Genomic DNA, 55959 nt, shown 5'->3' with positions numbered 1-55959 from the left:
AAACGAACTAATATAGAGACAAAAGAAAGAGGCATACGATGTTCATCAGTATGCCTCACTTTCTTATAAAGGGAGCGTTTTGAAAAATCAATGGCTAAAACAAAGACTAAATTCATTTGTCACTCATGCGGCTACGAATCCGCCAAGTGGATGGGGAAATGCCCCGGATGCGGTGCATGGAATACCATGGTGGAAGAAACGATAAAAAAACCCGCCGCCAACAGAAGAACCGCTTTTTCACATTCCGTTCAAACAGTGCAAAAGCCTTCACCTCTCACTTCAATTGAAACAACAGAAGAGCCGCGAATTAAAACGAAACTTGGCGAATTCAACCGCGTCTTGGGAAACGGCATCGTCAAAGGGTCACTTGTTTTAATCGGAGGCGACCCCGGCATCGGGAAATCAACCTTGCTGCTTCAAGTATCTGCCCAGCTCGCTGATTCAAAAGAAAATGTCCTGTACATCTCAGGCGAAGAATCGGTCAAGCAGACAAAGCTGAGAGCAGACCGTCTAGGTATCAACAGTCCCACTCTTCACGTTTTATCTGAAACCGATATGGAGTATATTACGTCTTCTATAGAAGAGATGAACCCATCATTCGTAGTGGTTGATTCGATTCAAACCGTTTACCAAAGTGATATCACATCCGCTCCGGGCAGCGTCTCCCAGGTCAGGGAATGCACCGCTGAGCTGATGAGAATTGCAAAAACGAAAGGGATTCCAATATTTATCGTCGGGCATGTCACAAAAGAAGGTTCGATTGCCGGACCGAGACTTCTGGAACATATGGTCGACACCGTCCTTTACTTTGAAGGTGAGCGGCATCATACATTTCGGATTTTAAGAGCCGTCAAAAACCGGTTTGGATCAACGAATGAAATGGGAATCTTTGAAATGAGGGAAGAGGGCCTGACAGAGGTGCTGAATCCGTCAGAAATCTTTCTCGAAGAGCGCTCGGCGGGAGCGGCCGGATCGAGTGTCGTGGCCTCAATGGAAGGCACGAGGCCAGTCTTAGTAGAGATTCAGGCGCTGATTTCCCCCACGAGCTTTGGGAATCCGCGCCGGATGGCAACCGGGATTGATCATAACCGCGTCTCATTGCTAATGGCAGTTTTAGAAAAAAGGGTTGGACTGCTGCTGCAAAATCAAGACGCCTATTTAAAAGTCGCCGGAGGCGTCAAGCTGGACGAGCCAGCGATTGACCTCGCCGTTGCAGTGAGCATCGCCTCAAGCTTCAGAGACACCCCGCCTCATCCGACGGATTGTTTTATCGGAGAAGTCGGATTGACAGGGGAGGTCCGCAGAGTATCAAGGATAGAACAGAGGGTGCAGGAAGCGGCGAAGCTTGGTTTTAAAAGAATGATTATTCCTTCTGCAAATGTAGAAGGATGGACAAAGCCGAAAGGAATCGAAGTCGTCGGCGTTGAAAATGTAGCTGAGGCCCTTCGAGCTTCATTAGGAGGATCATAATATATGGACAAAGACAAAAAAGGAGCGAAACAGGATCTTTCAGAAATATTGCAGTTTGTCGCCCCCGGTACACCTCTTCGCGAGGGAATCGAAAACGTCCTTCGCGCCAAAACAGGCGGATTAATCGTAGTCGGCTTCAATGATAAAGTGAAAGAAGTGGTTGACGGAGGGTTCCACATTAATTCTTCTTTCTCTCCGGCTCATCTGTATGAGCTGGCTAAAATGGACGGGGCGATTATTCTCAGCGATTCAGGACAGAAAATTCTATATGCCAATACACAGCTCATGCCTGAGGCGACGATTCCCTCCTCTGAGACGGGCATGAGACACAGAACAGCCGAGCGTGTGGCCAAGCAGACCGGCTGTCTGATCATCGCGATTTCTGAAAGACGGAATGTGATTACGCTCTATCAGGAAAATATGAAATATATACTCAAAGATATCGGCTTTATCTTAACAAAAGCCAATCAGGCGATTCAGACGCTCGAAAAATACAAACTCATTTTGGACCATGCGATTTCCAATTTGAACGCGCTGGAATTTGAAGAGCTTGTTACATTTGGGGATGTCATCTCCGTTCTGCATCGATATGAAATGGTGCTCAGAATCAAAAACGAAATTAATATGTATATTAAAGAGCTTGGAACAGAAGGCCATCTCATCAGACTCCAGGTTAGCGAACTGATCACCGATATGGAGCAGGAAGCGGCGCTGTTCGTCAAAGATTATGTGAAAGAAAAAATCAAAGACCCGTTTGTTCTGCTGAAACAGCTTCAGGATATGTCGAGTTTCGAATTGCTGGATGATGCGATTCTCCTTAAGCTTTTAGGCTATTCAGCAACTACGAACATGGAAGAATACGTTTTTCCGAGAGGCTACAGGCTTCTCCACAAAATTCCCCGCCTCCCGATGCCGATCGTCGAAAATGTTGTCGAAGCATTCGGCCATTTAAAGCTCATTATCGAAGCGGATGTAAAAGATTTGGATGAAGTGGAAGGAATTGGGGCTGTTCGTGCCCAAAAGATAAAGAAAGGGTTAAAGAGACTTCAGGAGAAACATTATACTGACAGGCAGCTGTGAGAAAATTTTCTAGAAGTGATTAAAATTTGCAATTTATGGGTATATTATTCTTACTTTTTGTTTTCCCTTTTTCACGTGGAAACAGCTGCATTTATAAAAATTAAAACGATTATTTTAAAGGAGGTGAAGGTATGTTAAAACGAATAGTTCAAGCGTTCTTTGCGATTTTGGGAGGCGTTATCGGTATTTTTCTCATACCGGAATTGTTTGTACTGTTAAATGTACAGGACATACCTTTAGTAACAAACCCGTATGCGTCCGCTTGTTTAGGAGCTATCATCTTTTTTCTTCTGGGCATCTGGTGTGCGGATCACGTCATCAACTGGGTGAAACAGATTGAGGATTCCTTGATCAAAGCACCTGTCTCAGACTTGTTGTTCGGCTCTTTGGGATTAATCTTCGGACTTATGCTCGCTTATCTTATCGTCAACGTCATTCCGTTAAAAGACATCCCTTATCAGTTAATCAGCACGGTCATTCCGATTGTGTTGGCCGCATTTCTCGGCTATCTCGGATTCCGTGTGGGTTTCAAGAAAAAGGATGAAATGCTGACACTTTTTACATCGAGAAAGAAAAAAGGTTCTGCTGAGGAAGAGCGTCCGGAAGAAGACAAAAAGCTGAAAATTTTAGACACAAGTGTTATTATAGATGGGAGAATTGCTGATATTTGTCAGACCGGATTTCTTGAAGGCGTCATTGTGATTCCTCAGTTTGTGCTTGAGGAACTGCAGCATATCGCCGACTCTTCAGACGTCCTCAAACGAAACAGAGGGCGGAGAGGACTGGATATTTTAAACCGTATCCAGAAAGAGCTTGATATTAAAGTTGAAATTTATGAAGGCGATTTTGAAGACATCCAAGAGGTCGACAGCAAGCTCGTCAAACTGGCGAAGCTGACCTCGGGCGTTGTCGTCACAAACGATTTCAATTTGAACAAAGTATGCGAGCTCCAAAAGGTTGCCGTATTGAACATCAACGACCTTGCCAACGCCGTCAAGCCTGTCGTGCTTCCGGGAGAAGAAATGAAGGTGCAGGTCATCAAAGACGGAAAAGAACATAATCAGGGCGTGGCTTATCTGGACGACGGCACGATGATTGTCGTTGAAGAAGGGCGAAATTATATTGGCAAACATATCGACGTGCTCGTGACCAGCGTGCTGCAGACAGCGGCAGGCAGAATGATATTCGCCAAGCCGAAACTGCTGGAAAAGGCGCTTTGAAAAAGGGAGAAATAAAATGAATTATGAAGTCGTCATTCCTGCCGCCGGACAAGGTAAACGAATGAATGCCGGGAAAAACAAACTGTTTATCGAGGCGAAAGGAATACCTGTGATTATTCATACATTAAAGGTGTTTGAAAACCATGATGCCTGCAAAAGGATCATTCTTGTCATCAATGAACAGGAATTCGGTGAATTCAACACCCTTTTAAAAACCTATCATTTTAAGACTCCGATCGAGATGGTGCCGGGCGGAAGAGAACGCCAGCAAAGCGTTTTTGCGGGCATTAAAGCGGCCGGCAAAGAGGAAACGGTCCTCGTCCATGACGGAGCAAGACCTTTTATTAAACGGGAATATATCGAACAGCTTGTCGAGAAAGCAAAGGAAACAGGGGCAGCCATTGTTGCCGTTCCTGTTAAAGACACGATCAAACGCGTTCAAGACGGTGAGATAGCCGGAACGATTGAACGTTCAAGCTTGTGGGCCGCTCAAACCCCACAAGCTTTTCGTCTTTCTATTCTGATGAATGCTCACCTTGAGGCTGAAGCAAAAGGTTTCCTCGGTACGGACGACGCCAGTCTTGTCGAGGAAGCCGGAGGTACGGTTGCAATCATTCAAGGGGATTATCAAAACATCAAACTGACGACCCCGGATGACTTGCTTGTCGCAGAAGCGATATTAGAAGCGGAAAAGAGGAATGAACATGTTTAGAATAGGCCAAGGATTTGACGTCCATCAACTAGTGGAAGGCAGGCCGCTCATAATCGGGGGAATTACGATTCCTTACGAAAAAGGCCTTCTCGGACATTCAGATGCAGATGTGCTTTTGCACACGATTGCGGATGCATGTCTCGGTGCCGTCGGCGAGGGCGATATCGGAAAACACTTTCCGGATACCGATCCTGAATTCAAAGATGCCGACTCCTTCAAACTCCTTCGCCACGTCTGGATGATCGTGAAGGAAAAAGGCTATACGCTAGGGAACCTGGATTGTACAATCATCGCCCAAAAGCCTAAAATGGCGCCGTATATCGAAGACATGAGAGCCAGAATTGCCGAAGGGCTAGAGGCGGAAATTTCCCAAATTAACGTAAAAGCGACCACAACCGAAAAGCTCGGATTTACGGGAAGAGCCGAAGGAATCGCCGCCCAGGCTTCCGTTCTGCTCCAAAAGGTATAATTCATTTTGAAGACAGGTTCATTTGATGATAGAATAGGAAATAAATTTGAACTCTGCTAGAGACGAAAGGAAGTTAGACAGATGGGAAACGAAGTTCGGGTTCGTTATGCGCCGAGCCCAACAGGCCATTTACATATCGGAAATGCCAGAACCGCTCTTTTTAATTATTTGTTTGCCCGGAGCCAAGGCGGAAAATTCATCATCCGCATTGAAGATACGGACCGCAAGCGCAACATTGAAGGCGGGGAGCAAAGCCAGCTGAACTATTTAAAATGGCTGGGCATCGACTGGGATGAAAGCGTGGATGTCGGAGGAGAATACGGACCATACCGCCAATCCGAAAGAAACGACATTTACAAAACATATTACGAGGAGCTTCTTGAAAAAGGGCTAGCCTACAAATGCTACTGCACGGAAGAAGAGCTTGAGAAAGAGCGTGAGGAACAGGCTGCCCGCGGAGAAATGCCGCGCTACTCCGGCAAGTGCCGCAATTTAACAAAAGAAGAGCAGGAAAAGCTCGAAGCTGAAGGAAGACAGCCGAGCATCCGCTTTAAAGTGCCTCAAGGTGAAGTCATCCGCTTTGATGACATCGTCAAAGGAGAAATTTCTTTTGAAACAGACGGAATCGGCGACTTCGTCATCGTGAAGAAAGACGGAACGCCTACTTACAACTTTGCCGTAGCGGTCGATGACTATTTAATGAAAATGACGCATGTCCTGCGCGGCGAAGACCACATTTCCAATACGCCAAAGCAGATCATGATTTACAACGCCCTTGGCTGGGATATCCCGGCATTTGGACATATGACATTAATCGTCAATGAAAGCCGCAAAAAACTGAGCAAACGTGATGAGTCCATCATTCAGTTTATCGAGCAGTACGAAGAGCTCGGCTATTTGCCGGAAGCATTGTTTAACTTCATCACTCTTCTAGGCTGGTCGCCGGTCGGAGAAGAAGAACTGTTTACAAAAGAACAGTTTATTGAGATATTTGATGTAAACCGTTTGTCAAAATCACCAGCGGTGTTTGATACGCATAAACTGAAATGGGTCAACAACCAGTATGTGAAAAAACTTGATCTTGATCAGGTCATCGAATTGACCGTGCCGCATTTGCAAAAAGCGGGCAAGGTTTCAGAAGAGCTTTCAGGCAGCGAACAGGAATGGGTGCGCAAGCTGATTTCCCTATATCAGGAACAGCTGAGCTACGGCGCTGAAATCGTCGAGTTAACAGAGTTGTTCTTTAAAGACGATATCCAGTATAATCGTGAAGCAAGAACAGTTTTAGAAGAAGAGCAGGTTCCGGAAGTGCTTCGCGTATTTGCCGAAAAGCTTGAGCAGCTTGACTCGTTTACGGCAGATGAGATCAAGGCATCCATCAAAGCCGTTCAAAAAGAAACAGGACATAAAGGGAAAAAGCTGTTTATGCCGATCCGCGTAGCGACGACAGGCCAGACCCACGGTCCTGAACTGCCTCAGTCCATTGAATTATTGGGGAAAGACACCGTTTTAAAACGGCTGCATAACATTATTCAATAAGATAAATCGTTGACAGGGATAAGTATAAAGCCAGGGCCTTTAAAGAGAGAGTCTTCATCGGCTGGAAAAGACTTAAGCGCCGGGCTTTAGAAATGCACCTCTTGAGACCTTTGAAGAACGTTTTTATAACAAGTATTCAAAGGCGGTATCCGCCGTTATGGATGAGAGTTGAGAAAACAGCTGTGCTGTTTTCTAAACAGAGTGGAACCGCGCGTCAAAAAGCGTCTCTGTCATCAGACAGAGGCGTTTTTTATATGGTTTGACAATAGAGACAAAGGAAGCGGGGAACGGGGGGAATCATGTGTTCTTTAAAATGCTGAAAGAAGATGTAGATGTCGTATTTGACCAAGATCCGGCTGCGAGAAGCTACATTGAAGTCATCTTAACTTATTCAGGTTTGCATGCTATATGGGCACATCGAATTGCACATGCTTTATATAAAAGAAAAAGGTTTTTCATCGCCAGAGCGATCTCTCAAATCGCCCGCTTCTTTACGGGAATCGAAATTCACCCGGGTGCCAAGATCGGCAGGAGATTTTTCATTGATCACGGCATGGGGGTTGTGATCGGCGAAACCTGTGAGATCGGAAACAATGTCACGGTTTTTCAGGGCGTGACGCTTGGGGGAACAGGAAAAGAAAAAGGCAAAAGGCATCCGACAATCGAGGACGATGCCCTGATCTCAACAGGGGCCAAAGTGCTTGGATCCATTACAGTCGGAAGAGGGGCGAAAATCGGTGCAGGCTCCGTCGTCCTGCACGATGTGCCTGAATGCTCCACCGTTGTCGGCATCCCGGGCCGGGTCGTCGTACAAAACGGAAAGAAAATCAGACGCGACTTGAATCACCAGGATTTGCCGGATCCGGTGGCTGACCGCTTCAGAGAATTGGAAAACGAAATCAGGCAGCTGAAACAAGAGCTCCGGAGAAAAGAAAGGGAAGATGAGCTGTGACACTAACATTGTATAATACTCTCACACGAAAAAAAGAGCCGTTTGTGCCTCTTGAAGAAGGCAAGGTCAAAATGTATGTGTGCGGTCCGACAGTATATAACTACATCCATATCGGAAACGCAAGGCCGGCTATCGTGTTTGACACTGTCAGAAAGTATTTAGAGTATAAAGGCTATGAAGTCCAATATGTCTCCAATTTTACAGATGTCGATGACAAATTAATTAAAGCGGCAAATGAACTTGGAGAGGAAGTGCCGGTCATCGCCGAACGCTTTATTAAGGCATACTTCGAAGATGTCGGTTCACTGGGCTGCACAAAAGCTGACTGCCATCCGCGCGTCACTGAAAACATGGATGAGATCATCGACTTTATTCAGACGCTGATCGATAAGGGCTATGCCTATGAGGCGGACGGAGATGTTTATTATAAAACAAGATCGTTTGAAGGCTATGGAAAGCTGTCGCATCAATCGGTCGATGAGCTGAGATCAGGCGCCCGAATTCAAGTGGGCGAAAAGAAAGAAGATGCGCTCGATTTTACACTATGGAAAGCGGCTAAAGATAACGAAATCTCCTGGGATAGCCCTTGGGGAAAAGGCCGTCCCGGCTGGCATATCGAGTGCTCTGCGATGGCGAGAAAATATCTGGGCGATTCGATCGACATTCACGCCGGCGGTCAGGATCTGGCCTTCCCGCATCATGAAAACGAAATTGCCCAATCGGAAGCATTAACAGGGAAGCCTTTCGCGAAATATTGGCTTCATAACGGCTACATTAATATCGATAATGAGAAAATGTCAAAATCGCTCGGCAACTTTGTTCTTGTGCATGACATTATTAAAGAGCATGACCCCCAAGTGCTGCGGTTTTTCATGCTGTCTGTTCATTACAGACATCCGATAAACTATTCGGTCGAACTTCTCGAGAACACAAAAAACGCTTTTGGACGTCTAAAAACAGCTTATAGCAATTTGCAGCATCGCCTAAAAAGCAGTACAAATTTAACAGAGGGCGATTCAGAATGGCTTGAAAAAATCGAAGAGCAGCGAAAAGCCTTCCAAACGGCTATGGATGATGATTTCAATACAGCGAATGCCATTTCCGTCCTGTTTGACCTGGCCAAACATGCCAACTACTATTTGCAGGAAAAGAATACTGCAGAACATGTCATTCAGGCGTTTATACAGCTGTTTGACGAGATCTGCTCAGTGCTCGGCTTCTCCCTCAAGGAACAGGAACTTTTGGATAAAGACATTGAAGAACTGATCGAGAAGCGGAATGAGGCCCGGAGAAACCGCGACTTTGCAACATCTGATCAGATTCGCGACCAGTTGAAAAGCATGAATATTATCTTGGAGGACACTCCACAGGGTACGCGCTGGAAAAGAGGAGAATCGTAAACATGAATTTGGAAACCATTAAAGACGCCAAACAGCTGAATGGTTTGGCGCTTGCTTACATGGGTGATGCCGTGTTAGAGGTATACGTCAGGCATCACCTCTTAAAGCAAGGCATGACAAGGCCCAATGATCTGCACAGGCAGTCGAGGCGCTATGTCTCCGCCAAGTCGCAGGCAAGCATGCTGTTTGCGCTAGAGGAGCAGGAATTTTTCACCGAGGAAGAACAGGCTGTGCTGAGAAGAGGACGGAATGCCAAATCCGGAACGGTACCGAAAAATACGGATGTTCAAACATATCGTTACAGTACGGCTTTTGAGGCGGTCATCGGGTATCTTTTTCTTGAGAACAGGGAAGATAGGCTTAATGAACTCATCAAAGCAGCGCTGGAAAAACGGGATGGCAGGGAGGAAGTCAAATGAGTCAGCAGCATGATTACGTCATAGGAAAAAACGCGGTCATCGAAACATTAAAGTCCGGCCGGGAATTGTATAAGCTGTGGATGGCGGAAAACACAGTGAAGGGACAGGCTCAGCAAGTCGTTGAACTCGCCGCCAAAAAAGGCATCACGATTCATTATGTCCCAAGAAAAAAACTCGATCAAATGGTTTCCGGACAGCATCAAGGCGTCGTCGCTCAGGTCGCGGCTTACGAGTATGCCGAGCTGGATGATCTTTATCAAAAGGCCGAAGACAGAAATGAACAGCCGTTTATCCTTGTTTTAGACGAAATTGAGGATCCGCACAATCTGGGCTCTATTATGCGCACTGCAGACGCGGTAGGGGCTCATGGCATCATCATTCCGAAGAGGCGCGCGGTCGGCCTTACGACGACTGTCGCCAAAGCTTCGACAGGAGCCATCGAACATATTCCGGTCGTCAAAGTGACCAACCTGTCGCGAACCCTGGAAGAAATGAAGCAACGGGGCATTTGGGTAGTCGGTACCGATGCGTCTGGACAACAGGACTACAGGTCGCTCGATGGAAATATGCCGCTTGCGCTTGTCATCGGCAGCGAAGGAAAAGGCATGGGAAGGCTTGTTAAAGAGAAATGCGATTTTCTCATCCGCCTGCCGATGGCGGGAAAAGTCACGTCCCTGAACGCCTCAGTCGCAGCCGGCCTCCTGATGTATGAAGTGTACCGGAAACGAAGCCCTCTGGGAGAATAGACGGAATGGACATCCTGTTGGTCGACGGTTATAACATGATTGGGGCATGGCCTCAGTTGAAAGATTTAAAAGAAAACAGTTTTGAAGAAGCAAGGGATCTGTTGATACAGAAGATGGCGGAATATCAATCGTATACTGGGTTTCGGGTAATCGTTGTCTTTGATGCGCATCTCGTTAAAGGAATCGAGAAAAAGAAGGTCAATCATCGCGTAGAAGTGATATTCACAAGGGAAAATGAAACGGCTGATGAACGGATCGAGAAACTGGTGTCAGACTTGAATAATATTCAGACGCAAATCCATGTTGCCACATCCGACTACACAGAGCAATGGGCGATTTTCGGCCAAGGGGCCCTGCGCAAATCAGCCAGGGAGCTGCTCAGGGAAGTCGAAGCGATCGAAAGGCAAATCGAAAAAAGGGTGAAACAAATCACCTCAGAACGTCCCGCGGGGAAAATTCCATTGTCAGAAGACGTCTTGAAGATCTTCGAAAAATGGCGGCGTGGCGACTTGGATTAGGTTGACGCTTTTTTGTCCATTACTGTATAATATTTCTATCTACGTGCGGTCGGGGGGATCGGAGTGAACTTACAAAACAACCAGGGAAAATTCAGCAAAGAACAGTTCAGCAAAGAACGTTTTTGCCAGTTGGAAGACGAGCAGGTCATTGAAATGGTTCATGTCGGAGACAGTGATGCGTTAGATTACTTGATTACAAAGTACCGTAATTTTGTAAGGGCAAAAGCAAGATCCTACTTCTTAATCGGGGCTGATCGGGAAGATATCGTTCAGGAAGGCATGATTGGACTCTACAAATCTATCCGTGATTTTAGAGAGGACAAGCTGACTTCATTCAAACCTTTTGCAGAATTATGCATTACCCGCCAAATTATTACCGCTATCAAAACAGCTACTCGCCAGAAACATATTCCGCTCAATTCTTATGTGTCGCTGGACAAGCCCATTTATGACGAGGAATCAGACCGGACGCTTCTCGACGTGATTTCAGGAGCCAAGGTCATGAATCCTGAAGAGCTGATCATCAATCAGGAAGAATTCGATGATATCGAGCTGAAAATGGGAGAATTGCTTAGTGATTTAGAAAGAAAAGTTCTTGCGCTCTATCTCGACGGAAGATCCTATCAGGAAATATCCGAAGAACTAAACCGCCATGTAAAATCGATCGATAATGCGCTCCAGCGTGTCAAAAGAAAGCTTGAAAAGTACCTGGAGCTCCGCGAAATCAGCTTGTAGCCAATGCTTATGGCATATTGACAGTCATTTTATGACTGTGATATGTTACTTAGGAAATGATCGTCCAGAAAAAGGTGTAAACATGAAGAAAAAAGTAACGTTAGCCTGCAAAAATTGCGGAAATCGTAATTATACGACAATGAAAAGCTCCGCAGCTTTGGCTGAACGGCTCGAAGTAAAGAAATACTGCAATAACTGCAATTCACATACAGTACATCTGGAAACAAAATAGGCGTTTTTGTTTTTAGGTTGTGGAGGTTTCTTACCATGGGTATTATCAAATTTTTAAAGAATGTCGGAAAAGAAATGAAAAAGGTCACCTGGCCTAAAGGAAAAGAACTAACGCGCTATACGATCACTGTTATCACCACCGTTATCTTTTTCGCCATCTTTTTTGCACTCATCGATTCGGGTATTACGCAATTAATTCGTTTAATAGTTGAATAATGATAAGCATAACGTGTTATAATAGATCTAAATATGACTTGCCAAAAAACCCGTTTAACGGGTTTTTTCATTGTTTCAAAATATGAGGCTCGTATAAAAGAAAGTGTCAGTTTCCCGGTACGGCCAAAAACTTTTAAGGTGTGGGGAGGGAAGGACTGAAAGGGTCCTGAATGAGAATGGAAAAGAAATGGTATGTGGTTCATACGTACTCCGGCTATGAAAATAAAGTAAAGGCGAATTTGGAAAAACGGGTGGAATCGATGGGGATGCAGGATAAGATATTTCGCGTCGTTGTACCTGAAGAGGAAGAAACCGATATTAAAAACGGCAAGAAAAAAGTCGTTAAAAAGAAAGTATTCCCTGGGTATGTACTTGTCGAACTTGTCATGACGGATGATTCCTGGTATGTTGTTCGAAATACGCCTGGCGTGACCGGGTTTGTCGGTTCAGCCGGATCAGGTTCAAAGCCGACTGCGCTGCTTCCGGGTGAAGCGGAAAAAATCCTGAAGCGGATGGGGCTTGAAGAAAGAAAAACAGAAATCGACTTTGAATTAAAAGAAACCGTCAAGGTGATCGACGGCCCGTTTGCTGATTTCACCGGGACGATCGAAGAGATCGACCACGACAAAAATAAAGTCAAAGTATTCGTTAATATGTTCGGAAGAGAGACCCCGGTTGAGCTCGAATTTACTCAAGTTGACAAATTGTAATGGAAAAGCGCTTGAAATCACTATATAAAAGTGGTAATATACAAAGGTGCGTCTTGGCAAAAAGGTCAAGGCAGCTAGCTTGATATTTTCATCATTCATATAAAGAATGAGACCTTGAGTGGGAGGGTTCACCCTATTACCACATCACGGACTTAAGGAGGTGTGTCTCGTGGCTAAAAAAGTAGTTAAAGTTGTAAAATTGCAAATTCCTGCTGGAAAAGCGAATCCAGCTCCGCCAGTTGGTCCTGCGTTAGGTCAAGCCGGTGTTAACATCATGGGATTCTGTAAGGAGTTTAACGCTCGTACATCTGACCAAGCTGGTCTGATCATTCCTGTAGAAATTTCGGTTTACGAAGACCGTTCATTTACATTTATCACAAAAACTCCGCCTGCTGCTGTATTGCTTAAAAAAGCGGCTGGAATTGAGTCAGGTTCTGGTGAGCCTAACCGTAATAAAGTCGCAACCGTTAAACGCGATAAAGTACGTGAAATCGCCGAAACAAAAATGCCTGACTTAAATGCGGCAGATGTTGAAGCGGCTATGCGTATGGTTGAAGGAACTGCCCGCAGTATGGGTATTGTGATCGAATACTAATTTTTGTCTCTTTGCTGGGTTGCGAGTTTGGATCAGACAAGTTCGCAACCCTTATTCGTGGGAGGTTATTCCGCTAAAACCACTAAGGAGGAAATTTTAAAATGGCTAAAAAAGGTAAAAAATACGTCGAAGCTGCCAAGCTTGTAGATCGTACAAAAGCTTACGACGTAAACGAAGCGATTGAGCTTGTGAAAAAAACAAACACAGCTAAATTCGATGCTACTGTTGAAGCGGCATTTCGTTTAGGTGTTGACCCTCGTAAAAACGACCAGCAAATCCGCGGTGCAGTTGTACTTCCAAACGGAACAGGCAAAACTCAGCGCGTTCTTGTTTTCGCTAAAGGTGAAAAAGCGAAAGAAGCAGAAGCTGCTGGTGCAGACTACGTAGGCGATGCAGATTACATCAACAAAATTCAGCAAGGCTGGTTTGATTTTGATGTGATCGTTGCGACTCCTGACATGATGGGTGAAGTCGGTAAAATCGGACGCGTGCTTGGACCAAAAGGTCTTATGCCAAACCCTAAAACAGGAACGGTTACATTTGAAGTTGAAAAAGCAGTCAACGAAATCAAAGCGGGTAAAGTTGAATACCGCGTTGATAAAGCAGGAAACATCCACGTTCCAATCGGAAAAGTGTCTTTCGAAGAAGGCAAGCTTGTAGAGAACTTCGCGACAATGTACGACACAATTTTGAAAGCGAAGCCTGCTGCTGCTAAAGGTGTATACGTGAAAAACGTTTCTGTTACATCTACAATGGGACCTGGAATCAAAGTGGACCCTTCAACTTTCAACGTAAAATAATATTGACTTTTGATAAGACGTTCTGATATAATTCAAAACGTTGTAAAAATAAAATATGTCCATTTATACCGTAGACAGTAGGTGCTGATAAGGCTTAATTTCCTACCGAGGTGTATATATATCACAGCTCTAGCGTTACGTATGCTTGTATATACAGCCTCCATGTCGAATGGAGGCTTTTTATATGGAACATGTCGTTAAAGAACGTGATCACCGAACGGTATAAGTGTTACACAGATGAATCTTACAGGAGGTGTAACCATGAGCAGCGCAATTGAAACAAAAAAAGTTGTTGTTGAAGAAATTACTTCTAAACTGAAAGAAAGTAAATCAACGATCATCGTTGACTATCGCGGCCTTAACGTAGCTGAAGTAACAGAACTTCGTAAACAGCTTCGCGAAGCTAACGTTGAGTTCAAAGTGTACAAAAACACGATGACTCGCCGTGCGGTTGAACAAGCTGAACTTGATGGTTTGAACGATTTCTTAACAGGACCGAATGCGATTGCATTCAGCACTGAAGATGTTGTCGCTCCAGCTAAAGTTCTTAACGAGTTTGCTAAAAAGCACGAAGCTCTTGAAATCAAAGCGGGCGTAATCGAAGGCAAAGTGTCCACAGTTGAAGAAGTGAAAGCTCTTGCTGAACTTCCATCTCGCGAAGGCTTGCTTTCTATGTTGCTTAGCGTACTTCAAGCTCCAGTTCGCAATCTTGCTCTTGCAACTAAAGCTGTTGCAGAACAAAAGGAAGAACAAGGCGCTTAATAGCATCAGTATCTAAAAAATAAAACAAAATGGAGGAATTACAAATGGCTTTAAATATCGAAGAAATCATTGCTTCCGTTAAAGAAGCAACTGTACTTGAACTGAACGACTTAGTAAAAGCAATCGAAGAAGAATTCGGCGTAACTGCTGCTGCTCCTGTAGCTGTAGCTGGCGGAGCTGCTGCAGGCGGTGCTGCTGAAGAAAAAACTGAATTTGATCTTGTTCTTGCTGGTGCAGGAGATCAAAAAATCAAAGTTATCAAAGTTGTTCGTGAAATCACTGGTCTTGGCTTGAAAGAAGCTAAAGAACTTGTTGACAACACTCCAAAACCTCTTAAAGAAGGTATTGCGAAAGAAGAAGCTGAAGAGCTTAAAGCTAAACTTGAAGAAGTTGGCGCTTCTGTAGAAGTTAAGTAATCTTCACCTAATCTTTAGGGGAAAGCTCGCTTTTAAAAGCGGGCTTTTTCTTTGCTAATTAATTGTAGTCCCTTCCGCATAAGATAAGCCATCTTGTTTCAAGATATCTGGAGAGTTCACCAACTGAGGAGGTTCTGTGATGACTGACCATTATTATTCGGAAAAACCTTCAGCAAAAAGCAGCAGATCAATGTGGGCATTTCGCTTGAGAAACCGGACGTTTACTTTTATCAGCGACAGCGGAGTTAAGTGGACTTTGGCTCAAGGCTGCTGATTGAAGCTTTCCGGGAACCGGATGCAGAAGGTGATTTTTTGGATGTAGGCTGCGGCTATGGCCCGATTGGTCTTTCGCTTGCTGCGGATTTCGAAGATCGAATGGTTCACATGATCGATGTTAATGAAAGAGCTGTCGAACTTTCGAAGGAAAACGCGTTAAATAATCAGATCGACAACATAAAGATCTACCAGAGTGATCTGTTTGCCAACGTCGAACCTGCAAAAAAATTCGCTTCTATTATTACTAATCCCCCCATACGCGCCGGGAAAAAAACTGTGCACGCCATCTTTGAAAAAAGCGCTGAACATTTGCGGCCTTCAGGAGAGCTGTGGGTCGTCATTCAGAAAAAACAAGGCGGGCCTTCTGCCATTGAAAAATTAAAAGAACTTTTTGCGGACGTTGAAGTCGTTCAAAAAAAGAAAGGGTACTATATCATCAAAGCAAAAAAAGTTTGACTCGGATTTTCAGCTATGTTAACATTATAAAATGCCAATGTATATATTTTGCTGCCGTTTTTAAGAAACGCCTAGGTTTGTATAAAATATACATTATTGGGAACACTAATAAAATCGGTATTTTGTTTTTGGATGTGGTTTTCTAAATTAGAAACCCTTTTTTCTTTTGTCTTGTAAAAGTATTTCTTACATATTTGAGGAAGAAATGCTTGTTACACATATATTACGCATGATTTGAGGGGTGAATCAGTTGACAGGTCAACTAGTTCAGTATGGACGACACCGCCAGCGCAGAAGCTATGCACGCATTAGCGAAGTGTTAGAATTACCAAATCTCATTGAAATTCAAACCTCTTCTTATCAGTGGTTTCTTGATGAGGGTCTTAGAGAGATGTTTCAAGACATATCGCCAATTGAGGATTTCACTGGTAACCTCTCTCTGGAATTTATCGACTACAGCTTGGGCGAGCCTAAGTATCCGGTAGAAGAATCAAAAGAGCGGGATGTGACCTATTCAGCTCCGCTGCGGGTTAAAGTCCGCTTAATCAACAAAGAAACCGGCGAAGTAAAAGATCAGGATGTCTTCATGGGCGATTTCCCTATTATGACAGACACTGGAACCTTCATTATCAACGGTGCAGAACGGGTCATCGTATCTCAGCTCGTTCGTTCTCCAAGTGTATATTTTAGTGGTAAAGTAGACAAAAACGGTAAGAAAGGTTTTACCGCGACTGTCATTCCAAACCGTGGCGCATGGTTAGAATACGAGACTGATGCGAAAGATGTTGTTTACGTACGCATCGATCGCACACGTAAGTTGCCGGTTACGGTTCTTTTGCGTGCTCTTGGCTTCGGATCTGACCAAGAGATCATTGATCTCATCGGTGAAAACGAGTATCTGCGCAATACGCTTGATAAAGATAATACGGAAAACACCGATAAAGCGCTTCTTGAAATCTACGAGCGTCTTCGTCCAGGGGAGCCGCCTACCGTAGAAAACGCAAAAAGCCTGCTTGATTCAAGGTTCTTTGATCCGAAAAGATATGACCTTGCGAGTGTAGGACGTTATAAAATTAATAAAAAGCTTCACATCAAAAACCGACTTTTTAATCAGCGGCTTGCTGAAACGCTAGTCGACCCTGAAACAGGCGAAATCCTTGCCGAAAAAGGAGCGATTTTAGACAGAAGAACGCTTGATAAAGTTCTGCCGTACCTTGAAAACGGAATCGGTTTTAAAAAGCTTTATCCGAACGGCGGAGTTGTCGAAGACGAAGTAACGCTTCAGTCTATCAAAATCTATGCTCCGACAGACCAAGAAGGGGAGCAGACAATCAATGTGATTGGAAATGCTTATATCGAAGAAGGCGTTAAGAATATTACACCTTCTGATATTATCGCTTCCATCAGCTATTTCTTTAACCTGCTTCACGGAGTGGGCGATACCGACGATATCGACCATCTAGGAAACCGCCGTCTCCGTTCAGTGGGAGAGCTTCTGCAAAACCAATTCCGTATTGGTTTAAGCAGAATGGAGCGCGTTGTTCGTGAAAGAATGTCTATTCAAGATACAAACACGATCACGCCGCAGCAGCTGATCAATATTCGCCCTGTCATCGCATCAATCAAAGAGTTTTTCGGAAGCTCGCAGCTTTCTCAGTTTATGGATCAGACGAATCCGCTTGCTGAGCTGACGCATAAGCGCCGTCTGTCAGCGCTCGGACCGGGCGGTTTGACTCGTGAGCGCGCCGGAATGGAAGTCCGTGACGTTCACTATTCACACTACGGCCGGATGTGTCCGATTGAAACCCCTGAGGGTCCAAACATCGGCTTGATCAACTCGCTTTCTTCATTCGCGAAAGTGAACCGTTTCGGCTTCATCGAAACGCCGTATCGCCGCGTCGATCCTGAAACTGGAAAAGTAACGCCGAGAATCGATTACTTGACAGCTGATGAAGAAGACAACTATGTCGTTGCCCAGGCAAACGCACGCCTGAATGATGACGGTTCTTTTGTGGATGACAGCATCGTCGCCCGTTTCAGAGGGGAGAACACCGTTGTTCCGAAAGACCGCGTCGACTATATGGACGTTTCGCCTAAACAGGTTGTCTCTGCCGCGACTGCATGTATTCCTTTCTTGGAAAACGATGACTCAAACCGCGCCCTTATGGGAGCGAACATGCAACGTCAGGCCGTACCTCTTATGCAGCCTGAATCGCCGATCGTCGGAACCGGGATGGAATATGTATCTGCGAAAGACTCCGGTGCCGCTGTTATTTGCCGCCACCCTGGAATCGTTGAACGGGTGGAAGCGAAGAACATCTGGGTGCGCCGCTATGAAGAAGTCGACGGCCAGAAAGTCAAAGGGAACCTTGATAAATACAGCCTGCTGAAGTTTGTCCGTTCCAACCAGGGAACTTGCTACAACCAGCGTCCGATCGTAAGCGTCGGTGATGAGGTTGAAAAAGGTGAAATTTTAGCTGACGGTCCGTCCATGGAAAAAGGTGAGCTTGCCCTTGGACGCAACGTCATGGTCGGCTTTATGACATGGGATGGCTACAACTATGAGGATGCCATCATCATGAGCGAACGCCTTGTAAAAGACGACGTATACACGTCTATTCATATTGAAGAATACGAATCAGAGGCCCGGGATACAAAACTCGGACCTGAAGAAATCACTCGCGATATTCCGAACGTCGGTGAGGACGCTCTTCGCAATCTCGATGAACGCGGAATTATCCGTGTCGGTGCTGAAGTAAAAGACGGAGATCTTCTTGTTGGTAAAGTAACCCCTAAAGGTGTTAAAGAGCTTACGGCGGAAGAACGCCTGCTTCATGCCATCTTCGGGGAAAAAGCGCGTGAAGTGCGTGATACGTCGCTGCGTGTACCTCACGGAGGCGGCGGTATCATCCTTGATGTAAAAGTGTTCAACCGCGAAGACGGAGACGAACTGCCTCCGGGCGTTAACCAGCTCGTCCGCGTCTACATCGTTCAGAAGCGTAAAATTTCTGAAGGGGACAAAATGGCCGGACGCCACGGTAACAAAGGTGTTATTTCGAAAATTCTTCCGGAGGAAGATATGCCGTATCTGCCTGACGGAACGCCGATTGACATCATGTTAAACCCGCTGGGCGTACCATCGCGTATGAACATCGGGCAGGTGTTGGAGCTGCACCTTGGTATGGCTGCACGCCGCCTCGGTCTGCATGTCGCGTCACCTGTATTTGACGGTGCCCGCGAAGAAGATGTGTGGGAAACCCTTGAAGAAGCCGGCATGTCAAGAGACGCAAAAACCGTCCTTTACGACGGCCGAACTGGGGAGCCGTTTGACAACCGGGTTTCTGTCGGCATCATGTACATGATCAAACTGGCACACATGGTTGACGACAAATTGCACGCACGTTCAACCGGTCCTTACTCACTCGTTACCCAGCAGCCTCTCGGAGGTAAAGCGCAGTTCGGCGGACAGCGTTTTGGAGAGATGGAAGTTTGGGCGCTTGAAGCTTATGGTGCAGCATATACGCTACAAGAGATCCTGACTGTTAAATCGGATGATGTCGTAGGCCGTGTGAAAACATATGAAGCCATCGTAAAAGGCGACAATGTTCCAGAACCTGGTGTTCCGGAATCGTTCAAAGTATTGATCAAAGAGCTTCAAAGCTTAGGTATGGACGTCAAAATTCTATCAAGCGACGAAGAAGAAATCGAAATGAGAGACTTGGAAGACGACGAAGACGCGAAACAAAACGAAGGGCTTTCTCTGCCGAATGATGAAGAGTCCGAAGAGTTAGTTTCTGCTGACGCAGAACGCGATGTCGTTACAAAAGAATAAACGAATTTTATACGCAAGTGACAGGGTATAACCCGAAGATAAAAAGGGAGGTAGGCCCCTTGCTGGATGTGAACAATTTTGAGTATATGAACATCGGTCTCGCTTCACCTGACAAAATCCGTTCATGGTCTTACGGAGAAGTGAAAAAGCCTGAAACAATCAACTATCGTACTTTGAAACCTGAAAAAGATGGTCTATTCTGCGAGCGCATTTTCGGTCCTCAAAAGGACTGGGAATGCCACTGCGGAAAGTACAAGCGGGTTCGTTATAAAGGCGTAGTCTGCGACCGTTGTGGAGTTGAAGTAACCCGGGCTAAAGTCCGTCGTGAGAGAATGGGGCATATCGAGCTGGCAGCCCCGGTTTCTCACATCTGGTATTTTAAAGGAATTCCGAGCCGTATGGGTCTTGTGCTGGATATGTCTCCGCGCGCATTGGAAGAAGTCATTTACTTTGCTTCTTACGTCGTAACAGATCCGGCCAATACACCGCTCGAGAAAAAACAGCTTCTTTCTGAAAAAGAGTATCGGGCGTACCTCGATAAATACGGAAATAAATTCCAAGCGTCAATGGGTGCTGAAGCGATTCATAAGCTCCTTCAAGATATCGACCTCGATAAAGAAGTGGATATGCTGAAAGAAGAGCTTAAAACGTCACAAGGACAGCGCCGCACACGTGCGATCAAACGTCTGGAAGTATTGGAAGCCTTCCGCAATTCCGGAAATAAGCCGTCATGGATGATCCTCGACGTTCTTCCGGTCATTCCGCCTGAGCTGCGACCAATGGTACAGCTTGACGGTGGACGTTTTGCAACTTCCGATCTGAACGATTTGTATCGCCGCGTAATCAACCGTAACAATCGTTTAAAACGTCTTCTGGACCTTGGAGCGCCAAGCATTATCGTTCAAAACGAAAAGCGCATGCTTCAGGAAGCCGTGGACGCATTGATCGATAACGGACGCAGAGGACGTCCTGTTACAGGTCCAGGAAACAGACCGTTAAAATCCCTTTCTCACATGCTGAAAGGTAAACAAGGCCGTTTCCGTCAAAACCTTCTCGGTAAACGTGTTGACTACTCAGGACGTTCGGTTATCGTCGTAGGTCCGAACCTGAAAATGTATCAATGCGGTCTTCCGAAAGAAATGGCGCTGGAACTGTTCAAGCCATTCGTCATGAAAGAGCTTGTTGAAAAAGGTCTTGCCCACAACATTAAGAGTGCGAAGCGTAAAATTGAGCGCGTTCAGCCGGAAGTCTGGGATGTCCTTGAATCAGTTATCAAAGAACACCCTGTGCTTCTCAACCGTGCACCTACGCTTCACAGATTAGGTATTCAAGCGTTCGAACCAACGCTTGTCGAAGGCCGTGCCATCCGTCTTCATCCGCTTGTATGTACGGCATACAACGCTGACTTTGACGGTGACCAAATGGCGGTTCACGTTCCTTTATCAGCAGAAGCGCAAGCTGAGGCGCGCATCCTGATGCTTGCCGCGCAAAACATCCTGAACCCTAAAGACGGAAAACCGGTTGTTACGCCGTCTCAGGATATGGTGCTTGGAAACTACTATCTGACGCTAGAACGCCCAGGCGCAGTCGGCGAAGGTATGGTTTTCAAAGATACGGATGAAGCGCTTCTTGCGTATCAAAACGGATATGTTCATTTGCATACGAGAGTAGCCGTTGCGGTTAACTCCCTGAAAAATGAAACATTTACCGAAGAACAGCGTTCCAAGCTGCTCGTTACAACTGTCGGAAAACTGATCTTCAACGAGATTCTTCCGCCGTCGTTCCCATACATGAACGAACCGACGAAGAGCAACATTGAAGAAAAAACACCTGACCGTTTCTTCTTGGATTACGGTGCAGATGTTAAAGAAGCCATTAAGAACCAGGAAATCAACCAGCCGTTCAAAAAAGGCATTTTGGGTAAAATCATTGCGGAGATCTTCAAAAGATTCCATATTACAGAAACATCAAAAATGCTTGACCGCATGAAAAACCTCGGCTTTAAATATTCTACAAAAGCCGGAATTACGGTCGGTGTTTCCGATATCGTCGTATTGGACGACAAACAGGAAATCCTTGAAGAAGCGCAAGGAAAAGTTGATAACGTCATGAAGCAGTTCAGACGCGGTCTGATTACTGAAGAAGAGCGTTATGAACGGGTCATTTCCATCTGGAGTGCAGCTAAAGATACGATCCAAGGCAAGCTGATGAAATCCTTGGATGAAATCAACCCGATCTACATGATGAGTGATTCCGGAGCCCGGGGTAACGCATCAAACTTTACGCAGCTTGCGGGTATGCGCGGTCTGATGGCCAACCCGGCTGGACGGATCATCGAACTTCCGATCAAGTCAAGTTTCCGCGAAGGTTTAACGGTACTCGAGTACTTTATCTCTACTCACGGTGCGCGTAAAGGTCTTGCGGATACGGCTCTGAAGACAGCCGACTCAGGTTACCTGACACGCCGTCTCGTAGACGTAGCCCAAGACGTCATCATTCGTGAGACTGACTGCGGCACAGACCGAGGCATTCTTGCCAAAGCCATCACGGAAGGCACAGAAGTGATCGAGCGTCTTGAAGAGCGTCTTGTCGGCCGATTCGCGAGAAAGCCTGTTAAACATCCGGAAACAGGTGAAGTGCTTGTGGATGAAAACGAGCTGATCGACGAAGATAAAGCGCTCGAAATTGTCGAAGCAGGCATTGAAGAAGTGTGGATCCGCTCCGCATTTACATGTAATACGTCACATGGTGTATGTAAACGATGCTACGGTCGCAACCTGGCAACAGGAACCGATGTCGAAGTCGGGGAAGCAGTCGGAATCATCGCTGCCCAGTCCATTGGTGAGCCGGGTACACAGTTAACGATGCGTACCTTCCATACGGGCGGGGTTGCCGGAGACGATATTACACAAGGTTTGCCGCGTATCCAGGAATTGTTTGAAGCGCGAAACCCTAAAGGTCAAGCGACGATCTCTGAAATTGACGGTGTCGTAGCCGAAATCAATGAAGTTCGTGACAAACAGCAGGAAATCGTCGTTCAGGGCGAAGTCGAAAGCCGTTCATATACGGCGCCTTACAACGCGCGCCTGAAAGTCACTGAAGGAGAGAAAATTTCCCGTGGTCAGGTGCTGACAGAAGGTTCGGTCGATCCGAAAGAGCTACTGAAAGTCACTGACATCACCACGGTGCAAGAATACCTCCTTCATGAAGTGCAGAAGGTTTATCGTATGCAGGGGGTTGAAATCGGGGATAAGCACGTCGAGGTTATGGTTCGCCAGATGCTTCGCAAAGTGCGTGTCATCGATGCCGGCGACACGGAAGTGCTGCCAGGCACGCTGCTCGATATTCACCAGTTTACCGAAGCGAACAAAAAAGTTCTGCTCGAAGGCAAACGCCCTGCAACAGGCCGTCCGGTGCTTCTCGGTATCACCAAAGCATCGCTTGAAACGGATTCCTTCCTGTCTGCCGCGTCATTCCAGGAAACAACACGTGTCCTGACAGATGCAGCGATTAAAGGAAAACGCGATGAGCTTCTCGGCCTGAAAGAGAATGTTATCATCGGTAAGCTTGTTCCTGCTGGAACGGGTATGCTGAACTACCGTAAAGTGAAGCCGGTATTGCAAGTCCAATCATCTGATGAAATGGTTCCGGCTGAATAAATAAAAAAATCCTAAAGAAGGATGTCACTAAAAATTGTCATCATATGTTGACATCCTTCTTTCAGGATGATAATATAACCAAGGTGCTCAATTTAAACCTGTTACTTTGGAGGATATATGATGTCTTATGATAAAGTATCACAGGCTCAATCTATTATTATCGGTACGAAGCAGACAGTCAAAGCGCTGAAGCGCAATTCTGTTAAGGAAGTCGTCGTAGCAAAAGACGCTGATCCTTTTCTGACGTCAGATGTTATTAACCTGGCAAATGAACAAGGGATTCCCGTCTCAATGGCAGAGTCCATGAAAAAGCTCGGCAAAGCCTGCGGAATTGAAGTCGGAGCTGCAGCTGTTGCCATTATTCAATAACGTACTCGTTGTTTTTGCTTTTATGCAAAGGCATTGTTTTTTGCTTTTAAATGAACCACCTGGGTATGTGGGTTATAAAACATGATGAAGGGAGGAATTACAAAATGCCTACAATTAATCAGCTAGTCCGCAAAGGACGCGTAAGCAAAGTTGAAACTTCTAAGTCTCCAGCACTTAACAAAGGATACAACAGCTTCAAGAAAGAGCACACTAACGTATCTTCACCACAAAAACGCGGAGTATGTACCCGTGTCGGTACACTGACACCGAAGAAGCCGAACTCAGCGCTTCGTAAATATGCCCGTGTTCGCTTAACTAACGGAATCGAGGTTACGGCCTACATTCCTGGTATCGGACACAACCTGCAAGAGCACAGTGTCGTATTGATCCGCGGTGGACGTGTAAAAGACTTACCGGGGGTACGCTACCACATCGTGCGTGGCGCACTTGATACTGCCGGAGTTGAAAACCGTGCACAAGGCCGTTCTAAATACGGTACAAAACGTCCTAAGAAAAAATAATTCCGTTTAAATACAAATAAAAGGGTTTTTAAAAGCAAGGAGTTCTGGCAATGCTGTTAAGGGCATCAGGCTTACCGCGCCAAGCGTCAGTTTGATCCCGGCAGCTGAACCGTGAAATCCCTCTGCTTGCTGTAAACCCGTAACAAGAGAAGGGAGGATAATCAGATGCCACGTAAAGGTCCTGTAGCAAAAAGAGACGTTTTACCTGATCCGCTTTACAACTCTAAACTGGTTACTCGTTTGATCAACAAAATGATGATCGACGGTAAAAAAGGTAAAGCTCAAACAATCCTATACAAGTCATTCGATATTATTAAAGAACGTACCGGCAACGATGCAATGGAGGTTTTCGAACAAGCATTGAAGAACATCATGCCAGTGCTTGAAGTTAAAGCACGCCGCGTAGGTGGTGCGAACTACCAAGTACCTGTAGAGGTTCGTCCTGAACGCCGTACGACTCTTGGACTTCGCTGGTTAGTAAACTACGCTCGTCTTCGCGGAGAAAAAACGATGGAAGAGCGTTTAGCTAACGAAATCCTTGATGCAGCTAACAACACTGGTGCTGCTGTTAAGAAACGTGAAGATACTCATAAGATGGCTGAAGCAAACAAAGCGTTCGCTCACTATCGCTGGTAATCTCACACGACAAAATATTATTCCCTAAGAAGGAAGGAGAAAAGACCCAATGGCAAGAGAGTTCTCCTTAGAAAAAACTCGTAATATCGGAATCATGGCTCACATTGATGCCGGTAAAACGACAACAACTGAACGTATCTTGTTCTACACAGGCCGTATCCATAAAATTGGTGAAACTCACGAAGGGGCTTCCCAAATGGACTGGATGGAGCAGGAACAAGAACGCGGTATCACAATCACATCCGCTGCAACAACTGCACAATGGAAAGGTTACCGCGTAAACATCATCGACACACCAGGACACGTAGACTTCACAGTTGAGGTTGAACGTTCCCTGCGCGTACTTGATGGTGCCGTTGCCGTTCTTGACGCACAATCAGGCGTTGAGCCGCAAACTGAAACAGTTTGGCGTCAGGCAACAACTTACGGAGTACCTCGTATCGTATTTGTCAACAAGATGGACAAAACGGGTGCGGACTTCCTTTACTCTGTAGGAACTCTTAGAGACCGTCTTGAGGCGAACGCTCACGCGATCCAATTACCGATTGGCGCCGAAGACAACTTCGAAGGGATCATCGACCTTGTAGAAAACGTTGCGTACTACTATGAAGATGATCTTGGAACACGCTCTGATGCGCGTGAAATCCCTGCTGAGTACAAAGACAAAGCTGAAGAGCTTCGCGCTAGCTTGATTGAAGCTGTTGCTGAGCTTGATGAAGAGCTTATGATGAAGTACTTGGAAGGTGAAGAAATCACAGTTGACGAGCTGAAAGCAGCAATCCGCAAAGGAACTTGTAACGTTGAGTTCTATCCGGTTCTATGTGGTTCAGCTTTCAAAAACAAAGGTGTTCAATTAGTGCTTGACGCAGTTCTTGACTACCTGCCAGCTCCAACTGACGTACCAGCAATCAAAGGTACTCTGCCTGATTCTGATGAAGAGGTTACTCGTGAGTCTTCTGACGATGCACCTTTCTCAGCGCTTGCATTTAAAGTTATGACTGACCCTTACGTTGGTAAATTGACGTTCTTCCGTGTGTACTCAGGAACACTTGATTCCGGTTCATACGTAAGAAACTCAACAAAAGGCAAACGTGAGCGCGTCGGCCGTATCCTGCAAATGCACGCCAACAGCCGTGAAGAAATCTCTACTGTGTACGCAGGGGATATCGCTGCTGCTGTAGGTTTGAAAGACACGACTACAGGGGACACGCTTTGCGACGAGAAAAACCTTGTTATCCTGGAATCAATGGAATTCCCTGAGCCTGTTATCCACGTTGCAATCGAGCCTAAATCTAAGGCTGACCAAGACAAAATGTCTACTGCACTGGCTAAATTGGCTGAAGAGGATCCAACATTCCGTGCGCATACTGACCCTGAAACAGGTCAAACGATCATCGGCGGTATGGGTGAGCTTCACCTTGATATCATCGTTGACCGTATGAAACGCGAATTTAAAGTTGAAGCCAACGTCGGTGCTCCTCAAGTTGCGTATCGTGAAACATTCCGTGCGAGCGCGCAAGTTGAAGGTAAATTCGTACGTCAGTCTGGTGGACGCGGACAGTTCGGACACGTTTGGATCGAATTCTCTCCAAACGAAGAAGGAAAAGGCTTTGAGTTCGAAAACGCAATCGTCGGTGGTGTCGTTCCTCGTGAATACATTCCGGCTGTTCAAGCAGGACTTGAAGATGCACTTCAAAACGGTGTAGTCGCAGGTTACCCTGTTATCGACATCAAAGCGAAACTTTTTGACGGTTCTTACCACGATGTCGACTCTAACGAAATGGCGTTTAAAATCGCTGCTTCCATGGCGCTTAAAAACGCGGCAAGCAAGTGTAACCCAGTTATTCTTGAGCCGATCTCCAAAGTTGAAGTCGTTATCCCAGAAGAATACATGGGAGACATCATGGGCGACATTACGTCACGCCGCGGTCGCGTAGAAGGTATGGAAGGACGCGGAAACGCTCAGGTCGTTCGCGCGATGGTTCCACTTTCTGAAATGTTCGGTTACGCTACGGCTCTCCGTTCAAACACACAAGGACGCGGTACGTTCACAATGGTCTTTGACCACTATGAAGAAGTGCCTAAGAGCATCGCTGATGAGATCATCAAAAAAAATCAAGGTGAATAATTGATTTTGCCTCTTCATTAAAGTATAACTACTATTGTAAGATGAGAAAGTGAAACATTGCTTTCACTTTCTATCACTCTATATAACAAAAACTAACCTTTTTAAGGAGGATTTTCAGAATGGCTAAAGAAAAATTTGACCGTTCCAAATCACATGCCAACATTGGTACAATTGGACACGTTGACCATGGTAAAACTACATTAACAGCTGCTATCACTACTGTGCTTCATAAGAAATCTGGTAAAGGTACTGCTATGGCATACGACCAAATCGACGGTGCTCCAGAAGAGCGCGAGCGCGGTATCACAATTTCTACTGCACACGTTGAGTACGAAACTGACAACCGTCACTATGCACACGTTGACTGCCCAGGACACGCTGACTATGTTAAAAACATGATCACTGGTGCTGCGCAAATGGACGGTGCGATCCTTGTTGTTTCTGCTGCTGACGGCCCAATGCCACAAACTCGTGAGCACATCCTTCTTTCTCGTAACGTAGGTGTGCCTTACATCGTAGTATTCTTGAACAAATGCGACATGGTAGACGACGAAGAGCTTCTTGAGCTAGTTGAAATGGAAGTTCGCGATCTTCTTTCTGAGTATGAGTTCCCTGGTGACGATGTACCAGTTATCAAAGGTTCTGCTCTTAAAGCTCTTGAAGGAGATGCTCAGTACGAAGAAAAAATCTTTGAACTGATGGCTGCTGTTGACGAGTACATCCCAACTCCAGAGCGTGAAACTGACAAGCCATTCATGATGCCTGTTGAGGACGTATTCTCAATCACAGGTCGTGGAACAGTTGCTACTGGACGCGTAGAGCGCGGACAAGTTAAAGTCGGTGACGAAGTTGAAATCATCGGTCTTCAAGAAGAAAACAAGAAAACAACTGTTACAGGTGTTGAAATGTTCCGCAAGCTTCTTGACTATGCAGAAGCTGGAGACAACATCGGTGCACTTCTTCGCGGTGTATCTCGTGAAGAAATCCAACGCGGTCAAGTACTTGCTCAACCAGGTACAATCACTCCGCACAAAAAATTCAAAGCTGAAGTTTACGTTCTTTCTAAAGAAGAGGGTGGACGTCACACTCCATTCTTCTCTAACTACCGCCCTCAGTTCTACTTCCGTACAACTGACGTAACTGGTATCATTCAGCTTCCAGAAGGCGTAGAAATGGTTATGCCTGGAGACAACATCGAAATGACTGTTGAATTGATTTCAACAATCGCGATCGAAGACGGAACTCGCTTCTCTATCCGTGAAGGCGGACGTACAGTTGGTTCTGGCGTTGTTTCTTCAATCATCGAATAATACTTATAAAATAAAAAACGAGATCCAGCCGGGTCTCGTTTTTTATTTTGAGCCGCTATGCTAAAGGGATTTATTTTCCGCCTGTAAGTCCTTGATTAACACTGCTTGAATCTGTATAATAAAAAAAGTGTGCAAAAGCCGGTAATATTCAATATTACCTTGCAACATGCCTATAAATTTTGTATAATAGTGCATGTTGGTCTTTGACTGCGATGAAGTGAGAGGTTGCTGACACACCCGGCCGCTTTGCCATGGCAAGGTGATTCAGGTTTTTCTCACGGAGAATTGTCTAATGTAAGTAGGCGAAAAGGAGGGAAAATAATGGCAAAACAAAAAATTCGTATTCGTTTAAAAGCGTATGATCATAGAATCCTTGATCAATCTGCTGAGAAGATTGTTGAAACGGCTAAACGTTCCGGAGCCAGCGTTTCTGGTCCGATTCCGTTGCCAACTGAGAAATCAGTTTACACAATCCTTCGTGCGGTGCACAAATACAAAGATTCTCGTGAGCAATTCGAAATGCGTACACATAAACGTTTGATCGACATTGTGAACCCAACACCACAAACTGTTGATGCTCTAATGCGATTAGATTTACCATCTGGTGTCGATATCGAAATTAAACTTTAATCTAAAATATAGAATGATCTTTATAGGAGGTGTGACGAATGACCAAAGGAATCTTAGGAAGAAAAATTGGTATGACGCAAGTTTTCGCAGAAAACGGTGATCTTATTCCGGTAACTGTTATCGAAGCTGCTCCTAACGTTGTGCTTCAGAAGAAAACTTCTGAAAACGACGGCTATGAAGCGATTCAGATCGGTTTTGACGACAAGCGTGAAAAGCTTGCCAACAAACCAGAAAAAGGACACGTTGCAAAAGCGGAAACTGCTCCTAAGCGCTTCGTTAAGGAATTACGCGGAGTGGATATGGATGCGTATGAAGTTGGTCAGGAAGTCAAAGTTGATATTTTCTCTAACGGAGAAATCGTAGATGTAACAGGAACATCGAAAGGTAAAGGTTTCCAAGGCGCTATCAAACGCCACGGACAATCTCGCGGACCAATGTCTCACGGTTCACGCTACCACCGCCGTCCTGGTTCAATGGGACCGGTAGACCCTAACCGTGTATTCAAAGGAAAGCTGTTGCCTGGACGTATGGGCGGAGAGCAAATCACTGTTCAAAACCTTGAAATCGTAAAAGTAGATGCAGAGCGCAACCTTCTTTTAGTTAAAGGTAACGTTCCTGGTGCCAAAAAATCACTAGTCACTGTTAAAAGTGCTGTTAAATCTAAATAATTCTCTTAGGAAAGGAGGAAATTGATCATGCCAAAAGTAGCTTTATATAACCAAAACGGTTCTACTGCTGGTGATATCGAATTAAACGACTCTGTATTTGGAATCGAGCCAAATGAGAGCGTAGTATTCGACGCTATTCTTATGCAAAGAGCTTCCTTGCGTCAAGGAACTCATAAAGTAAAAAATCGTTCGGAAGTACGTGGCGGAGGTCGCAAACCTTGGCGTCAAAAAGGTACCGGCCGTGCTCGTCAAGGATCTATCCGTTCACCGCAATGGCGCGGAGGTGGTATCGTATTCGGTCCTACACCACGCAGCTATGCATATAAATTACCGAAAAAAGTTCGCCGCTTGGCTATCAAATCAGCATTGTCTTCTAAAGTGAATGACAACAACTTGATCGTTCTTGAAGATCTTAATCTTGATGCGGTTAAAACAAAAGAAATGGCAGCTATCCTTAAAGGTCTGTCTATCGAGAAGAAAGCTTTAATCGTAACTGCGGATGCAAACGAGACAGTTGAACTATCTGCTCGCAACCTTCCAGGAGTTACTGTTGTTGAAGCTAACGGAATCAACGTCCTCGATGTTGTCGGTCACGAGAAGCTTGTGATGACGAAAGCAGCGGTTGAAAAAGTAGAGGAGGTGCTTGCATAATGAAAGATCCTCGTGATGTTCTAAAGCGCCCCGTCATTACTGAACGTTCTGCTGATTTAATGACTGAAAAAAAATATACGTTTGAAGTTGACGTAAAAGCCAACAAAACAGAAGTGAAAGACGCTGTTGAACAAATCTTTGGAGTGAAAGTTGAAAAAGTCAACATCATGAACTACAAAGGGAAATTCAAACGTGTCGGCCGCTACTCTGGTATGACAAACAAACGCAGAAAAGCGATTGTTAAGCTTACTGAAGACAGCAAAGAAATCGAAATTTTTGAAGCTTAATCACTTGTAAAAAGAAGGAGGGAAATTCAAAATGGCGATTAAAAAGTACAAACCGACCTCTAACGGACGTCGCGGCATGACTTCTTCTGATTTCGCGGAAATCACGACAGATCAGCCGGAAAAATCCTTGCTTGCCCCGCTTCACAAAAAAGGCGGACGCAACAACCAAGGTAAATTAACTGTACGTCATCAAGGCGGCGGACATAAACGCCAATACCGTATTATCGACTTCAAGCGCGATAAAGATGGTATACCTGGACGCGTTGCTACAGTTGAGTACGATCCAAACCGTTCAGCTAACATTGCTCTAATTAACTATGTAGACGGAGAAAAACGCTACATCCTAGCTCCTAAGGGGCTTCAAGTAGGCACTGAAATCATGTCAGGTCCAGAAGCTGACATTAAAGTAGGTAACGCACTTCCACTGATCAACATCCCTGTTGGTACAGTTGTGCACAACATTGAATTAAAACCTGGAAAAGGCGGACAGCTTGTACGTTCAGCTGGTACATCTGCTCAAGTTCTTGGTAAAGAAGGTAAATACGTTCTTGTACGTCTTAACTCCGGTGAAGTTCGCATGATTCTTTCTGCTTGCCGCGCAACAATCGGTCAAGTGGGTAACGAACAGCATGAACTGATCAACATCGGTAAAGCCGGACGTTCTCGCTGGAAAGGCGTTCGCCCTACAGTTCGCGGTTCTGTTATGAACCCTAACGATCACCCGCACGGTGGTGGTGAAGGACGCGCTCCAATCGGACGTAAATCACCTATGTCTCCATGGGGTAAACCAACTCTTGGATTCAAAACTCGTAAGAAAAAGAACAAATCAGATAAATTCATCGTACGTCGTCGTAAAAATAAATAACGGGGTTGTCTACGGTTCATATCGGACCGTAGTGCAATCACGAAGGGAGGTTCCAAAATGGCTCGCAGCTTAAAAAAAGGACCATTTGTCGATGATCATCTAATGACAAAAATCGAGAAATTAAATGAAGCGGATAAGAAACAAGTTGTGAAAACTTGGTCTCGCCGTTCTACTATTTTCCCGCAATTTATCGGTCACACAATCGCAGTCTATGATGGACGCAAACATGTGCCTGTTTACATCTCTGAAGATATGGTAGGTCACAAGTTGGGTGAATTCGCACCGACTCGCACTTACAAAGGTCATGCTAGTGATGACAAGAAAACAAGACGCTAATGAGAGGAGGCTTTTAAATGCAACAAGCTAAAGCTGTCGCAAGAACAGTCCGTATTGCTCCTCGTAAGGCACGTCTAGTAATGGACCTGATTCGAGGCAAGCAAGTAGGTGAAGCAGTATCGATCTTAAACCATACGCCAAAAGCTGCTTCCCCGATTATTGAAAAAGTTTTAAAATCTGCTATCGCCAACGCTGAGCACAACTACGAAATGGATGCAAACAACCTGGTTGTTACTCAAGCTTACGTGAACGAAGGCCCTACGTTGAAAAGATTCCGTCCGCGCGCTATGGGACGTGCAAGCCAAATCAACAAACGTACGAGCCACATTACTATCGTTGTATCAGAAAAGAAGGAGGGATAACTCGTGGGTCAAAAGGTAAATCCAGTCGGTCTTCGTATTGGGGTTATACGTGATTGGGAATCTAAGTGGTACGCTGGCAAAGATTACGCTGACTTCCTTCACGAAGATCTGAAAATCCGTGAATTTATTAATCAACGCCTGTCTGACGCTTCAGTTTCTAAAGTAGAAATCGAGCGTGCGGCAAACCGTGTAAATATTACGATCCACACAGCTAAGCCTGGTATGGTTATCGGTAAAGGCGGTTCCGAAGTCGAAGCGCTTCGCAAAGCCCTTAACAGCCTTACTGGCAAGCGTGTACACATTAACATTCTTGAAATCAAAAGAGCTGATCTTGATGCTCAGCTAGTTGCTGATAACATTGCTCGTCAATTGGAAAACCGTATCTCTTTCCGTCGTGCGCAAAAGCAACAAATCCAACGCACAATGCGCGCTGGTGCACAAGGAATTAAAACAATGGTTTCCGGTCGTCTTGGCGGCGCTGACATCGCTCGTTCTGAATACTACAGTGAAGGAACTGTTCCATTGCACACACTTCGTGCAGACATCGACTATGCTACATCTGAAGCTGACACAACTTACGGTAAGCTTGGTGTAAAAGTCTGGATCTATCGTGGAGAGGTTCTTCCTACTAAGAAGAAAACTGAGGAAGGAGGAAAATAATATGTTAATGCCAAAACGCGTTAAATATCGCAGAGAGCATCGCGGAAAAATGCGCGGCCGTGCGAAAGGCGGCACTGAAGTGCATTTCGGTGAATACGGTATCCAAGCTCAAGAATCTTCTTGGATCACAAACCGCCAAATCGAAGCAGCACGTATTGCGATGACTCGTTACATGAAACGTGGCGGTAAAGTTTGGATCAAAATTTTCCCTTCTAAGCCTTATACAGCTAAGCCTCTAGAGGTTCGGATGGGTTCCGGTAAAGGTGCTCCTGAAGGATGGGTAGCTGTTGTAAAACCGGGCAAAGTTTTATTTGAAATTTCTGGTGTGTCTGAGGAAGTCGCTCGCGAAGCTCTTCGTCTTGCATCTCACAAATTGCCAATTAAAACGAAGTTCGTAAAACGTGAAGAAATTGGTGGTGAATCAAATGAAAGCTAATGAAATTCGTGACCTTACCACTGCTGAAATTGAACAAAAAGTAAAGTCTCTTAAAGAAGAACTTTTCAATCTTCGCTTTCAATTAGCGACAGGACAACTTGAAAACACTGCTCGCATTCGTGAAGTGCGCAAGTCAATCGCGCGCATGAAAACTGTGATTCGGGAAAGAGAAATTGCTGCCAACAAATAATTCCGGAGGGAGGTTCTCTAAAACATGAGCGAACGCAATCAGCGCAAAGTCTACCAAGGACGTGTTGTTTCTGACAAAATGGATAAAACCATTACTGTTGTTGTAGAAACATACAAAAAGCATTCACTCTACGGTAAACGCGTAAAGTACTCTAAAAAATTCAAAGCACATGATGAAAATAACCAAGCTAAAATCGGAGACATCGTAAAGATCATGGAAACTCGTCCATTATCTGCGACTAAACGTTTTCGTCTAGTTGAAGTTGTCGAAGAAGCTGTTATTATCTAATAAAGTTCGGAAACTTTTTTCCGAAGGGAGGTAACAAATAATGATTCAACAAGAGACTCGTTTAAAAGTAGCTGATAACTCTGGTGCCCGTGAAGTGTTAACAATCAAGGTGCTTGGTGGTTCTGGACGCAAAACAGCTAACATTGGTGATGTCATTGTTTGCACGGTTAAACAAGCAACACCAGGAGGCGTTGTCAAAAAAGGTGATGTCGTGAGAGCTGTAGTCGTACGTTCTAAGAGCGGTGCACGCAGAAATGACGGATCTTACATCAAATTCGATGAGAATGCATGTGTTATCATCCGTGACGACAAAAGCCCGCGCGGAACTCGTATCTTCGGACCTGTAGCACGTGAACTTCGTGATAACAACTTCATGAAAATTGTTTCTCTAGCTCCAGAAGTACTTTAATGATATCAATGCCGGACTAAGGAGGTGCGATCAGGATGCATGTTAAAAAAGGCGATAAAGTAATGGTTATCTCTGGTAAAGACAAAGGGAAGCAAGGTGTAATTCTTGCAGCTTTCCCTAAAAAAGACCGCGTAATCGTTGAGGGTGTCAACATGGTGAAGAAGCACTCAAAGCCGACTCAAGCAAACCCTCAAGGCGGAATTTTAAATCAAGAGGCGCCAATTCATGTGTCAAACGTAATGCCGCTCGATCCTAAAACAGGTGAAGTGACTCGCGTAGGATACAAAGTAGAAAATGGCAAAAAAGTTCGTATTGCAAAAAAATCTGGGCAAGTTCTAGATAACTAGTAATAAAGGAAGGGAGGTCTATCTCATGAACCGCCTTAAAGAAAAGTACAATAAAGAAATTACACCTGCATTAATGAAAAAGTTCGAATACAAATCTGTGATGCAAGTGCCTAAAATCGAAAAAATCGTAATCAACATGGGTGTTGGTGACGCTGTTCAAAACGCTAAAGCTATCGATAGCGCTGTTGAAGAACTAACGTTTATCGCTGGTCAGAAACCTGTCGTTACTCGTGCGAAGAAATCTATTGCTGGATTCCGTCTTCGTGAAGGAATGCCAATCGGTGCGAAAGTAACTCTTCGCGGAGAGCGCATGTACGATTTCCTTGATAAACTAATTTCTGTTTCTTTACCGCGTGTACGTGACTTCCGCGGAATTTCAAAAAAATCTTTTGACGGTCGCGGAAACTACACACTAGGAATCAAAGAACAGCTGATCTTCCCTGAAATTGACTATGATAAGGTAACTAAAGTTCGCGGTATGGATATCGTTATTGTAACGACTGCCAACACTGATGAAGAAGCTCGTGAACTGTTAACTCAATTAGGTATGCCATTCCAGAAATAATCAATGAAAGGGAGGCGAAATCGTGGCTAAAAAGTCAATGATTGCGAAACAAAAACGCACACCGAAGTTTAAAGTACAAGAGTACACTCGCTGCGAACGCTGCGGCCGTCCGCACTCTGTTATTCGTAAATTTAAACTTTGCCGTATTTGTTTCCGTGAACTTGCATATAAAGGACAAATTCCTGGCGTTAAAAAAGCCAGCTGGTAATCCCCGTTTATGGGAAGGAGGTTATTAAATAATGGTTATGACAGATCCGATTGCAGATATGCTGACTCGTATTCGTAATGCAAACATGGTACGTCATGAGAAGCTCGAAATTCCTGCTTCTAAGTTGAAAAGAGAGATCGCTGAAATCTTGAAAAGAGAAGGTTTCATCCGTGACGTAGAATTCATTGAAGATAACAAACAAGGCATCATCCGTGTTTTCTTGAAATACGGACAAAACAACGAGCGTGTCATCACTGGCCTTAAAAGAATCAGCAAACCAGGTCTGCGCGTTTACGCTAAGTCAAACGAAGTGCCTCGCGTGCTTAACGGACTTGGAATCGCAATTCTTTCTACATCACAAGGTGTGTTAACGGATAAAGAAGCCCGCGCTAAACAGGCTGGCGGAGAAGTATTAGCATACGTTTGGTAAGAAGTTTAACATGAATGGAGGTGTTTGGTATGTCTCGTGTAGGTAAGAAGCTACTTGAGATTCCTTCAGGCGTTACAGTTACTCTGAACGACAACACTGTAACCGTGAAAGGACCAAAAGGAGAATTAACTCGTACGTTTCATCCTGATATGAAGATTAAAATTGAGGACAATGTACTTACTGTAGAACGTCCTTCAGATAATAAAGAACACCGTGCGCTGCATGGCACAACTCGCAGCATCATCGGAAACATGGTTGAAGGTGTATCTAAAGGTTTTGAAAGAGGTTTGGAATTAGTCGGTGTCGGTTACCGTGCTTCTAAATCCGGAAACAAACTTGTTTTGAACGTTGGATACTCTCACCCTGTAGAAATCGTTCCTGAAAACGGAATTGAAATCGAAGTTCCATCTCAAACAAAAGTGGTTGTAAAAGGTACAGATAAAGAACGTGTTGGAGCTACTGCTGCAAACATTCGCGCTGTACGTTCTCCAGAGCCTTACAAAGGCAAAGGGATCCGCTATGAAGGAGAAATGGTTCGTCGTAAAGAAGGTAAATCTGCTAAGTAAAACCGCTTAATGTGAGAAAGGAGTGACCCAGATGATTACGAAAACAAGCAAGAATGCTGCACGTCTTAAAAGACACGCTCGTGTTCGTGCGAAGCTTTCAGGAACCCCTGAAAGACCTCGTCTAAATGTTTTCCGTTCAAACAAACATATTTACGCACAAGTGATCGATGACGTGAACGGTGTTACACTTGTGAGTGCATCTACTCTTGATAAAGACTTTAACGCTGAAAATGGCAGCGATACGGCTGCGGCTGCAAAAGTTGGAGAGCTTGTTGCAAAGCGCGCTTCTGAAAAAGGTATCACAAATGTCGTGTTCGACCGTGGCGGTTACCTTTATCATGGACGTGTAAAAGCATTGGCTGATGCTGCACGCGAAGCTGGATTAGAATTTTAATAAAAGAAGGAGGGACATATGAATATGCGTCGTATTGACCCAAGCAAATTAGAGTTAGAAGAACGCTTAGTTACCGTTAACCGCGTAGCGAAAGTTGTTAAAGGTGGTCGTCGTTTCCGTTTCGCAGCTCTAGTCGTTGTCGGTGACAAAAACGGTCACGTTGGTTTCGGAACTGGTAAAGCACAAGAAGTTCCGGAAGCGATTCGCAAAGCTGTTGAAGATGCGAAAAAGAATATGATCGAAGTACCAATGGTTGGAACTACAATTCCACACGAAATCATCGGACGTTTCGGTGCAGGAAACATCTTGTTAAAACCTGCTTCTGAAGGTACGGGAGTCATCGCTGGAGGCCCAGTACGTGCGGTACTTGAGCTTGCAGGTGTATCTGATATCCTTTCTAAGTCTTTAGGTTCTAACACACCGATCAACATGATCCGTGCAACAGTCCAAGGTTTAAGCGAGCTGAAACGCGCTGAGGACGTTGCGAAGCTTCGTGGAAAATCTGTAGAAGAACTGTTAGGATAAGGAGGGAACATTAATGGCTAAATTAGAAATTACCCTCAAACGCAGTGTAATCGGACGCCCGGAAGATCAGCGCATTACTGTAAGAACGCTTGGTTTAAAGAAAACAAACCAAACTGTCGTTCATGAAGACAACGCTGCAATCCGCGGTATGATTAACAAAGTATCTCATTTAGTTTCTGTTAAAGAACTTTAAAAATAAACGATAGGCTAAGGAGGTGTCCAAATGAAACTTCATGAATTAAAGCCCGCAGAAGGTTCACGTAAAACGCGCAACCGCGTAGGTCGTGGTATTGGTTCTGGTAACGGTAAAACAGCTGGTAAAGGTCATAAAGGTCAAAACGCTCGTTCTGGCGGCGGTGTACGTCCTGGATTCGAGGGTGGACAAATGCCTTTATTCCAACGTCTTCCTAAACGCGGTTTCACAAACATCAACCGCAAGGAATTCGCTGTGGTCAACCTAGACAAACTCAACAGCTTTGCAGAAGGGACGGAAGTTACTCCTGAACTTCTTTTAGAAACAGGTGTAATCAGCAAGTTGAAATCTGGAGTGAAAATTCTTGGCGACGGTAAATTAGAAAAGAAATTAACTGTTAAAGCCAATAAATTCTCCGCTTCTGCTAAACAAGCAATTGAGGCTGCTGGCGGTACAGCTGAGGTGATCTAACTTGTTTAAGACAATCTCCAATTTTATGCGTGTGAAGGATATTCGGAATAAGATTATCTTCACTCTTTTAATGCTTATCGTCTTTCGTCTCGGTTCGTTCATTCCTGTGCCGCACGTAAACACAGAAGTTTTAAAGGCACAGGATCAAATGAGCGTATTTGGGATTCTAAACACATTTGGCGGCGGTGCATTGTTCAACTTCTCCATTCTTGCGATGGGAATCATGCCTTACATCACAGCTTCTATCATCATCCAGCTCCTGCAGATGGATGTTGTGCCGAAGTTTACCGAATGGTCTAAGCAGGGGGAAGTTGGTCGCCGAAAACTAGCTCAGTTCACAAGGTACTTCACGATCGTTCTTGGATTTATCCAGGCTTTAGGTATGTCTTACGGGTTTAACAACATGGCCGGCGGCGCGTTGATTACAGACCCGGGAGTCGGTACTTATTTGCTTATTGCGATTGTACTAACTGCTGGAACTGCTTTTTTAATGTGGCTGGGAGAACAAATTACGTCTCATGGAGTTGGTAACGGAATATCCATTATCATCTTCGCCGGTATCGTTGCCGGTATTCCGCAGACGATTAATCAGATCTACGCTCAGCAGTTTGTAGATGCTGGAGATCAGTTATTCTTGCAAATCATAAAGGTTGTCGTTATATTGGTTGCGATTTTAGCGATTGTCGTTGGCGTTATTTTCATCCAACAGGCGGTTAGAAAAATCTCAATTCAATATGCGAAAGGTTCAGGCCGTTCACCGGTTCCTGGCGGCCAGTCTACACACTTGCCGCTGAAGGTTAACCCGGCGGGAGTTATTCCGGTTATCTTTGCCGTAGCATTTATCACCACTCCGCGGACCGTGGCAACATTCTTTGGCTCCAATGACGTCACGAATTGGATTCAAAAAACGTTTGATTACACGCATCCGGTCGGAATGGGAGTTTATGCAGCATTGATCATCGCCTTTACCTATTTCTATGCATTTGTGCAGGTTAACCCTGAGCAAATGGCCGATAATCTAAAAAAACAAGGTGGCTATATTCCGGGAGTTCGTCCAGGAAAAATGACTCAAGATAGAATTACGAGCATTTTGTATCGACTTACATTTGTAGGCTCCATATTCTTGGCCGTGATTGCCATTCTTCCTGTCTTGTTCGTTAATATTGCTGGGCTGCCTTCATCTGCACAAATTGGTGGAACAAGTTTGCTGATTGTCATCGGGGTTGCACTTGAAACAATGAAGCAGCTTGAAAGCCAGCTGGTAAAACGAAACTATCGTGGATTTATGAAGCACTAGAGGAAATGGGGCGCGCCCATTCCCTCTAAAATAGAGAGGACGGGGAATCCGAAATGAACTTAGTCTTAATGGGACTGCCTGGAGCCGGTAAAGGGACACAGGCTGAACGGATTGTTGAAGATTTTGGGATACCTCATATCTCAACAGGAGACATGTTCCGCGCTGCGATGAAAGAAGAAACGGATCTGGGACTCGAAGCCAAATCATACATTGATAAAGGTGAGCTTGTTCCGGATGAAGTGACAATTGGTATTGTCAGGGAGAGACTTGGCAAGAATGATTGTGACGGAGGTTTTCTTCTGGACGGATTTCCGAGAACAGTCGCTCAAGCTGAAGCACTTGAGGAAATTCTTAAAGGACTTGGCAAGTCGATTGACCATGTCATCAACATTCAAGTCGATAAAGATGCATTGATGGAACGTCTGACAGGACGCAGAATCTGCAAAAACTGCGGTGCAACTTATCATTTAGTCTTTAATCCGCCTGCAAAAGAAAATGTATGCGACAAGTGTGGAGGAGAGCTTTATCAGCGTGAAGACGATAATGAAGCTACCGTATCCACGCGGTTAGAGGTCAACATGAAGCAAACCCAGCCTTTACTCGATTTCTACGAGGATAAAGGATATCTCGTAAACATTGACGGGCAGAAGCACATCAATGAAGTTTACGCTGATATAAAGGAGCTTCTCGGAGGCCGGGACAAATGATTATTTGTAAAACTCCCCGAGAAATCGAAATCATGCGGGAAGCCGGAAGAATTGTCGCTTTAACTCATCAGGAGCTAAAAAAGCACATTAAACCCGGCATCTCGACAAAAGAACTGGATCAAATTGCCGAACGTTTTATTACAAAGCAAGGTGCAATCCCGTCTTTTAAAGGGTATAATGGTTTTCGCGGGAGCATTTGCGTTTCGGTCAACGAAGAACTCGTGCACGGTATTCCGGGAAAACGGGTCCTTCGCGACGGGGACATCATCAGCATCGATATCGGTGCGAAGCTGAACGGTTATCATGGTGACTCTGCATGGACTTATCCAGTGGGTACGATTAGCGATGATGATCAGAAGCTGCTGGATGTGACAGAGGAGTCTTTATATAGAGGCTTGAAGGAAGCAAAACCGGGAGAACGTTTGTCGAATATTTCCCACGCAATTCAAACGTATGTCGAAAGCGAACAATTTTCAGTCGTCAGGGAATATGTAGGACACGGGGTAGGGCAGGATCTGCATGAGGATCCGCAAATTCCTCACTACGGTCCGCCGAACAAAGGCCCGCGTTTAAAGCCTGGCATGGTCCTGGCCATTGAGCCGATGGTCAATGCAGGCACACGCTATGTCAAAACATTGGCTGACAACTGGACGGTTGTAACTGTGGACGGGAAGAAGTGTGCTCACTTTGAACACACGATTGCCATAACGGAAGCCGGTTTTGAGATACTGACAAAAGCCTAGGTGAAATGAGATGTATCGGAAAACACCTGAAATTGGACAGTTCGTACGCATAATAAAAGACCGCGAAATGAACCAATACGCAGTTGTTATTGATATAGTCGATCATCATCATGTGCTGGTAGCAGACGGAGAAAAGCGTTAATTTCATTCTCCTAAGAAAAAGAATATCAATCATTTAACCTTTTATGATTGCGTATCTCCGGAAGTTCAGAACAGTATAAACGAAACAGGGCGTGTGACAAACGGAAAATTGAGATTTTCTCTTTTGAAATTTGTCAGAGAGCAAGTTACTGATTTGAAGAAGGGAGAACACTTGAATGGCGAAAGACGATGTAATTGAAGTGGAAGGTACTGTAGTCGAAACACTGCCAAACGCAATGTTCAAAGTTGAACTTGAGAATGGCCATACGGTTTTGGCTCACGTATCTGGTAAAATCCGCATGCACTTCATTCGCATTTTACCTGGAGACAAAGTTACGGTAGAATTATCTCCATATGACTTAACTCGTGGTAGAATTACGTACCGTTACAAATAAAGCACTCCGGAAATTGAAGGAGGTTGGAAACACATGAAAGTGAGACCATCAGTTAAACCGATCTGTGAAAAATGTAAGGTCATTCGCAGAAAAGGAAAAGTAATGGTGATCTGTGAAAATCCAAAGCATAAACAAAAACAAGGATAATTTTTAAGGAGGTGCGAGAGAGATGGCTCGTATTGCTGGTGTAGATATCCCACGTGATAAACGTGTTGTTATTTCATTAACATACATCTTTGGAATCGGTCGTACAACGGCTCAGCAAATCTTAAAAGAAGCTGGAGTTTCTGAAGATACTCGCGTTCGTGATTTGACTGAAGAAGAACTTGGTAAAATCCGTGACGTGATTGACAAATTGAAAGTTGAAGGTGACCTTCGCCGTGAAGTGTCTCTTAACATCAAACGTCTGATCGAAATCGGAAGCTACCGCGGAATTCGTCATCGTCGCGGACTGCCTGTTCGCGGTCAAAATACTAAAAATAACGCGCGTACTCGTAAAGGTCCGCGTCGTACTGTAGCTAACAAGAAAAAATAAGCAAGGGAGGTAATTAAACAATGGCTGCTGCTCGTAAAACAAACACGCGTAAACGCCGCGTGAAAAAGAATATTGAATCTGGAATTGCTCATATCCGTTCAACTTTCAACAACACGATTGTTACTATCACAGATGTTCATGGCAATGCTCTTTCTTGGTCAAGTGCCGGAGCTCTAGGATTTAAAGGTTCTAAAAAATCCACTCCATTCGCTGCACAAATGGCTGCTGAAACAGCTGCTAAAGGTTCTATCGAACATGGACTTAAAACTCTTGAAGTTACTGTAAAAGGACCAGGTTCCGGCCGTGAAGCTGCAATTCGTGCACTTCAAGCTGCTGGACTGGAAGTTACAGCTATCAGAGACGTAACGCCTGTTCCTCATAACGGATGCCGTCCGCCAAAACGTCGCCGCGTGTAATTTGTTTGTATAGATTTTGTGTCCCTGTCAATAATGGGTTATGATACAGTTAATTTATAAAACGAATGCACACTCGTTGCCTGAGCACATACGGGACTAAACAATGGGGAATTTCGGATAGAATCAGAGAAATTCTTTCCGGGGTTTCGACGTTTTGAAGGAGGGTTTTATGAAATGATCGAGATTGAAAAACCAAAAATCGAAACGGTTGAAATCAGCGACGATGCCAAGTATGGTAAATTTGTCGTAGAGCCACTTGAGCGTGGATATGGTACAACTTTGGGTAACTCCTTACGTCGTATCCTTTTATCCTCACTCCCTGGTGCCGCTGTAACATCGATCCAAATAGATGGTGTACTGCATGAATTCTCGACGATCGAAGGCGTTGTTGAAGATGTTACAACGATTATCTTAAACATTAAAAAACTTGCACTGAAAATCTACTCTGAAGAAGAGAAGACGCTTGAGATTGATGTTCAGGGTGAAGGAGTTGTAACAGCTGCTGATATTACCCACGACAGTGATGTTGAGATTTTGAATCCTGATCTTCACATTGCGACTCTTGGCCAAAATGCGAGTTTTCGAGTTCGCTTAACCGCTCAAAGAGGTCGCGGGTATACACCAGCTGACTCGAATAAAAGAGACGATCAGCCGATTGGCGTCATCCCGATTGATTCCATCTTTACACCTGTTTCTCGCGTATCTTATCAAGTTGAGAATACTCGTGTGGGTCAGATTACAAACTATGACAAACTTACGCTTGACGTATGGACAGATGGAAGCACTGGACCAAAAGAAGCAATTGCGCTTGGTTCAAAGATTTTGACTGAACACCTTAATATTTTTGTCGGTTTGACCGACGAAGCTCAGCATGCTGAAATCATGGTTGAAAAAGAAGAGGATCAAAAAGAAAAAGTTCTTGAAATGACTATTGAAGAGCTCGATCTTTCAGTCCGTTCTTACAACTGCTTGAAGCGTGCGGGAATCAATACAGTTCAAGAACTTGCGAACAAAACTGAAGAAGATATGATGAAAGTTCGCAACCTGGGTCGCAAGTCGCTTGAAGAAGTAAAAGCGAAACTTGAAGAACTTGGACTTGGCCTTCGCAAAGACGATTGACTAGTTTCCATGTGAACTAGGATTTTCGTGTGTTTTTTATTTCAGATAGAGTATTTCAATAAAGGAGGGGACACCACATGTCATACAGAAAACTAGGACGCACTAGTGCACAGCGTAAAGCAATGCTGCGTGATCTTACAACAGACCTGATCATCAACGAGAGAATTGAAACAACAGAAGCTCGCGCGAAAGAACTTCGCTCTGTTGTAGAAAAAATGATTACACTTGGCAAGCGCGGAGATTTACACGCACGCCGCCAAGCAGCTGCATACATCCGCAATGAGGTTGCAGATGCAGAGAAAGACCAAGATGCACTCCAAAAACTTTTCTCTGATGTAGCACCTCGTTATGAAGAGCGCCAAGGCGGATACACACGTATTATGAAGCTTGGTCCTCGCCGTGGTGACGGAGCACCAATGGCTATCATCGAATTGGTTTAATCACATATTTTGTGTGTCTAAAGAAGGGCGGGACAGTTTTTAACTGGATCTATGCCCTTTTTTTAGATACCGGGGAATTTTCTATGATAAAAGAATAGTCAGAAAAGCAGAGCTTTAGAGGAGAGGAGGCCGGACGGGCAAATGAATCAAGATCGATTAATCGCTGCAGAGGATATCACGTTTCGCTACCAGAAAGATGCGGACAGGCCTGCGCTTGATCATGTATCTTTCCATGTGTTAAAAGGAGAATGGCTTGCAATCGTAGGTCACAACGGCTCAGGGAAGTCGACGCTCGCCCGTGCTTTAAACGGACTAATCCTGCCTGACGAAGGATCGATTGAAGTCGGCGGTATTCAGCTGACGGAAGAGACGGTCTGGGATGTCCGAAAAAAAGTCGGTATGGTGTTTCAAAATCCGGATAACCAATTTGTCGGGACAACCGTCCGCGATGATGTGGCTTTTGGTTTAGAAAACAACGGAGTTCCAAGAGAAGACATGGTGGAAAGGGTGGATTGGGCCGTTCAACAGGTGAACATGCAAGAATTTCTCGATCAAGAGCCGCACCATCTCTCTGGAGGGCAAAAGCAGCGTGTTGCGATTGCGGGAGTGCTTGCCGCCCGGCCTGACATCATGATTCTCGACGAGGCGACTTCCATGCTCGACCCGATGGGACGGGAAGAAGTGCTGGATACGGTCAGAAGGCTGAAAGACCAGGGAATGGTTACGGTCATTTCGATTACACATGACTTAAACGAAGCTGCTAAGGCCGACCGGATCATCGTCATGAACGGCGGAAGAAAATTTGCCGAAGGCACGCCGCAGGAAGTCTTTCGTCTGAATCAAGACCTGATAAAAATCGGGCTTGATTTGCCTTTTTCTTTTCAGCTCAGCCAAATGCTGAAGGAAAGCGGTCTGGCTTTGAAAGGCGATCATCTGACACAAGAAGGATTGGTGAATGAGCTATGGACATTGAAATCAAAGATGTAGAGCACCGATACCAGATGAAAACGCCTTTTGAACGCCTGGCGATCTATGATGTCAACGCCGTGATTAAAGAGGGAAGCTATGTCGCTGTAATCGGTCATACAGGATCGGGAAAATCGACATTGCTTCAGCATCTGAACGGGCTTTTAAAACCGACAAAAGGACAGATACGCCTCGGCGGGGACGTTCTTGAAGCAGGCAAAAAGAATAAACACATAAAAGCTTTGCGGAAAAAGGTCGGGATTGTCTTCCAGTTTCCTGAACATCAGCTGTTTGAAGAAACAATTTTAAAGGACATCTCATTCGGCCCGATCAATTTCGGTATGAGCCGGGAGAAGGCGGAAGAAAAGGCGAGGGAAATGCTGAAGCTTGTAGGTTTGGATGAGGAGCTGTCCGACAGGTCCCCGTTTGAACTAAGCGGCGGGCAAATGCGCCGCGTGGCCATTGCGGGAGTGCTGGCGATGGAGCCGGAGGTACTCGTCCTCGATGAACCGACGGCAGGGCTTGACCCAAGAGGCCGCAAAGAGATCATGGACATGTTCTACAGCCTCCATAAGCAGAGGAAGCTGACGACGATTCTCGTCACGCACAGTATGGAAGATGCGGCGGCGTATGCAGATGAACTGATTGTGATGCATAAAGGCACGGTCAAAGCAAAAGGGACGCCGCGGGAGCTTTTTTCAAGGAAAGACGATATCGCTGCCTTTGGGCTTGATTTACCGGAAACGATTAAATTCCAAAAACGTCTTGAAGAAACGCTGGGCATTACGTTCAAAGCGCCGATCTTGACGATTGAAGAAGCAGCCTCCGAAATTAAAGCTCTTTTTCAGGAGGAAAATGCCCTATGATGGACAATATCATTATCGGCAAATATGTACCCGGGACATCGATCATTCACCGGCTTGATCCGCGTACAAAGCTGTTAACCATTTTCCTTTTTGTCTTTATCGTTTTTTTCGCGAATAATACGGAAACATATGCACTGCTCGGCCTGTTTACGGTCGCAGCCGCAGCTTTGTCGGGCGTTCCGGTGCGATTCCTTTTAAAAGGGATGAAGCCGGTGTTCTGGATTGTGCTGTTTACGTTTCTGCTTCATATTTTTATGACAAGGGAAGGACCGGTTCTCGCCGATTTCGGCTTGTTTAAAATTTATGAGCAGGGGCTTGTTCAAGGGATTTTTATTTCGCTGCGCTTTGTTTACCTCATCATGATCACAACGATTTTAACATTGACGACGACTCCAATCGAAGTGACCGATGGTTTGGAGCATTTGCTCGGTCCGTTTAAAAAGTTGAAGCTTCCCGTTCATGAACTCGCTCTCATGATGTCCATCTCCCTCAGATTTATACCGACTCTGATCGAAGAGACGGATAAGATCATGAAAGCACAAATGGCAAGAGGCGTCGATTTTACGAACGGCCCGGTCAAAGAACGTGTCAAAGCGATCGTTCCTCTTCTTGTTCCGCTGTTTGTCAGTGCCTTTAAAAGAGCCGAAGAGCTTGCAACCGCGATGGAGGCGCGAGGATACAGAGGAGGGGAAGGCCGTACAAAATACAGGCAGCTCACGTGGAAATGGAAGGATACTTCCGTGCTTCTCATTTTAGCTGGTCTTGGCGTATTGCTAATTTTATTGCGGACTTAGGTGATAGACGATGAGAATGAAATGCACGATTTCATATGACGGACACCTTTTTTACGGCTACCAAGTGCAGCCTGGTCAAAGAACGGTGCAGGATGAGCTTGAAAAAGCGCTGCAAACGCTCCATAAAGCGAAAGAGCGTATTCCTGTCGTTTCATCCGGGCGTACCGACAGCGGCGTCCACGCGGTCGGACAGACGATTCATTTTGACAGTCCGCTATCCATCCCTGAGGCGAAATGGCCGTATGCTTTGAACGCCCTGCTGCCTGATGATATATCGGTCCACAAGGCGGAAGCTGTCGATAATCAATTTCATGCGAGGTTTTCTGCAAAAAGAAAAGAATACCGGTATATGATTTACAGGGGCAGACATCCGGACGTTTTTAAACGCCACTACGCATACCATGTTCCGTATGACCTTGATATGGAAAAAGTCAAAGAAGCCTCCCGCTATCTGGTCGGAACCCATGATTTCACAAGCTTTTGTGCAACCAAAACCGAAGTGAAGGACAAAGTCAGAACGGTCTATGAACTGGAATGGTCTGACACAGGGGACGGACTGCAGATGAGGATTGTAGGCAGCGGATTTTTGTATAACATGGTTAGAATCATTGCCGGCACGCTTCTTGATGTAGGAACCGGCAAATTTTCCCCTGGAGACATTGAAAAGATGATTCTTGCCAGAAGCCGCGATGCCGCAGGGCGCACTGCACCGGCGCACGGCTTGTATTTATGGCGTGTTATCTATGACAACTAAACCAGGTGTAACATTTTCTTGACAGAGAGTACAGAAAGTTATAAGATATCATATGGTATGTATTTCAACCCCACGATAAGCCCCGGAAACTTATTGTGTTTTGAAATAGAACGTAATTGAAGTTTATTGAAAATGGCAGATTTATTTAGGAGGGAAATTTAATGCGTACAACACCTATGGCTAACGCAAGTAATATTGAACGCAAGTGGTTAGTTGTTGATGCTGCTGGCAAGACGCTAGGACGTCTTTCTACAGAAGTTGCATCTATCCTTCGCGGAAAACATAAACCAACTTACACACCACACGTTGACACTGGAGATCATGTGATCATCATCAACGCTGAAAAAATCGAGTTAACTGGTAAAAAGTTAACGGACAAAATCTACTACCGTCACACTCAACATCCAGGCGGTTTAAAATCAAGAACTGCTCTTGAAATGCGTACAAACTACCCTGAGAAAATGCTTGAACTTGCGATCAAAGGCATGCTTCCAAAGGGTTCTCTAGGTCGTCAAATGTTCAAAAAATTGAACGTATACCGTGGTTCTGAGCATCCACACGAAGCACAAAAACCTGAAGTTTACGAACTTCGCGGTTAATTAAAAAGGAGGTTACCAATTTGGCACAGGTTCAATATTACGGTACTGGCCGTCGTAAAAGCTCTGTAGCGCGTGTGCGTTTAGTTCCAGGAGAAGGCCGTATCATCGTGAATAATCGTGAAATCAGCGAGCACATCCCATCTGCAGCTCTAATCGAAGATATCAAACAACCATTAAATTTGACTGAAACAGCTGGTACTTATGACGTTTTAGTAAACGTTCATGGAGGCGGCTTATCCGGTCAAGCCGGAGCAATCCGTCACGGTATCGCCCGCGCTTTGCTTGAAGCAGATCCGGAATACCGTTCAACTCTAAAACGTGCCGGTCTACTGACTCGTGACGCACGTATGAAAGAACGTAAAAAATACGGACTTAAAGGCGCACGCCGTGCACCTCAGTTCTCAAAACGTTAATTTTTGGCGTTTCAAAGGCTCTCAAGACTTTTGTCTTGGGGGTCTTTTTTATTGCTGCCGTCCTACATATGAAGCGGATACCGGAACACGGTTCATCTCCCGCGCCCAGACGGATATTTGTCCGATGTGATGAATTTCATGGGCGATCAAATGCCTTAAAATGTCACCTTGTGTATAGGTATCTTCTGACCAAGACGTTTTGACAGGCTTCTGTTCGGCTGCGCTGGAAAAATGAAAAACCACGCTCTCAACCTCGGGACGATACGCTTCAGAAAACCTGATAATGTGCTGAATCGACGGGTAGTCGGAAAACTCGGGAGTGAAGTCCGGCTTGTCTAAAATGGCATACATCCAGCTCACCTCAACATCGACAATATGAAACAAGTTTTTCAAAATGCTTTCCATACCGCCTGAACGCTTCTTTTCGATTTCCTCCGGCGGCTGCTTCAGGCACCAGTCAAACCATTCATCGCGAACTTGCCAATTATACTGAAACAAACCTTTCATCTCATGCTCACCTCTCCTAATATGTTCGGCTTTTCGCTCTGTTTCCCTTCCCGGATTGCCAAGGATACACATTCATGATGTAATGAGTCTTACAAAGCATGAAGGAGAGAAAAGATGATTCAAACAATAATGAAACAGTTGCGTACTGAATTAAAACAACATTTCCGTCCGTTTTTGAATCCTCCTGCAACAGAGGAAGACATTCGAAAAGCTGAAAATGAAATGGAAGTCACGTTTCCTGAAGAGTTCAGGGCGCTTTATCTTACCCATAATGGTGAAAAAGAATCGGGCCCCGGATTATTTTTCGGACTTCCTTTTCTTTCCTTGCAAGAAATGCTCACGGAGTGGCGAATATGGAAGGGGCTTGAAGGAGATGAAGAATTGGAAGAGATCGATGCATATTCGGTTCCGCCGTGTTGGATTAAAGAGAAATATGCGAACCGCCGATGGATTCCGATTAGCAGGGATTACGGAGGAAATCATATTGGCGTAGACCTTGATCCTGATGAGGAGGGGCAAGCCGGACAAGTGATCAATTTCGGACGCGACGAAGAAATAAAGTATGTGATTGCTCATCATGTGACAGATCTACTGATCCATATAACAAATACGCTTAAAAATGGTCATTATACGATTGATGAATATGATGATGCCGTCAGCTGGAGCTACAGCAATGAGGAAGAGCTTCATTTCCTGGATGCCATCCGTTCCATGGAACTTCCGGTGCTGCATGCAAGACCGCAGGAAGCCGATCTTGAACATGCGGACAGATGGCTTCGTCAGCTGGACGATCGCTGGACTGCGATTGTGGAAACGATGGCTGAAAGTCCAGAAGCATTTTGTAACAAGATAAAGCTGCGTTTAGCTGGCAGAGAGCTGACACACATTAAACCGCTATCAGTCTGTACGGATATGAGGGAATTGAATTTAAGTGCAAATCGTATTTATGATTTAACGCCTTTGCAAAGCATGATCTTTTTGAAAAAGCTTTATCTTGGAAATAACCCGGTAACAGATTTAACGCCAATCGCTCAATTGAAACATCTGCAGTACTTAAATGTGGAGAAAACATGCGTGACCGATTTGTCTCCGCTTGCGGATTTATCATCTTTGAGAGAATTGGATATGACGGATATTCAAGCTGCAGAATACACGCCGCTCAGTCACTGTAAAAACCTTGAGTTTTTAAAGGTAAATGTTTGTACCGAAAAGCAAATAAACGATATTTCTCAAATCAGCACGTTGAAACGATTACATATACGCGGAAGTGAACATGTATCCGAAGAAGAGATAAAAGCGATAGCAGGTTTGGAAACATTAAGGTCTTTAACGGTTGAAAATATTACGTTAGAAAACGTTGATTTCTTAGGCACGCTTCATACGCTTCAAACACTAACACTTATCAATTCGTCCGTTAAAGACGGAACCGTTCTTGCCGGCTTGGAACATCTGAAAAGACTGGAATTGGATGGTTCTGAAATCGCAAACCTTAAAGTGGTGGCGCAGTCGTCTTCGTTAGAGGAGTTTACCGGTTCTTTTGACCAATTTTATGTATTGAAGGACATATGCAAGAAAAAAGTGGATTTCTCTAAAGTAATTGGCGAGATGTCTGAAGAAGAAGAGGAGATATGGAGCAGCTATGTGAGTGAATAGCTTTTCATCTCGCGGTTCCTAATATTTTCGGCTTCTTCCTCCGTTTCCCTTCCTTAGAAAAGCATGATTTCCGGCTCCTGACTGCACAATACAAGGTAAAAAGGAGGCGGTTCTATGGGGACGGTCGTATCTTTTAACAATGAAAAACAAAAGAAGCAGATCAATTTGGAAAAAAAGCTTCTGCGCGAACTGTCTTTGGAAAAAATGCTGAATTCTGCGGAGGAATGCTTTGCTCCTCTTTTTCACTTTTTTTCTAAGCACACGGATATTTTGTATGACGGCTGCATCGATTTTGCCATTGAGGCCTATTTGCTGGGAGCCGAGTACGGAAAGTTCGGCTATCACGGAGAACCCGTTCAACGAGCGATGGTCCGCTCAGAAAAAGAAGAAAAACAGCTTCTGCACGAGCTTTATGAATATGCGGTGAGCTGGTCTGAGGCTTTTAATATTCAAGCGGCTCATGAACCGCTTTATTATGCGTGCGAATACTTCATCCAAAGCTGGTGGAAGGAAGGCTTCAGCGAGCGGGAAAGACGCTTTAAGCTTCGGCTCAGATAATTTATGTAAAAGTGCGACCAAGCTGAATCATATTTCCTTTCCTTGTCCCATATGTTGTAGTAAGGACGAGCGGGAGGGAAAGGGATGAAGAAAAAAATAAAATGGCTCGGGTTTTTACTCGGCTTTGTCGTTTTATTATGTTTATTTCAATATCAATTCCACAATGATGATTCTTGGCGGTCATGGAATCTTCCGTTGAGCGGCAAGATCATTTATATTGATCCTGGACACGGGGGCGCGGATGGAGGGGCATCAAGCGGTGAACTCCTTGAAAAAGACGTGGCGCTTGAAGTATCCCTTAGAATCAGGGACTATCTCCAGGAACAGGGCGCCTTAGTGTTGTTGACGCGGGAGGACGATCATGATCTCGCTCCTGAAGAAACGAAGGGACTCAGCAGAAGGAAAGCGGAAGACTTGCGGAAAAGGGTCGACGTGATCAACAATTCTGAAGCCGACCTTTACCTCAGCATCCATTTGAATGCGATTCCTTCCGCGCGATGGAGCGGTGCGCAAAGCTTCTTTTACGGACAATATGAAGAAAACGAACGGGCCGCCAAGTTTATTCAGGATGAATTAAGACATAATCTTGAAAACACGACGCGGAAGGCAAAGAGGATACACGGCATTTATTTGATGCAAAATGTGAAAAAGCCGGGGGCGCTCGTCGAGATCGGGTTTTTGTCTAATCCGAAAGAAGCAAAACAGCTGGCCAAGCCCAAATATCAGGACAAAATCGCGGCATCCGTATATAAAGGCGTATTGCGTTACTTTACAGAAGACAGAGACCCTCCTGAATAAGAGGGTTTCTTTTTGTGTCAAAGACACTATAAGGAAAGATATGCTATACTTATTTTGTAAACGAATACAACAAAGGGTGAGATCAATGTTGCGAGAAGACGATGTAAAAAAAATAGTCGGCGATTTGGACGAGCCATTTCTTCACAAGCCGCTCAGAGAGCTGGATGCCGTCAAGGAAATTAAAATAAAACCCGAAAAACGGCACGTCAGCGTAAAGGTGGCGCTCGCAAAAACGGGATCTGCCGAACAAATGCAGCTTCAGCAGGAAATCGTCATACGGTTGAAAGAAGCCGGTGCAGAGACGGTCGGCCTGCGTTTTGAAGAGCTGCCTGAAGAAGTCGTGATGAGTTATCAAGAGTCTGCCCAAGGGCAGGATCAATCTCTGCTGAATAGTGAAAAACAGCCTGTGTTTTTAGCGGTGGCAAGCGGTAAAGGTGGCGTCGGAAAGTCGACGGTATCGGTCAATTTGGCTGTGTCTCTGGCGCGAATCGGAAAGAAAGTCGGATTAATCGACGCCGATATTTACGGATTCAGCGTTCCGGATATGATGGGAATCACTGTACGGCCGACGATTGAAGGAGAAAAGGTCGTGCCGGTTGAAAGATTCGGTGTCAAAGTAATTTCGATGGGATTTTTTGTTGAAGACAATGCCCCTGTCATTTGGCGAGGCCCTATGCTTGGAAAAATGCTGAATAACTTCTTCCATGAGGTCGAATGGGGAGATGTCGATTATATTATCTTAGACCTGCCGCCGGGAACAGGCGATGTAGCGCTTGATGTTCACTCAATGCTTCCAAGCTGTAAAGAGGTGATCGTGTCGACACCGCACCCTACTGCCGCGTTTGTCGCTGCAAGAGCGGGCGCGATGGCTTTGAAGACCGATCATGAAATCTTGGGAATCGTTGAAAATATGGCTTATTACGAAAGTGTCAAAACAGGCGAAAAGGAATACGTATTCGGCAAAGGCGGAGGCGAGAAGCTCGCAGAAGAACTCGGCGTTCCGATTCTGGGGAAAATTCCGCTGAAGCAGCCGGATTGGGATGACAGCGAATTCGCGCCGTCCGTTTATGATGAAAGCCACCCGACCGGCGCCATTTATTTGGATATCGCCAAAAAAATCGACGAAAGCATTGGCGTAAAAGCTTAAAGAGCAGAAAAAGCTTCCTCCGCGGAAGAAGCTTTTAGTGAATGAAAAGCGGCTTAGCTTTGTTTTTCTTCGCCGCCTTTCATTTCTTCTTTCATGCTTTCAGAAGCAGCTTTTTTCAGTTCCTCTTCAAACTGCTTTCTGTAGAGCGGGCTTGACAGAGTGTCAGATATGACTTCCTGCAGGTGGGTTCGGAATTCCTGGCTTCTGACAAGTTCACTGTACTTTTTGGCCATTTCAGGATCCTGCATGACCTGGATCAGCATTTTTTGGTACTCAGGATCTTTCATCAGTTTTTTCAGCACTTTTTCATGTTCATTTTGAAGTGTTTTGGCAAAGCCTTCTGCGAATTTTGGATCTTCGAAGACTTTTTTCCAAAATTCGGCTCCTTTTTTGGAGGTCATTGTTTTTTCAACGGTTTCTTTGACGGTTTTTTCATCCATCACAAGTGTTTCATTTAATTTGTCATCATTTAATATTTCTTGAATCGCTTTTTTTCCGTCATCTGTCTTTAATATATCGACAACCATCTTTTTGGTTTGATCATAGTCCATCTCAGCTGCTTGGTCCGTGGGAGCACAAGCTGTTAAAGATAGAAACAGAAAACAGCTTATCGATAGCATTGTGGTCTTGAACATGCTTAAGCTCCTTTCGAAAACTCGTCTTACCTTTAATATGAATGTCTTTTAAAAATTTATACATAACAAAATATCGCTGCTACAGCGTTTACTTAGGGGTTGGGAAGTCTACAATGAAAAGCCGTAATCTCGTCCGATTTTTCTTTTCCGTGTTGGGTGTCGGAGCTTTGACTACAAGTATTGTCGGTTTTGCCATTGAGTGGGGAAGATATAAGGAGCTGTTTCTTTCCTTCGAGGTATTGGAGATTCTTTCTGTTCTATTTTGGTTTATCGGGGTTGGCATGATCTTTAGCGTGATTGCTCAAATGGGGTTTGTGATTTTCTTAACGATTCACCGTTTTGCACTGGAAATCTTCAGATCTCATTCTTTGTGGAACTCGATTCAGCTTTTTTTAATTGTATTTGTCGCGTTTGATTTGGTTTACTTGCGTTTTCTGTTTTTTGAAAAAGGGGGAGGCTCCATCATTCCGTATATTTGGCTGCCGCTCTTTATTTTAGCGGTAAGCATTGCGGCCGCATATGCAAAGCAAAAACAGTCCTCTAAAAAAACGTTCGTTTCCGCATTATTTCTAATGTTTGTTTTTACTGTGATGGAGTGGTTCCCGGCGTTAAGGGTCAATGAAGAGGACTGGCTCTATTTAATGCTGCTTCCTTTATTAGCCTGCAACGCTTTTCAACTTTTAATGCTGCCAAAATTTCAGGCCCGCGCTTAGACCGGTTGCTATTTTACTTCTGATGATTTTGCATCCGTATTTGCGATTAAATCGCTGACGGTTACATTTTTGAGTCCCTTGCTTCTGAGGTGGTGCACGATCTCAGGCAGGGCTTCTTTTGTTTGTTTGGCCGAATCTGAAGCGTGAAAGAGCACGATATCACCAGCGCTCACCGTTTCATTTACGTTTTGTACGATCTTTTGAACCCCCGGGTTCGTCCAGTCATCCGAATTAATACTGTAGTGAACGACGGTATAGCCGTACTGTTTAGCGACAGCGAGTACGTCTTTATTAAACTGGCCGGTCGGCGGCCTTAAAAGCGTGAGGTCCTCAAGACCGAGTTTTTGAAAAGAGTTTTGTGCTTTTGTTAAGTCTTTTTTGATTTCGCTTTTCTTCATTTGCGAATAGTTTTTATAAGCATAGCCCATGCTCCCGATCTGATGACCGTCTTTACGGATTCTTTCCACGACATCCGGATGTCGCTCCGCCCATGAAGCTGAAAGAAAAAAGGTCGCGTCTTTAATACCGTTTGCTTTTAATGTATCTAAAATAGGCATGGCCTTTTGATCTCCCCAGCTGATATTAAAGGTAAGAGCGACTTCGTTTGTATCTGAGTCTCCTCTATATACCGCTTTTGCTCCGCTTTCTGTAGAAAACACAGGAAGAGGGAGCAGGTTTTGTACATAAAAAAAGCTTGCTGTCGCAAAAGCGGCTATCATAATAATGATTAACTGCTTAATTCGTTTCATATGCCACACATAAAAATGGTTCACAGAGAAACTCCTCCTTGTCCATGCTGCTTTGTATTCATCCTATGCTTGTTTAAAATAGAACATAACAATAATTCATCTTAAGAAAAAAATTAAAAAGAGGGTTGACCAGATTTGAATTAACATGTTATATTATTATTCGTCGCTGATAAACAGCTGACACGAAAAAGCTCCAAAAAATAATTTTGAGAAAAGTTATTGACAAATATGTGAGCTTGATGTTATATTATTAAAGCCGCTGAACGAAGCGGAAATGATCTTTGAAAACTAAACAAGACAAACGTACCTGTTAATTCATTAAATAAATCGCACATGCGAATGTGCGTAGTCATTATCAAACTTCATGGAGAGTTTGATCCTGGCTCAGGACGAACGCTGGCGGCGTGCCTAATACATGCAAGTCGAGCGGACCGACGGGAGCTTGCTCCCTTAGGTCAGCGGCGGACGGGTGAGTAACACGTGGGTAACCTGCCTGTAAGACTGGGATAACTCCGGGAAACCGGGGCTAATACCGGATGCTTGATTGAACCGCATGGTTCAATTATAAAAGGTGGCTTTTAGCTACCACTTACAGATGGACCCGCGGCGCATTAGCTAGTTGGTGAGGTAACGGCTCACCAAGGCAACGATGCGTAGCCGACCTGAGAGGGTGATCGGCCACACTGGGACTGAGACACGGCCCAGACTCCTACGGGAGGCAGCAGTAGGGAATCTTCCGCAATGGACGAAAGTCTGACGGAGCAACGCCGCGTGAGTGATGAAGGTTTTCGGATCGTAAAACTCTGTTGTTAGGGAAGAACAAGTACCGTTCGAATAGGGCGGTACCTTGACGGTACCTAACCAGAAAGCCACGGCTAACTACGTGCCAGCAGCCGCGGTAATACGTAGGTGGCAAGCGTTGTCCGGAATTATTGGGCGTAAAGCGCGCGCAGGCGGTTTCTTAAGTCTGATGTGAAAGCCCCCGGCTCAACCGGGGAGGGTCATTGGAAACTGGGGAACTTGAGTGCAGAAGAGGAGAGTGGAATTCCACGTGTAGCGGTGAAATGCGTAGAGATGTGGAGGAACACCAGTGGCGAAGGCGACTCTCTGGTCTGTAACTGACGCTGAGGCGCGAAAGCGTGGGGAGCGAACAGGATTAGATACCCTGGTAGTCCACGCCGTAAACGATGAGTGCTAAGTGTTAGAGGGTTTCCGCCCTTTAGTGCTGCAGCAAACGCATTAAGCACTCCGCCTGGGGAGTACGGTCGCAAGACTGAAACTCAAAGGAATTGACGGGGGCCCGCACAAGCGGTGGAGCATGTGGTTTAATTCGAAGCAACGCGAAGAACCTTACCA

At 45.0% G+C, this 55959-nt stretch carries 71 protein-coding genes, 1 rRNA gene, 2 pseudogenes and 2 other annotated features (2 of these 76 cut by a window edge); of the genes and pseudogenes, 71 read left to right on the top strand and 3 right to left on the bottom strand.

Going from position 1 to position 55959, the window contains the following annotated elements:
• The 65 genes and pseudogenes from clpC to rpsI form a co-directional block, all read left to right on the top strand.
• A protein-coding gene (gene clpC / locus ACVC9U_RS18990; RefSeq protein WP_441391388.1) for an ATP-dependent protease ATP-binding subunit ClpC crosses the window boundary here: on the top strand, positions 1–11 show its end. 2422 nt of this gene lie to the left of the window's left edge; 11 of the gene's 2433 nt are visible here — the last part of the coding sequence; its start codon lies beyond the left edge, outside the window; it ends in the stop codon at positions 9–11.
• Positions 12–90: 79 nt separating this feature from the next.
• Positions 91–1470 carry a DNA repair protein RadA gene (radA, locus tag ACVC9U_RS18985; RefSeq protein ID WP_003178276.1) on the top strand — a complete coding sequence of 460 codons (1380 nt, stop codon included), beginning with the start codon at positions 91–93 and terminating at the stop codon, positions 1468–1470.
• A 3-nt stretch (positions 1471–1473) separates the two neighbouring features.
• Positions 1474–2550: a DNA integrity scanning diadenylate cyclase DisA gene (disA, locus tag ACVC9U_RS18980; protein WP_003178277.1), complete on the top strand. Its 1077-nt coding sequence runs from the start codon at positions 1474–1476 to the stop codon at positions 2548–2550.
• A 131-nt stretch (positions 2551–2681) separates the two neighbouring features.
• Entirely contained in the window at positions 2682–3770 is a 1089-nt protein-coding gene (locus ACVC9U_RS18975; RefSeq protein WP_009330350.1) for a PIN/TRAM domain-containing protein, read from the top strand.
• Between the two features lie 16 nt (positions 3771–3786).
• A complete protein-coding gene (gene ispD, locus ACVC9U_RS18970; RefSeq protein ID WP_009330349.1) occupies positions 3787–4482 on the top strand; it encodes a 2-C-methyl-D-erythritol 4-phosphate cytidylyltransferase in 696 nt (231 codons plus the stop codon).
• A complete protein-coding gene (gene ispF / locus ACVC9U_RS18965; RefSeq protein WP_003178280.1) occupies positions 4475–4951 on the top strand; it encodes a 2-C-methyl-D-erythritol 2,4-cyclodiphosphate synthase in 477 nt (158 codons plus the stop codon). Before ispD ends, ispF begins: the two co-directional genes overlap by 8 nt.
• An 81-nt stretch (positions 4952–5032) precedes the next feature.
• Entirely contained in the window at positions 5033–6490 is a 1458-nt protein-coding gene (gltX, locus tag ACVC9U_RS18960; protein WP_009330348.1) for a glutamate--tRNA ligase, read from the top strand.
• Positions 6491–6722, top strand: a binding site (T-box leader).
• 69 nt (positions 6723–6791) lie between these two features.
• Positions 6792–7442 (top strand): serine O-acetyltransferase, encoded by a 651-nt coding sequence (gene cysE, locus ACVC9U_RS18955; protein WP_003178282.1) that lies wholly within the window; start codon positions 6792–6794, stop codon positions 7440–7442.
• A complete protein-coding gene (cysS, locus tag ACVC9U_RS18950; protein ID WP_011197476.1) occupies positions 7439–8842 on the top strand; it encodes a cysteine--tRNA ligase in 1404 nt (467 codons plus the stop codon). The genes cysE and cysS overlap by 4 nt, the downstream gene beginning before the upstream one ends.
• A 2-nt stretch (positions 8843–8844) precedes the next feature.
• Complete coding sequence (locus ACVC9U_RS18945) at positions 8845–9261, top strand: Mini-ribonuclease 3 (RefSeq protein ID WP_003178284.1); 417 nt, start codon at positions 8845–8847, stop codon at positions 9259–9261.
• On the top strand, positions 9258–10007 hold the full coding sequence (gene rlmB, locus ACVC9U_RS18940) for a 23S rRNA (guanosine(2251)-2'-O)-methyltransferase RlmB (protein WP_075752556.1): 750 nt from the start codon (positions 9258–9260) through the stop codon (positions 10005–10007). Before ACVC9U_RS18945 ends, rlmB begins: the two co-directional genes overlap by 4 nt.
• 5 nt (positions 10008–10012) lie before the next feature.
• A complete protein-coding gene (rae1, locus tag ACVC9U_RS18935) occupies positions 10013–10525 on the top strand; it encodes a ribosome-dependent mRNA decay endonuclease Rae1/YacP (protein ID WP_075752554.1) in 513 nt (170 codons plus the stop codon).
• A gap of 63 nt (positions 10526–10588) precedes the next feature.
• A complete protein-coding gene (gene sigH, locus ACVC9U_RS18930) occupies positions 10589–11260 on the top strand; it encodes an RNA polymerase sporulation sigma factor SigH (protein ID WP_441391387.1) in 672 nt (223 codons plus the stop codon).
• 82 nt (positions 11261–11342) lie between these two features.
• Complete coding sequence (rpmG, locus tag ACVC9U_RS18925; protein ID WP_003178289.1) at positions 11343–11492, top strand: 50S ribosomal protein L33; 150 nt, start codon at positions 11343–11345, stop codon at positions 11490–11492.
• Positions 11493–11527: 35 nt separating this feature from the next.
• Positions 11528–11707 carry a preprotein translocase subunit SecE gene (gene secE / locus ACVC9U_RS18920; protein WP_003178291.1) on the top strand — a complete coding sequence of 60 codons (180 nt, stop codon included), beginning with the start codon at positions 11528–11530 and terminating at the stop codon, positions 11705–11707.
• Positions 11708–11883: 176 nt separating this feature from the next.
• Positions 11884–12417 carry a transcription termination/antitermination protein NusG gene (nusG, locus tag ACVC9U_RS18915; protein WP_003178298.1) on the top strand — a complete coding sequence of 178 codons (534 nt, stop codon included), beginning with the start codon at positions 11884–11886 and terminating at the stop codon, positions 12415–12417.
• Between the two features lie 169 nt (positions 12418–12586).
• Positions 12587–13012 (top strand): 50S ribosomal protein L11, encoded by a 426-nt coding sequence (gene rplK, locus ACVC9U_RS18910; protein ID WP_441391386.1) that lies wholly within the window; start codon positions 12587–12589, stop codon positions 13010–13012.
• 101 nt (positions 13013–13113) lie between these two features.
• Positions 13114–13812, top strand: coding sequence for a 50S ribosomal protein L1 (rplA, locus tag ACVC9U_RS18905; RefSeq protein WP_003178302.1), 699 nt, complete (start codon positions 13114–13116; stop codon positions 13810–13812).
• Between the two features lie 50 nt (positions 13813–13862).
• Positions 13863–14004 (top strand) — a sequence feature (ribosomal protein L10 leader region).
• Positions 14005–14073: 69 nt separating this feature from the next.
• On the top strand, positions 14074–14574 hold the full coding sequence (rplJ, locus tag ACVC9U_RS18900; RefSeq protein WP_003178304.1) for a 50S ribosomal protein L10: 501 nt from the start codon (positions 14074–14076) through the stop codon (positions 14572–14574).
• Positions 14575–14618: 44 nt separating this feature from the next.
• Entirely contained in the window at positions 14619–14990 is a 372-nt protein-coding gene (gene rplL, locus ACVC9U_RS18895; RefSeq protein ID WP_003178305.1) for a 50S ribosomal protein L7/L12, read from the top strand.
• A 139-nt stretch (positions 14991–15129) separates the two neighbouring features.
• Positions 15130–15722 (top strand): annotated as a pseudogene (locus ACVC9U_RS18890) (class I SAM-dependent methyltransferase).
• Positions 15723–15972: 250 nt separating this feature from the next.
• Entirely contained in the window at positions 15973–19554 is a 3582-nt protein-coding gene (gene rpoB, locus ACVC9U_RS18885; RefSeq protein ID WP_441391385.1) for a DNA-directed RNA polymerase subunit beta, read from the top strand.
• A gap of 59 nt (positions 19555–19613) precedes the next feature.
• Entirely contained in the window at positions 19614–23213 is a 3600-nt protein-coding gene (gene rpoC, locus ACVC9U_RS18880) for a DNA-directed RNA polymerase subunit beta' (RefSeq protein ID WP_039073334.1), read from the top strand.
• A gap of 120 nt (positions 23214–23333) precedes the next feature.
• Positions 23334–23582 (top strand): 50S ribosomal protein L7ae-like protein, encoded by a 249-nt coding sequence (locus ACVC9U_RS18875; RefSeq protein ID WP_023855916.1) that lies wholly within the window; start codon positions 23334–23336, stop codon positions 23580–23582.
• Between the two features lie 104 nt (positions 23583–23686).
• A complete protein-coding gene (rpsL, locus tag ACVC9U_RS18870) occupies positions 23687–24103 on the top strand; it encodes a 30S ribosomal protein S12 (RefSeq protein ID WP_129093853.1) in 417 nt (138 codons plus the stop codon).
• 165 nt (positions 24104–24268) lie between these two features.
• The gene (rpsG, locus tag ACVC9U_RS18865; protein WP_003178317.1) at positions 24269–24739 is read left to right on the top strand and encodes a 30S ribosomal protein S7; all 471 of its coding nucleotides are present in this window, start codon (positions 24269–24271) and stop codon (positions 24737–24739) included.
• A gap of 49 nt (positions 24740–24788) precedes the next feature.
• A complete protein-coding gene (fusA, locus tag ACVC9U_RS18860) occupies positions 24789–26867 on the top strand; it encodes an elongation factor G (RefSeq protein ID WP_441391384.1) in 2079 nt (692 codons plus the stop codon).
• 119 nt (positions 26868–26986) lie between these two features.
• Positions 26987–28177 carry an elongation factor Tu gene (gene tuf, locus ACVC9U_RS18855; protein ID WP_003178321.1) on the top strand — a complete coding sequence of 397 codons (1191 nt, stop codon included), beginning with the start codon at positions 26987–26989 and terminating at the stop codon, positions 28175–28177.
• Between the two features lie 321 nt (positions 28178–28498).
• Positions 28499–28807 (top strand): 30S ribosomal protein S10, encoded by a 309-nt coding sequence (gene rpsJ, locus ACVC9U_RS18850; protein ID WP_003156464.1) that lies wholly within the window; start codon positions 28499–28501, stop codon positions 28805–28807.
• 38 nt (positions 28808–28845) lie between these two features.
• Positions 28846–29475: a 50S ribosomal protein L3 gene (gene rplC, locus ACVC9U_RS18845; RefSeq protein ID WP_003178324.1), complete on the top strand. Its 630-nt coding sequence runs from the start codon at positions 28846–28848 to the stop codon at positions 29473–29475.
• Between the two features lie 27 nt (positions 29476–29502).
• Complete coding sequence (rplD, locus tag ACVC9U_RS18840) at positions 29503–30126, top strand: 50S ribosomal protein L4 (RefSeq protein WP_003178327.1); 624 nt, start codon at positions 29503–29505, stop codon at positions 30124–30126.
• Positions 30126–30413, top strand: a complete 288-nt coding sequence (gene rplW, locus ACVC9U_RS18835) for a 50S ribosomal protein L23 (protein WP_003178328.1) — start codon at positions 30126–30128, stop codon at positions 30411–30413. Before rplD ends, rplW begins: the two co-directional genes overlap by 1 nt.
• Before the next feature lie 31 nt (positions 30414–30444).
• A complete protein-coding gene (gene rplB, locus ACVC9U_RS18830; RefSeq protein WP_003178332.1) occupies positions 30445–31278 on the top strand; it encodes a 50S ribosomal protein L2 in 834 nt (277 codons plus the stop codon).
• Between the two features lie 57 nt (positions 31279–31335).
• Positions 31336–31614: a 30S ribosomal protein S19 gene (gene rpsS / locus ACVC9U_RS18825; protein ID WP_003178334.1), complete on the top strand. Its 279-nt coding sequence runs from the start codon at positions 31336–31338 to the stop codon at positions 31612–31614.
• A 17-nt stretch (positions 31615–31631) separates the two neighbouring features.
• Positions 31632–31976 carry a 50S ribosomal protein L22 gene (rplV, locus tag ACVC9U_RS18820; protein WP_003178337.1) on the top strand — a complete coding sequence of 115 codons (345 nt, stop codon included), beginning with the start codon at positions 31632–31634 and terminating at the stop codon, positions 31974–31976.
• Positions 31977–31979: 3 nt separating this feature from the next.
• On the top strand, positions 31980–32636 hold the full coding sequence (gene rpsC / locus ACVC9U_RS18815; RefSeq protein ID WP_003178339.1) for a 30S ribosomal protein S3: 657 nt from the start codon (positions 31980–31982) through the stop codon (positions 32634–32636).
• A gap of 1 nt (position 32637) precedes the next feature.
• On the top strand, positions 32638–33072 hold the full coding sequence (rplP, locus tag ACVC9U_RS18810; RefSeq protein WP_003178341.1) for a 50S ribosomal protein L16: 435 nt from the start codon (positions 32638–32640) through the stop codon (positions 33070–33072).
• On the top strand, positions 33062–33262 hold the full coding sequence (gene rpmC, locus ACVC9U_RS18805) for a 50S ribosomal protein L29 (protein WP_003178343.1): 201 nt from the start codon (positions 33062–33064) through the stop codon (positions 33260–33262). Before rplP ends, rpmC begins: the two co-directional genes overlap by 11 nt.
• Positions 33263–33286: 24 nt before the next feature.
• A complete protein-coding gene (gene rpsQ, locus ACVC9U_RS18800) occupies positions 33287–33550 on the top strand; it encodes a 30S ribosomal protein S17 (protein WP_003178345.1) in 264 nt (87 codons plus the stop codon).
• A 40-nt stretch (positions 33551–33590) separates the two neighbouring features.
• A complete protein-coding gene (gene rplN / locus ACVC9U_RS18795; protein ID WP_003178347.1) occupies positions 33591–33959 on the top strand; it encodes a 50S ribosomal protein L14 in 369 nt (122 codons plus the stop codon).
• A 35-nt stretch (positions 33960–33994) separates the two neighbouring features.
• On the top strand, positions 33995–34306 hold the full coding sequence (rplX, locus tag ACVC9U_RS18790; RefSeq protein WP_003178350.1) for a 50S ribosomal protein L24: 312 nt from the start codon (positions 33995–33997) through the stop codon (positions 34304–34306).
• A 25-nt stretch (positions 34307–34331) separates the two neighbouring features.
• Positions 34332–34871 carry a 50S ribosomal protein L5 gene (rplE, locus tag ACVC9U_RS18785; protein ID WP_003178352.1) on the top strand — a complete coding sequence of 180 codons (540 nt, stop codon included), beginning with the start codon at positions 34332–34334 and terminating at the stop codon, positions 34869–34871.
• Positions 34872–34893: 22 nt separating this feature from the next.
• Complete coding sequence (gene rpsN, locus ACVC9U_RS18780) at positions 34894–35079, top strand: 30S ribosomal protein S14 (RefSeq protein WP_003178353.1); 186 nt, start codon at positions 34894–34896, stop codon at positions 35077–35079.
• A gap of 31 nt (positions 35080–35110) precedes the next feature.
• Complete coding sequence (gene rpsH / locus ACVC9U_RS18775; protein ID WP_003178355.1) at positions 35111–35509, top strand: 30S ribosomal protein S8; 399 nt, start codon at positions 35111–35113, stop codon at positions 35507–35509.
• Positions 35510–35538: 29 nt separating this feature from the next.
• On the top strand, positions 35539–36075 hold the full coding sequence (rplF, locus tag ACVC9U_RS18770) for a 50S ribosomal protein L6 (RefSeq protein ID WP_003178356.1): 537 nt from the start codon (positions 35539–35541) through the stop codon (positions 36073–36075).
• A gap of 31 nt (positions 36076–36106) precedes the next feature.
• The gene (gene rplR / locus ACVC9U_RS18765) at positions 36107–36469 is read left to right on the top strand and encodes a 50S ribosomal protein L18 (RefSeq protein ID WP_003178358.1); all 363 of its coding nucleotides are present in this window, start codon (positions 36107–36109) and stop codon (positions 36467–36469) included.
• A 24-nt stretch (positions 36470–36493) separates the two neighbouring features.
• Positions 36494–36994, top strand: a complete 501-nt coding sequence (gene rpsE / locus ACVC9U_RS18760) for a 30S ribosomal protein S5 (protein ID WP_441391636.1) — start codon at positions 36494–36496, stop codon at positions 36992–36994.
• Between the two features lie 13 nt (positions 36995–37007).
• Positions 37008–37187 (top strand): 50S ribosomal protein L30, encoded by a 180-nt coding sequence (rpmD, locus tag ACVC9U_RS18755; RefSeq protein ID WP_003178363.1) that lies wholly within the window; start codon positions 37008–37010, stop codon positions 37185–37187.
• Between the two features lie 30 nt (positions 37188–37217).
• A complete protein-coding gene (gene rplO, locus ACVC9U_RS18750; protein WP_003178364.1) occupies positions 37218–37658 on the top strand; it encodes a 50S ribosomal protein L15 in 441 nt (146 codons plus the stop codon).
• A 1-nt stretch (position 37659) separates the two neighbouring features.
• A complete protein-coding gene (secY, locus tag ACVC9U_RS18745) occupies positions 37660–38955 on the top strand; it encodes a preprotein translocase subunit SecY (RefSeq protein WP_003178368.1) in 1296 nt (431 codons plus the stop codon).
• Between the two features lie 53 nt (positions 38956–39008).
• The gene (locus ACVC9U_RS18740; RefSeq protein WP_003178371.1) at positions 39009–39662 is read left to right on the top strand and encodes an adenylate kinase; all 654 of its coding nucleotides are present in this window, start codon (positions 39009–39011) and stop codon (positions 39660–39662) included.
• Positions 39659–40405 carry a type I methionyl aminopeptidase gene (gene map, locus ACVC9U_RS18735; RefSeq protein ID WP_023855909.1) on the top strand — a complete coding sequence of 249 codons (747 nt, stop codon included), beginning with the start codon at positions 39659–39661 and terminating at the stop codon, positions 40403–40405. Before ACVC9U_RS18740 ends, map begins: the two co-directional genes overlap by 4 nt.
• A 10-nt stretch (positions 40406–40415) precedes the next feature.
• Positions 40416–40745, top strand: a pseudogene (locus ACVC9U_RS18730) (KOW domain-containing RNA-binding protein).
• The gene (infA, locus tag ACVC9U_RS18725; RefSeq protein WP_003178377.1) at positions 40723–40941 is read left to right on the top strand and encodes a translation initiation factor IF-1; all 219 of its coding nucleotides are present in this window, start codon (positions 40723–40725) and stop codon (positions 40939–40941) included. The pseudogene ACVC9U_RS18730 and the gene infA overlap by 23 nt, the downstream one beginning before the upstream one ends.
• A gap of 33 nt (positions 40942–40974) precedes the next feature.
• Complete coding sequence (rpmJ, locus tag ACVC9U_RS18720; RefSeq protein ID WP_003156543.1) at positions 40975–41088, top strand: 50S ribosomal protein L36; 114 nt, start codon at positions 40975–40977, stop codon at positions 41086–41088.
• A 22-nt stretch (positions 41089–41110) separates the two neighbouring features.
• Positions 41111–41476 carry a 30S ribosomal protein S13 gene (rpsM, locus tag ACVC9U_RS18715; protein WP_003178378.1) on the top strand — a complete coding sequence of 122 codons (366 nt, stop codon included), beginning with the start codon at positions 41111–41113 and terminating at the stop codon, positions 41474–41476.
• Positions 41477–41496: 20 nt separating this feature from the next.
• Complete coding sequence (rpsK, locus tag ACVC9U_RS18710; RefSeq protein WP_003178380.1) at positions 41497–41892, top strand: 30S ribosomal protein S11; 396 nt, start codon at positions 41497–41499, stop codon at positions 41890–41892.
• A gap of 174 nt (positions 41893–42066) precedes the next feature.
• Positions 42067–43011: a DNA-directed RNA polymerase subunit alpha gene (locus ACVC9U_RS18705; RefSeq protein ID WP_043925518.1), complete on the top strand. Its 945-nt coding sequence runs from the start codon at positions 42067–42069 to the stop codon at positions 43009–43011.
• A 77-nt stretch (positions 43012–43088) separates the two neighbouring features.
• Positions 43089–43451, top strand: coding sequence for a 50S ribosomal protein L17 (gene rplQ / locus ACVC9U_RS18700; RefSeq protein ID WP_020449876.1), 363 nt, complete (start codon positions 43089–43091; stop codon positions 43449–43451).
• A 141-nt stretch (positions 43452–43592) separates the two neighbouring features.
• Positions 43593–44438 (top strand): energy-coupling factor ABC transporter ATP-binding protein, encoded by an 846-nt coding sequence (locus ACVC9U_RS18695; protein WP_075752540.1) that lies wholly within the window; start codon positions 43593–43595, stop codon positions 44436–44438.
• Positions 44414–45283, top strand: coding sequence for an energy-coupling factor ABC transporter ATP-binding protein (locus tag ACVC9U_RS18690; RefSeq protein ID WP_441391383.1), 870 nt, complete (start codon positions 44414–44416; stop codon positions 45281–45283). Before ACVC9U_RS18695 ends, ACVC9U_RS18690 begins: the two co-directional genes overlap by 25 nt.
• A complete protein-coding gene (locus ACVC9U_RS18685) occupies positions 45280–46077 on the top strand; it encodes an energy-coupling factor transporter transmembrane component T family protein (RefSeq protein WP_020449879.1) in 798 nt (265 codons plus the stop codon). The genes ACVC9U_RS18690 and ACVC9U_RS18685 overlap by 4 nt, the downstream gene beginning before the upstream one ends.
• A gap of 10 nt (positions 46078–46087) precedes the next feature.
• The gene (gene truA / locus ACVC9U_RS18680) at positions 46088–46831 is read left to right on the top strand and encodes a tRNA pseudouridine(38-40) synthase TruA (RefSeq protein WP_020449880.1); all 744 of its coding nucleotides are present in this window, start codon (positions 46088–46090) and stop codon (positions 46829–46831) included.
• Positions 46832–46992: 161 nt separating this feature from the next.
• Positions 46993–47430: a 50S ribosomal protein L13 gene (gene rplM, locus ACVC9U_RS18675; RefSeq protein ID WP_020449881.1), complete on the top strand. Its 438-nt coding sequence runs from the start codon at positions 46993–46995 to the stop codon at positions 47428–47430.
• Positions 47431–47450: 20 nt separating this feature from the next.
• Positions 47451–47843, top strand: coding sequence for a 30S ribosomal protein S9 (gene rpsI, locus ACVC9U_RS18670; RefSeq protein ID WP_020449882.1), 393 nt, complete (start codon positions 47451–47453; stop codon positions 47841–47843).
• Positions 47844–47891: 48 nt separating this feature from the next.
• On the opposite strand, the gene ACVC9U_RS18665 is transcribed toward rpsI, so the two are convergent.
• Positions 47892–48350 carry a DinB family protein gene (locus ACVC9U_RS18665; protein WP_075752536.1) on the bottom strand — a complete coding sequence of 153 codons (459 nt, stop codon included), beginning with the start codon at positions 48348–48350 and terminating at the stop codon, positions 47892–47894.
• A 114-nt stretch (positions 48351–48464) separates the two neighbouring features.
• Here ACVC9U_RS18665 and ACVC9U_RS18660 point away from each other — a divergent pair, with 114 nt between their 5' ends.
• The 4 genes from ACVC9U_RS18660 (at position 48465) to ACVC9U_RS18645 (ending at position 52506) form a co-directional block, all read left to right on the top strand.
• Positions 48465–50003: an SMI1/KNR4 family protein gene (locus ACVC9U_RS18660; RefSeq protein WP_075752534.1), complete on the top strand. Its 1539-nt coding sequence runs from the start codon at positions 48465–48467 to the stop codon at positions 50001–50003.
• A 114-nt stretch (positions 50004–50117) separates the two neighbouring features.
• Entirely contained in the window at positions 50118–50561 is a 444-nt protein-coding gene (locus ACVC9U_RS18655) for a YbaK family protein (protein ID WP_020449901.1), read from the top strand.
• Between the two features lie 84 nt (positions 50562–50645).
• On the top strand, positions 50646–51359 hold the full coding sequence (gene cwlD, locus ACVC9U_RS18650) for an N-acetylmuramoyl-L-alanine amidase CwlD (RefSeq protein WP_020449902.1): 714 nt from the start codon (positions 50646–50648) through the stop codon (positions 51357–51359).
• An 85-nt stretch (positions 51360–51444) separates the two neighbouring features.
• Positions 51445–52506 (top strand): Mrp/NBP35 family ATP-binding protein, encoded by a 1062-nt coding sequence (locus ACVC9U_RS18645; protein ID WP_075752532.1) that lies wholly within the window; start codon positions 51445–51447, stop codon positions 52504–52506.
• Between the two features lie 53 nt (positions 52507–52559).
• Here ACVC9U_RS18645 and gerD read toward each other — a convergent pair whose 3' ends face one another.
• Positions 52560–53141 (bottom strand): spore germination lipoprotein GerD, encoded by a 582-nt coding sequence (gene gerD, locus ACVC9U_RS18640; RefSeq protein WP_441391382.1) that lies wholly within the window; start codon positions 53139–53141, stop codon positions 52560–52562.
• A gap of 113 nt (positions 53142–53254) precedes the next feature.
• Between gerD and ACVC9U_RS18635 the strand changes: the two genes are divergently transcribed.
• Positions 53255–53854: a KinB-signaling pathway activation protein gene (locus ACVC9U_RS18635; protein WP_075752530.1), complete on the top strand. Its 600-nt coding sequence runs from the start codon at positions 53255–53257 to the stop codon at positions 53852–53854.
• Positions 53855–53862: 8 nt separating this feature from the next.
• Here ACVC9U_RS18635 and pdaB read toward each other — a convergent pair whose 3' ends face one another.
• Positions 53863–54627: a polysaccharide deacetylase family sporulation protein PdaB gene (gene pdaB, locus ACVC9U_RS18630; RefSeq protein WP_075752528.1), complete on the bottom strand. Its 765-nt coding sequence runs from the start codon at positions 54625–54627 to the stop codon at positions 53863–53865.
• 337 nt (positions 54628–54964) lie between these two features.
• Between pdaB and ACVC9U_RS18625 the strand changes: the two genes are divergently transcribed.
• Positions 54965–55959 (top strand): 16S ribosomal RNA (locus tag ACVC9U_RS18625); it runs 555 nt beyond the window's last position.

It is taken from the genome of Bacillus sp. GM2, from assembly GCF_056155945.1.
This window is presented reverse-complemented; position numbering and strand designations above follow the sequence as displayed.

Coding starts and splice junctions, on each gene's coding strand:
- radA (WP_003178276.1), top strand. CDS start 91: ATGGCTAAAACAAAGACTAAATTCATTTGTCACTCATGCGGCTACGAA.
- disA (WP_003178277.1), top strand. CDS start 1,474: ATGGACAAAGACAAAAAAGGAGCGAAACAGGATCTTTCAGAAATATTG.
- ACVC9U_RS18975 (WP_009330350.1), top strand. CDS start 2,682: ATGTTAAAACGAATAGTTCAAGCGTTCTTTGCGATTTTGGGAGGCGTT.
- ispD (WP_009330349.1), top strand. CDS start 3,787: ATGAATTATGAAGTCGTCATTCCTGCCGCCGGACAAGGTAAACGAATG.
- ispF (WP_003178280.1), top strand. CDS start 4,475: ATGTTTAGAATAGGCCAAGGATTTGACGTCCATCAACTAGTGGAAGGC.
- gltX (WP_009330348.1), top strand. CDS start 5,033: ATGGGAAACGAAGTTCGGGTTCGTTATGCGCCGAGCCCAACAGGCCAT.
- ACVC9U_RS18945 (WP_003178284.1), top strand. CDS start 8,845: ATGAATTTGGAAACCATTAAAGACGCCAAACAGCTGAATGGTTTGGCG.
- rlmB (WP_075752556.1), top strand. CDS start 9,258: ATGAGTCAGCAGCATGATTACGTCATAGGAAAAAACGCGGTCATCGAA.
- rae1 (WP_075752554.1), top strand. CDS start 10,013: ATGGACATCCTGTTGGTCGACGGTTATAACATGATTGGGGCATGGCCT.
- rpmG (WP_003178289.1), top strand. CDS start 11,343: ATGAAGAAAAAAGTAACGTTAGCCTGCAAAAATTGCGGAAATCGTAAT.
- secE (WP_003178291.1), top strand. CDS start 11,528: ATGGGTATTATCAAATTTTTAAAGAATGTCGGAAAAGAAATGAAAAAG.
- nusG (WP_003178298.1), top strand. CDS start 11,884: ATGGAAAAGAAATGGTATGTGGTTCATACGTACTCCGGCTATGAAAAT.
- rplA (WP_003178302.1), top strand. CDS start 13,114: ATGGCTAAAAAAGGTAAAAAATACGTCGAAGCTGCCAAGCTTGTAGAT.
- rplJ (WP_003178304.1), top strand. CDS start 14,074: ATGAGCAGCGCAATTGAAACAAAAAAAGTTGTTGTTGAAGAAATTACT.
- rplL (WP_003178305.1), top strand. CDS start 14,619: ATGGCTTTAAATATCGAAGAAATCATTGCTTCCGTTAAAGAAGCAACT.
- ACVC9U_RS18875 (WP_023855916.1), top strand. CDS start 23,334: ATGTCTTATGATAAAGTATCACAGGCTCAATCTATTATTATCGGTACG.
- rpsL (WP_129093853.1), top strand. CDS start 23,687: ATGCCTACAATTAATCAGCTAGTCCGCAAAGGACGCGTAAGCAAAGTT.
- rpsG (WP_003178317.1), top strand. CDS start 24,269: ATGCCACGTAAAGGTCCTGTAGCAAAAAGAGACGTTTTACCTGATCCG.
- fusA (WP_441391384.1), top strand. CDS start 24,789: ATGGCAAGAGAGTTCTCCTTAGAAAAAACTCGTAATATCGGAATCATG.
- tuf (WP_003178321.1), top strand. CDS start 26,987: ATGGCTAAAGAAAAATTTGACCGTTCCAAATCACATGCCAACATTGGT.
- rpsJ (WP_003156464.1), top strand. CDS start 28,499: ATGGCAAAACAAAAAATTCGTATTCGTTTAAAAGCGTATGATCATAGA.
- rplC (WP_003178324.1), top strand. CDS start 28,846: ATGACCAAAGGAATCTTAGGAAGAAAAATTGGTATGACGCAAGTTTTC.
- rplD (WP_003178327.1), top strand. CDS start 29,503: ATGCCAAAAGTAGCTTTATATAACCAAAACGGTTCTACTGCTGGTGAT.
- rplW (WP_003178328.1), top strand. CDS start 30,126: ATGAAAGATCCTCGTGATGTTCTAAAGCGCCCCGTCATTACTGAACGT.
- rplB (WP_003178332.1), top strand. CDS start 30,445: ATGGCGATTAAAAAGTACAAACCGACCTCTAACGGACGTCGCGGCATG.
- rpsS (WP_003178334.1), top strand. CDS start 31,336: ATGGCTCGCAGCTTAAAAAAAGGACCATTTGTCGATGATCATCTAATG.
- rplV (WP_003178337.1), top strand. CDS start 31,632: ATGCAACAAGCTAAAGCTGTCGCAAGAACAGTCCGTATTGCTCCTCGT.
- rplP (WP_003178341.1), top strand. CDS start 32,638: ATGTTAATGCCAAAACGCGTTAAATATCGCAGAGAGCATCGCGGAAAA.
- rpmC (WP_003178343.1), top strand. CDS start 33,062: ATGAAAGCTAATGAAATTCGTGACCTTACCACTGCTGAAATTGAACAA.
- rpsQ (WP_003178345.1), top strand. CDS start 33,287: ATGAGCGAACGCAATCAGCGCAAAGTCTACCAAGGACGTGTTGTTTCT.
- rplN (WP_003178347.1), top strand. CDS start 33,591: ATGATTCAACAAGAGACTCGTTTAAAAGTAGCTGATAACTCTGGTGCC.
- rplX (WP_003178350.1), top strand. CDS start 33,995: ATGCATGTTAAAAAAGGCGATAAAGTAATGGTTATCTCTGGTAAAGAC.
- rplE (WP_003178352.1), top strand. CDS start 34,332: ATGAACCGCCTTAAAGAAAAGTACAATAAAGAAATTACACCTGCATTA.
- rpsH (WP_003178355.1), top strand. CDS start 35,111: ATGGTTATGACAGATCCGATTGCAGATATGCTGACTCGTATTCGTAAT.
- rplF (WP_003178356.1), top strand. CDS start 35,539: ATGTCTCGTGTAGGTAAGAAGCTACTTGAGATTCCTTCAGGCGTTACA.
- rplR (WP_003178358.1), top strand. CDS start 36,107: ATGATTACGAAAACAAGCAAGAATGCTGCACGTCTTAAAAGACACGCT.
- rpsE (WP_441391636.1), top strand. CDS start 36,494: ATGCGTCGTATTGACCCAAGCAAATTAGAGTTAGAAGAACGCTTAGTT.
- rpmD (WP_003178363.1), top strand. CDS start 37,008: ATGGCTAAATTAGAAATTACCCTCAAACGCAGTGTAATCGGACGCCCG.
- rplO (WP_003178364.1), top strand. CDS start 37,218: ATGAAACTTCATGAATTAAAGCCCGCAGAAGGTTCACGTAAAACGCGC.
- ACVC9U_RS18740 (WP_003178371.1), top strand. CDS start 39,009: ATGAACTTAGTCTTAATGGGACTGCCTGGAGCCGGTAAAGGGACACAG.
- map (WP_023855909.1), top strand. CDS start 39,659: ATGATTATTTGTAAAACTCCCCGAGAAATCGAAATCATGCGGGAAGCC.
- infA (WP_003178377.1), top strand. CDS start 40,723: ATGGCGAAAGACGATGTAATTGAAGTGGAAGGTACTGTAGTCGAAACA.
- rpmJ (WP_003156543.1), top strand. CDS start 40,975: ATGAAAGTGAGACCATCAGTTAAACCGATCTGTGAAAAATGTAAGGTC.
- rpsM (WP_003178378.1), top strand. CDS start 41,111: ATGGCTCGTATTGCTGGTGTAGATATCCCACGTGATAAACGTGTTGTT.
- rpsK (WP_003178380.1), top strand. CDS start 41,497: ATGGCTGCTGCTCGTAAAACAAACACGCGTAAACGCCGCGTGAAAAAG.
- ACVC9U_RS18705 (WP_043925518.1), top strand. CDS start 42,067: ATGATCGAGATTGAAAAACCAAAAATCGAAACGGTTGAAATCAGCGAC.
- rplQ (WP_020449876.1), top strand. CDS start 43,089: ATGTCATACAGAAAACTAGGACGCACTAGTGCACAGCGTAAAGCAATG.
- ACVC9U_RS18695 (WP_075752540.1), top strand. CDS start 43,593: ATGAATCAAGATCGATTAATCGCTGCAGAGGATATCACGTTTCGCTAC.
- ACVC9U_RS18690 (WP_441391383.1), top strand. CDS start 44,414: ATGGACATTGAAATCAAAGATGTAGAGCACCGATACCAGATGAAAACG.
- ACVC9U_RS18685 (WP_020449879.1), top strand. CDS start 45,280: ATGATGGACAATATCATTATCGGCAAATATGTACCCGGGACATCGATC.
- truA (WP_020449880.1), top strand. CDS start 46,088: ATGAGAATGAAATGCACGATTTCATATGACGGACACCTTTTTTACGGC.
- rplM (WP_020449881.1), top strand. CDS start 46,993: ATGCGTACAACACCTATGGCTAACGCAAGTAATATTGAACGCAAGTGG.
- ACVC9U_RS18665 (WP_075752536.1), bottom strand. CDS start 48,350: ATGAAAGGTTTGTTTCAGTATAATTGGCAAGTTCGCGATGAATGGTTT.
- ACVC9U_RS18660 (WP_075752534.1), top strand. CDS start 48,465: ATGATTCAAACAATAATGAAACAGTTGCGTACTGAATTAAAACAACAT.
- ACVC9U_RS18655 (WP_020449901.1), top strand. CDS start 50,118: ATGGGGACGGTCGTATCTTTTAACAATGAAAAACAAAAGAAGCAGATC.
- cwlD (WP_020449902.1), top strand. CDS start 50,646: ATGAAGAAAAAAATAAAATGGCTCGGGTTTTTACTCGGCTTTGTCGTT.
- ACVC9U_RS18645 (WP_075752532.1), top strand. CDS start 51,445: ATGTTGCGAGAAGACGATGTAAAAAAAATAGTCGGCGATTTGGACGAG.
- gerD (WP_441391382.1), bottom strand. CDS start 53,141: ATGTTCAAGACCACAATGCTATCGATAAGCTGTTTTCTGTTTCTATCT.
- ACVC9U_RS18635 (WP_075752530.1), top strand. CDS start 53,255: ATGAAAAGCCGTAATCTCGTCCGATTTTTCTTTTCCGTGTTGGGTGTC.